The organism is Paraburkholderia polaris (assembly GCF_012927345.1).
Taxonomy (GTDB): Bacteria; Pseudomonadota; Gammaproteobacteria; order Burkholderiales; family Burkholderiaceae; genus Paraburkholderia; species Paraburkholderia polaris.
On sequence record NZ_JABBGJ010000024.1, the window covers coordinates 1 to 55478 of the forward strand.

At 61.2% G+C, this 55478-nt stretch carries 62 protein-coding genes (1 of these 62 running past the window's edge); 49 read left to right on the plus strand and 13 right to left on the minus strand.

Features of this window, described 5'->3' with window-relative positions:
- The 32 genes from HHL24_RS22055 to dsbD form a co-directional block, all read left to right on the plus strand.
- Positions 1-299 (plus strand): EF-Tu C-terminal domain-related protein (locus tag HHL24_RS22055; protein ID WP_456238532.1); only part of this gene is annotated, 299 nt, incomplete at its 5' end.
- Positions 300-425: 126 nt separating this feature from the next.
- On the plus strand, positions 426-737 hold the full coding sequence (rpsJ, locus tag HHL24_RS22060; protein ID WP_006998489.1) for a 30S ribosomal protein S10: 312 nt from the start codon (positions 426-428) through the stop codon (positions 735-737).
- Positions 738-949: 212 nt separating this feature from the next.
- Positions 950-1609: a 50S ribosomal protein L3 gene (rplC, locus tag HHL24_RS22065; protein WP_007180137.1), complete on the plus strand. Its 660-nt coding sequence runs from the start codon at positions 950-952 to the stop codon at positions 1607-1609.
- A complete protein-coding gene (gene rplD, locus HHL24_RS22070; RefSeq protein ID WP_007180136.1) occupies positions 1609-2229 on the plus strand; it encodes a 50S ribosomal protein L4 in 621 nt (206 codons plus the stop codon). Before rplC ends, rplD begins: the two co-directional genes overlap by 1 nt.
- Positions 2226-2540, plus strand: a complete 315-nt coding sequence (rplW, locus tag HHL24_RS22075; protein WP_007180135.1) for a 50S ribosomal protein L23 — start codon at positions 2226-2228, stop codon at positions 2538-2540. The genes rplD and rplW overlap by 4 nt, the downstream gene beginning before the upstream one ends.
- 2 nt (positions 2541-2542) lie before the next feature.
- On the plus strand, positions 2543-3370 hold the full coding sequence (rplB, locus tag HHL24_RS22080; protein ID WP_169487532.1) for a 50S ribosomal protein L2: 828 nt from the start codon (positions 2543-2545) through the stop codon (positions 3368-3370).
- 10 nt (positions 3371-3380) lie between these two features.
- Complete coding sequence (gene rpsS / locus HHL24_RS22085) at positions 3381-3656, plus strand: 30S ribosomal protein S19 (RefSeq protein WP_054036552.1); 276 nt, start codon at positions 3381-3383, stop codon at positions 3654-3656.
- A gap of 7 nt (positions 3657-3663) precedes the next feature.
- Positions 3664-3996 carry a 50S ribosomal protein L22 gene (gene rplV / locus HHL24_RS22090; RefSeq protein WP_197070230.1) on the plus strand — a complete coding sequence of 111 codons (333 nt, stop codon included), beginning with the start codon at positions 3664-3666 and terminating at the stop codon, positions 3994-3996.
- Positions 3997-4007: 11 nt separating this feature from the next.
- The gene (rpsC, locus tag HHL24_RS22095; RefSeq protein ID WP_011490053.1) at positions 4008-4814 is read left to right on the plus strand and encodes a 30S ribosomal protein S3; all 807 of its coding nucleotides are present in this window, start codon (positions 4008-4010) and stop codon (positions 4812-4814) included.
- 2 nt (positions 4815-4816) lie between these two features.
- Positions 4817-5233 carry a 50S ribosomal protein L16 gene (gene rplP, locus HHL24_RS22100; protein WP_007180131.1) on the plus strand — a complete coding sequence of 139 codons (417 nt, stop codon included), beginning with the start codon at positions 4817-4819 and terminating at the stop codon, positions 5231-5233.
- Positions 5234-5243: 10 nt separating this feature from the next.
- Complete coding sequence (rpmC, locus tag HHL24_RS22105; RefSeq protein WP_007180130.1) at positions 5244-5438, plus strand: 50S ribosomal protein L29; 195 nt, start codon at positions 5244-5246, stop codon at positions 5436-5438.
- Positions 5435-5707, plus strand: a complete 273-nt coding sequence (rpsQ, locus tag HHL24_RS22110; RefSeq protein ID WP_007180129.1) for a 30S ribosomal protein S17 — start codon at positions 5435-5437, stop codon at positions 5705-5707. The genes rpmC and rpsQ overlap by 4 nt, the downstream gene beginning before the upstream one ends.
- 290 nt (positions 5708-5997) lie before the next feature.
- Positions 5998-6366, plus strand: coding sequence for a 50S ribosomal protein L14 (gene rplN / locus HHL24_RS22115; protein ID WP_006052212.1), 369 nt, complete (start codon positions 5998-6000; stop codon positions 6364-6366).
- 9 nt (positions 6367-6375) lie between these two features.
- Positions 6376-6684 (plus strand): 50S ribosomal protein L24, encoded by a 309-nt coding sequence (gene rplX, locus HHL24_RS22120; RefSeq protein WP_028199569.1) that lies wholly within the window; start codon positions 6376-6378, stop codon positions 6682-6684.
- A 17-nt stretch (positions 6685-6701) separates the two neighbouring features.
- Positions 6702-7241 carry a 50S ribosomal protein L5 gene (rplE, locus tag HHL24_RS22125; RefSeq protein ID WP_006052214.1) on the plus strand — a complete coding sequence of 180 codons (540 nt, stop codon included), beginning with the start codon at positions 6702-6704 and terminating at the stop codon, positions 7239-7241.
- 7 nt (positions 7242-7248) lie between these two features.
- Positions 7249-7554: a 30S ribosomal protein S14 gene (rpsN, locus tag HHL24_RS22130; RefSeq protein ID WP_006052215.1), complete on the plus strand. Its 306-nt coding sequence runs from the start codon at positions 7249-7251 to the stop codon at positions 7552-7554.
- Positions 7555-7568: 14 nt separating this feature from the next.
- Positions 7569-7964, plus strand: a complete 396-nt coding sequence (gene rpsH / locus HHL24_RS22135; RefSeq protein WP_006052216.1) for a 30S ribosomal protein S8 — start codon at positions 7569-7571, stop codon at positions 7962-7964.
- 18 nt (positions 7965-7982) lie between these two features.
- Complete coding sequence (gene rplF / locus HHL24_RS22140) at positions 7983-8513, plus strand: 50S ribosomal protein L6 (RefSeq protein WP_074281989.1); 531 nt, start codon at positions 7983-7985, stop codon at positions 8511-8513.
- A 12-nt stretch (positions 8514-8525) separates the two neighbouring features.
- Positions 8526-8891: a 50S ribosomal protein L18 gene (gene rplR, locus HHL24_RS22145; protein ID WP_006052218.1), complete on the plus strand. Its 366-nt coding sequence runs from the start codon at positions 8526-8528 to the stop codon at positions 8889-8891.
- 14 nt (positions 8892-8905) lie between these two features.
- Positions 8906-9424 carry a 30S ribosomal protein S5 gene (gene rpsE, locus HHL24_RS22150; RefSeq protein WP_006052219.1) on the plus strand — a complete coding sequence of 173 codons (519 nt, stop codon included), beginning with the start codon at positions 8906-8908 and terminating at the stop codon, positions 9422-9424.
- A gap of 10 nt (positions 9425-9434) precedes the next feature.
- Positions 9435-9617 carry a 50S ribosomal protein L30 gene (rpmD, locus tag HHL24_RS22155; RefSeq protein WP_028199571.1) on the plus strand — a complete coding sequence of 61 codons (183 nt, stop codon included), beginning with the start codon at positions 9435-9437 and terminating at the stop codon, positions 9615-9617.
- A 29-nt stretch (positions 9618-9646) separates the two neighbouring features.
- Positions 9647-10081 carry a 50S ribosomal protein L15 gene (gene rplO / locus HHL24_RS22160; protein WP_074281990.1) on the plus strand — a complete coding sequence of 145 codons (435 nt, stop codon included), beginning with the start codon at positions 9647-9649 and terminating at the stop codon, positions 10079-10081.
- Positions 10082-10127: 46 nt separating this feature from the next.
- Positions 10128-11474, plus strand: coding sequence for a preprotein translocase subunit SecY (gene secY, locus HHL24_RS22165; protein WP_063497536.1), 1347 nt, complete (start codon positions 10128-10130; stop codon positions 11472-11474).
- Positions 11475-11482: 8 nt separating this feature from the next.
- Complete coding sequence (gene infA / locus HHL24_RS22170; RefSeq protein WP_004521905.1) at positions 11483-11701, plus strand: translation initiation factor IF-1; 219 nt, start codon at positions 11483-11485, stop codon at positions 11699-11701.
- Between the two features lie 20 nt (positions 11702-11721).
- On the plus strand, positions 11722-11838 hold the full coding sequence (gene rpmJ, locus HHL24_RS22175; protein WP_004199844.1) for a 50S ribosomal protein L36: 117 nt from the start codon (positions 11722-11724) through the stop codon (positions 11836-11838).
- Positions 11839-11879: 41 nt separating this feature from the next.
- Positions 11880-12245 carry a 30S ribosomal protein S13 gene (rpsM, locus tag HHL24_RS22180; RefSeq protein WP_012434566.1) on the plus strand — a complete coding sequence of 122 codons (366 nt, stop codon included), beginning with the start codon at positions 11880-11882 and terminating at the stop codon, positions 12243-12245.
- 28 nt (positions 12246-12273) lie between these two features.
- Positions 12274-12678, plus strand: a complete 405-nt coding sequence (gene rpsK / locus HHL24_RS22185) for a 30S ribosomal protein S11 (RefSeq protein WP_006052224.1) — start codon at positions 12274-12276, stop codon at positions 12676-12678.
- Between the two features lie 156 nt (positions 12679-12834).
- On the plus strand, positions 12835-13458 hold the full coding sequence (rpsD, locus tag HHL24_RS22190; protein ID WP_027800372.1) for a 30S ribosomal protein S4: 624 nt from the start codon (positions 12835-12837) through the stop codon (positions 13456-13458).
- A gap of 124 nt (positions 13459-13582) precedes the next feature.
- On the plus strand, positions 13583-14560 hold the full coding sequence (locus HHL24_RS22195; RefSeq protein WP_028199575.1) for a DNA-directed RNA polymerase subunit alpha: 978 nt from the start codon (positions 13583-13585) through the stop codon (positions 14558-14560).
- A 181-nt stretch (positions 14561-14741) separates the two neighbouring features.
- Positions 14742-15134 carry a 50S ribosomal protein L17 gene (gene rplQ, locus HHL24_RS22200; protein ID WP_006052227.1) on the plus strand — a complete coding sequence of 131 codons (393 nt, stop codon included), beginning with the start codon at positions 14742-14744 and terminating at the stop codon, positions 15132-15134.
- A gap of 182 nt (positions 15135-15316) precedes the next feature.
- On the plus strand, positions 15317-15649 hold the full coding sequence (cutA, locus tag HHL24_RS22205; RefSeq protein ID WP_169487533.1) for a divalent-cation tolerance protein CutA: 333 nt from the start codon (positions 15317-15319) through the stop codon (positions 15647-15649).
- Positions 15642-17516: a protein-disulfide reductase DsbD gene (gene dsbD, locus HHL24_RS22210; protein WP_169487534.1), complete on the plus strand. Its 1875-nt coding sequence runs from the start codon at positions 15642-15644 to the stop codon at positions 17514-17516. The genes cutA and dsbD overlap by 8 nt, the downstream gene beginning before the upstream one ends.
- Before the next feature lie 169 nt (positions 17517-17685).
- Here dsbD and hemB read toward each other — a convergent pair whose 3' ends face one another.
- Both hemB and yihA read right to left on the minus strand, forming a co-directional pair.
- Entirely contained in the window at positions 17686-18684 is a 999-nt protein-coding gene (gene hemB / locus HHL24_RS22215) for a porphobilinogen synthase (protein WP_169487535.1), read from the minus strand.
- A gap of 250 nt (positions 18685-18934) precedes the next feature.
- Entirely contained in the window at positions 18935-19591 is a 657-nt protein-coding gene (gene yihA, locus HHL24_RS22220) for a ribosome biogenesis GTP-binding protein YihA/YsxC (protein ID WP_169487536.1), read from the minus strand.
- A 216-nt stretch (positions 19592-19807) separates the two neighbouring features.
- Here yihA and HHL24_RS22225 point away from each other — a divergent pair, with 216 nt between their 5' ends.
- The 5 genes from HHL24_RS22225 (at position 19808) to msrQ (ending at position 25950) form a co-directional block, all read left to right on the plus strand.
- Complete coding sequence (locus HHL24_RS22225) at positions 19808-20461, plus strand: c-type cytochrome (RefSeq protein ID WP_169487537.1); 654 nt, start codon at positions 19808-19810, stop codon at positions 20459-20461.
- Positions 20462-20575: 114 nt separating this feature from the next.
- Positions 20576-22798, plus strand: coding sequence for a cytochrome c biogenesis protein ResB (locus HHL24_RS22230; RefSeq protein ID WP_169487538.1), 2223 nt, complete (start codon positions 20576-20578; stop codon positions 22796-22798).
- 4 nt (positions 22799-22802) lie between these two features.
- Positions 22803-24014: a c-type cytochrome biogenesis protein CcsB gene (ccsB, locus tag HHL24_RS22235; protein ID WP_169487539.1), complete on the plus strand. Its 1212-nt coding sequence runs from the start codon at positions 22803-22805 to the stop codon at positions 24012-24014.
- A gap of 197 nt (positions 24015-24211) precedes the next feature.
- Complete coding sequence (gene msrP, locus HHL24_RS22240) at positions 24212-25207, plus strand: protein-methionine-sulfoxide reductase catalytic subunit MsrP (protein ID WP_169487540.1); 996 nt, start codon at positions 24212-24214, stop codon at positions 25205-25207.
- A gap of 11 nt (positions 25208-25218) precedes the next feature.
- Positions 25219-25950: a protein-methionine-sulfoxide reductase heme-binding subunit MsrQ gene (gene msrQ / locus HHL24_RS22245; RefSeq protein ID WP_169487541.1), complete on the plus strand. Its 732-nt coding sequence runs from the start codon at positions 25219-25221 to the stop codon at positions 25948-25950.
- Between the two features lie 55 nt (positions 25951-26005).
- On the opposite strand, the gene lysA is transcribed toward msrQ, so the two are convergent.
- Both lysA and lptM read right to left on the minus strand, forming a co-directional pair.
- The gene (gene lysA, locus HHL24_RS22250; protein WP_169487542.1) at positions 26006-27268 is read right to left on the minus strand and encodes a diaminopimelate decarboxylase; all 1263 of its coding nucleotides are present in this window, start codon (positions 27266-27268) and stop codon (positions 26006-26008) included.
- A 9-nt stretch (positions 27269-27277) separates the two neighbouring features.
- Positions 27278-27625, minus strand: coding sequence for an LPS translocon maturation chaperone LptM (lptM, locus tag HHL24_RS22255; protein ID WP_169487543.1), 348 nt, complete (start codon positions 27623-27625; stop codon positions 27278-27280).
- A gap of 35 nt (positions 27626-27660) precedes the next feature.
- Here lptM and cyaY point away from each other — a divergent pair, with 35 nt between their 5' ends.
- On the plus strand, positions 27661-27978 hold the full coding sequence (gene cyaY / locus HHL24_RS22260) for an iron donor protein CyaY (RefSeq protein WP_054036574.1): 318 nt from the start codon (positions 27661-27663) through the stop codon (positions 27976-27978).
- 213 nt (positions 27979-28191) lie between these two features.
- Here the strand turns inward: cyaY and HHL24_RS22265 are convergent, their stop codons facing one another.
- On the minus strand, positions 28192-30591 hold the full coding sequence (locus HHL24_RS22265; RefSeq protein WP_169487544.1) for a penicillin-binding protein 1A: 2400 nt from the start codon (positions 30589-30591) through the stop codon (positions 28192-28194).
- 253 nt (positions 30592-30844) lie between these two features.
- Between HHL24_RS22265 and pilM the strand changes: the two genes are divergently transcribed.
- The 7 genes from pilM (at position 30845) to HHL24_RS22300 (ending at position 38321) form a co-directional block, all read left to right on the plus strand.
- Positions 30845-31837 (plus strand): type IV pilus biogenesis protein PilM, encoded by a 993-nt coding sequence (gene pilM / locus HHL24_RS22270; protein ID WP_169487545.1) that lies wholly within the window; start codon positions 30845-30847, stop codon positions 31835-31837.
- Positions 31834-32562, plus strand: coding sequence for a fimbrial assembly protein (locus tag HHL24_RS22275; protein WP_169487546.1), 729 nt, complete (start codon positions 31834-31836; stop codon positions 32560-32562). The genes pilM and HHL24_RS22275 overlap by 4 nt, the downstream gene beginning before the upstream one ends.
- On the plus strand, positions 32559-33482 hold the full coding sequence (locus HHL24_RS22280) for a hypothetical protein (protein WP_169487547.1): 924 nt from the start codon (positions 32559-32561) through the stop codon (positions 33480-33482). The genes HHL24_RS22275 and HHL24_RS22280 overlap by 4 nt, the downstream gene beginning before the upstream one ends.
- 212 nt (positions 33483-33694) lie before the next feature.
- Positions 33695-35299 carry a type IV pilus secretin PilQ gene (locus HHL24_RS22285; RefSeq protein ID WP_169487548.1) on the plus strand — a complete coding sequence of 535 codons (1605 nt, stop codon included), beginning with the start codon at positions 33695-33697 and terminating at the stop codon, positions 35297-35299.
- Positions 35300-35405: 106 nt separating this feature from the next.
- Entirely contained in the window at positions 35406-35957 is a 552-nt protein-coding gene (locus HHL24_RS22290) for a shikimate kinase (protein WP_169487636.1), read from the plus strand.
- The gene (gene aroB, locus HHL24_RS22295) at positions 35957-37042 is read left to right on the plus strand and encodes a 3-dehydroquinate synthase (RefSeq protein ID WP_169487549.1); all 1086 of its coding nucleotides are present in this window, start codon (positions 35957-35959) and stop codon (positions 37040-37042) included. Before HHL24_RS22290 ends, aroB begins: the two co-directional genes overlap by 1 nt.
- A gap of 76 nt (positions 37043-37118) precedes the next feature.
- Positions 37119-38321 carry a deoxyguanosinetriphosphate triphosphohydrolase gene (locus tag HHL24_RS22300; RefSeq protein ID WP_169487550.1) on the plus strand — a complete coding sequence of 401 codons (1203 nt, stop codon included), beginning with the start codon at positions 37119-37121 and terminating at the stop codon, positions 38319-38321.
- Between the two features lie 135 nt (positions 38322-38456).
- Here HHL24_RS22300 and HHL24_RS22305 read toward each other — a convergent pair whose 3' ends face one another.
- Both HHL24_RS22305 and HHL24_RS22310 read right to left on the minus strand, forming a co-directional pair.
- Positions 38457-38837: a DUF883 family protein gene (locus HHL24_RS22305; RefSeq protein WP_169487551.1), complete on the minus strand. Its 381-nt coding sequence runs from the start codon at positions 38835-38837 to the stop codon at positions 38457-38459.
- 340 nt (positions 38838-39177) lie between these two features.
- Positions 39178-39903, minus strand: coding sequence for an OmpW/AlkL family protein (locus tag HHL24_RS22310; protein ID WP_169487552.1), 726 nt, complete (start codon positions 39901-39903; stop codon positions 39178-39180).
- A 186-nt stretch (positions 39904-40089) separates the two neighbouring features.
- On the opposite strand from HHL24_RS22310, the gene HHL24_RS22315 reads away from it, so the two are divergent.
- The 3 genes from HHL24_RS22315 (at position 40090) to HHL24_RS22325 (ending at position 47403) form a co-directional block, all read left to right on the plus strand.
- Positions 40090-40797 (plus strand): transposase, encoded by a 708-nt coding sequence (locus tag HHL24_RS22315; RefSeq protein ID WP_169487553.1) that lies wholly within the window; start codon positions 40090-40092, stop codon positions 40795-40797.
- 295 nt (positions 40798-41092) lie between these two features.
- Positions 41093-45796, plus strand: coding sequence for a glutamate synthase-related protein (locus HHL24_RS22320; protein WP_169487554.1), 4704 nt, complete (start codon positions 41093-41095; stop codon positions 45794-45796).
- A gap of 137 nt (positions 45797-45933) precedes the next feature.
- Entirely contained in the window at positions 45934-47403 is a 1470-nt protein-coding gene (locus tag HHL24_RS22325) for a glutamate synthase subunit beta (RefSeq protein ID WP_169487555.1), read from the plus strand.
- Between the two features lie 134 nt (positions 47404-47537).
- Here the strand turns inward: HHL24_RS22325 and HHL24_RS22330 are convergent, their stop codons facing one another.
- Together HHL24_RS22330 and HHL24_RS22335 are read right to left on the minus strand one after the other, a co-directional pair.
- Positions 47538-48803 (minus strand): D-amino acid dehydrogenase, encoded by a 1266-nt coding sequence (locus tag HHL24_RS22330; protein ID WP_169487556.1) that lies wholly within the window; start codon positions 48801-48803, stop codon positions 47538-47540.
- 17 nt (positions 48804-48820) lie between these two features.
- Positions 48821-50080, minus strand: a complete 1260-nt coding sequence (locus tag HHL24_RS22335; RefSeq protein ID WP_169487557.1) for an MFS transporter — start codon at positions 50078-50080, stop codon at positions 48821-48823.
- A gap of 250 nt (positions 50081-50330) precedes the next feature.
- Here HHL24_RS22335 and HHL24_RS22340 point away from each other — a divergent pair, with 250 nt between their 5' ends.
- Positions 50331-51257: a tyrosine-protein phosphatase gene (locus HHL24_RS22340; protein WP_169487558.1), complete on the plus strand. Its 927-nt coding sequence runs from the start codon at positions 50331-50333 to the stop codon at positions 51255-51257.
- 205 nt (positions 51258-51462) lie between these two features.
- Here the strand turns inward: HHL24_RS22340 and HHL24_RS22345 are convergent, their stop codons facing one another.
- The 4 genes from HHL24_RS22345 to HHL24_RS22360 all read right to left on the minus strand — a co-directional run.
- Entirely contained in the window at positions 51463-52734 is a 1272-nt protein-coding gene (locus HHL24_RS22345) for an ATP-binding protein (protein WP_169487559.1), read from the minus strand.
- A complete protein-coding gene (locus HHL24_RS22350; protein ID WP_074282018.1) occupies positions 52731-53471 on the minus strand; it encodes a response regulator in 741 nt (246 codons plus the stop codon). The genes HHL24_RS22345 and HHL24_RS22350 overlap by 4 nt, the downstream gene beginning before the upstream one ends.
- A gap of 592 nt (positions 53472-54063) precedes the next feature.
- Positions 54064-54804, minus strand: coding sequence for a response regulator (locus tag HHL24_RS22355; protein ID WP_169487560.1), 741 nt, complete (start codon positions 54802-54804; stop codon positions 54064-54066).
- Between the two features lie 326 nt (positions 54805-55130).
- Positions 55131-55478: the 3' portion of an SDR family NAD(P)-dependent oxidoreductase gene (locus tag HHL24_RS22360; protein ID WP_169487637.1), read on the minus strand. 426 nt of this gene lie beyond the right edge of the window; 348 of the gene's 774 nt are visible here — the last part of the coding sequence; the start codon falls outside the window, past its right edge — the gene reads right to left on this strand; the stop codon is at positions 55131-55133.

The following is a 55478-nucleotide window of genomic DNA, read 5'->3' on the forward strand; positions in this document are numbered from 1 at the left end:
CGGGTTCGATCAACCCGCACACGCACTTCACGGCTGAAGTGTACGTGCTGAGCAAGGACGAAGGTGGTCGTCACACGCCGTTCTTCAACAACTATCGTCCGCAGTTCTACTTCCGTACGACGGACGTGACGGGCTCGATCGAGTTGCCGAAGGACAAGGAAATGGTCATGCCGGGCGACAACGTGTCGATCACGGTGAAGTTGATCAACCCGATCGCGATGGAAGAAGGTCTGCGCTTCGCAATCCGCGAAGGCGGCCGTACGGTCGGCGCAGGTGTGGTTGCTAAGATTCTCGAGTAAAATCGCGGGTTGAAGTTGCAGTAAGTGGTGCCCGGAGCCGGGCGCCAGCCCACAGCGGGTGCCCGGCTCTACGTTCTTTTACTATCTGGCGGCGCAATACCGCCTCGCTCTTTCCAAGGAATTGTCATGCAGAACCAGAAAATCCGCATTCGCCTGAAGGCTTTCGACTATCGCCTGATCGATCAATCGGCAGCTGAAATCGTCGACACGGCAAAGCGGACTGGCGCAATCGTTCGTGGTCCGGTGCCCCTGCCGACCCGCATTCAACGTTTCGACATCCTGCGTTCGCCGCACGTCAACAAGACGTCGCGCGATCAGCTCGAAATCCGTACGCACCAACGCCTGATGGACATCGTCGACCCGACGGACAAGACCGTTGACGCACTGATGAAGCTGGACCTGCCGGCTGGCGTGGACGTGGAAATCAAGCTCCAATAAGGCTTCCAGAGGTTGTCCAGCGTGCCGGGCAACGCTAAGTCATTGATTGCTTGCGGAAAACGAAAAGCCTCGCTACAATAGTGGGCTTTTCGCGCATTTGCGCAAAAAAGTCGGTGTGCTGCAGCATGGTTTCATCCGAAGCGCATGCCCGAAACGGCACCGGCATTTTGTAAATTAGCCCCGACCAATCGCAGTCGGGAATGGAGAAAACGATGAGCCTTGGACTCGTAGGTCGCAAGGTTGGCATGACCCGTATCTTCACGGCAGAAGGGGATTCGATTCCCGTTACCGTGCTGGACGTGTCCGACAACCGCGTGACGCAGATCAAGACTGTTGAAACCGACGGCTACACAGCCGTGCAGGTTGCATTCGGTACGCGCCGTGCATCGCGTGTGACGAAGCCGTTGGCCGGTCATCTCGCCAAAGCCGGTGTTCAAGCCGGTGAAATCCTCAAAGAATTCCAGATCGATGCTGCCAAGGCTGCCGAGTTGTCGAACGGCACCGTGGTCGGTCCCGACCTGTTCGAAGTAGGCCAGAAGGTCGACGTGCAAGGCGTGTCGATCGGTAAGGGCTACGCCGGTACTATCAAGCGTTACAACTTCGCATCCGGCCGTGCATCGCACGGTAACTCGCGCTCGCACAACGTGCCGGGTTCGATCGGTATGGCGCAGGATCCGGGTCGTGTTTTCCCGGGTAAGCGCATGACCGGTCACATGGGTGACGATACGGTAACCGTGCAAAACCTCGAAATCGCTCGTATCGACGCTGACCGCAAGCTGTTGCTGGTCAAGGGCGCCGTTCCGGGTGCGAAGGGTGGCAAGGTATTCGTTACGCCGGCCGTGAAGACGCGTGCCGTGAAAGGAGCGAAATAATGGAACTTAAGCTCCTGAATGCCAATGGTCAGGAAGGTGCAGGCGTTAGCGCGTCGGACGTAGTGTTCGGCCGCGATTACAACGAAGCCCTGATTCACCAGGTTGTGGTGGCGTATCAAGCGAATGCCCGTAGCGGTAACCGCGCGCAGAAGGACCGTGAGCAAGTCAAGCACACGACCAAGAAGCCGTGGCGCCAGAAGGGTACGGGCCGCGCCCGTGCCGGTATGTCGTCGAGCCCGTTGTGGCGCGGCGGTGGCCGGATCTTCCCGAATTCGCCGGAAGAAAACTTTTCGCACAAGGTCAACAAGAAGATGCATCGCGCAGGTCTCTGCTCGATCTTTTCGCAGCTGGCTCGCGAAGGCCGCATCTCGGTGGTTGACGAGCTGACGCTCGAGGCGCCGAAGACGAAGCTGCTGGCCGAAAAATTCAAGGCGATGGGTCTCGACTCCGTGCTGGTGATTACCGACACGGTTGACGAAAACCTGTACCTCGCGTCGCGCAACCTCGCCCATGTGGCAGTTGTCGAGCCGCGTTACGCCGACCCGCTGTCGCTGATCTACTTCAAGAAGATCCTGATCACGAAGGCTGCGGTCGCCCAGATCGAGGAGTTGCTGTCATGAGCGAGATTCGCAAGAACGATCATCGTTTGATGCAGGTCCTGCTCGCGCCGGTGATCTCCGAAAAGGCGACGCTGGTGGCCGACAAGAACGAGCAAGTTGTGTTCGAAGTCGCGCCCGATGCCACGAAGCAGGAAGTGAAAGCTGCAGTCGAGCTGCTGTTCAAGGTGGAAGTCAATTCCGTCAACGTGCTGGTCTCGAAGGGCAAAGCCAAGCGCTTTGGCCGCTTCATGGGCAAGCGCAAGGACGTGAAGAAGGCGTACGTCTGCCTGAAGCCCGGCCAGGAAATCAACTTTGAAGCGGAGGCCAAGTAATCATGGCAATCGTTAAAGTTAAGCCGACTTCGCCGGGTCGCCGTGCGATGGTCAAGGTGGTCAACAAGGATCTGCATAAGGGCAAGCCGTTCGCACCGCTGCTCGACTCGCAATCCACGACCGCCGGCCGTAACAACAACGGCCACATCACCACGCGCCATAAGGGTGGTGGTCATAAGCATCATTACCGTGTCGTCGATTTCCGTCGCAACAAGGACGGCATTCCGGCGAAGGTCGAACGTCTTGAGTACGATCCGAACCGTAGCGCGAACATCGCGCTGGTTCTGTACGCAGACGGCGAGCGCAAGTACATCATCGCTCCGAAGGGGTTGACGGTTGGCCAGCAACTGATGTCGGGTTCGGAAGCTCCGATCCGCGCAGGTAACACGCTGCCGATCCGCAATATCCCGGTCGGTACGACGATTCACTGCATCGAAATGCTGCCGGGCAAGGGCGCGCAAATGGCGCGTTCGGCTGGCACGTCGGCGATGTTGCTGGCTCGTGAAGGCATCTACGCACAGGTCCGCCTGCGCTCGGGTGAAATCCGCCGCGTTCACGTTGAATGCCGCGCGACGATTGGTGAAGTTGGCAACGAAGAGCATAGCCTCCGTCAAATCGGTAAGGCTGGCGCGAATCGCTGGCGCGGTATCCGCCCGACGGTGCGTGGCGTTGCAATGAACCCGGTCGATCACCCGCACGGCGGTGGTGAAGGCAAGACGGCTGCAGGTCGCGATCCGGTGAGCCCGTGGGGCACGCCTGCTAAGGGTTATCGCACCCGCAGCAACAAGCGCACGACGAGCATGATCGTCCAGCGCCGTCACAAGCGTTAAGGAGTAGGCAATGGCACGTTCTGTAAAAAAAGGTCCGTTCTGCGACGCCCATTTGCTGAAGAAAGTTGAGTCGGCAGCCGCTGCGCGTGACAAGAAGCCGATCAAAACCTGGTCGCGTCGTTCGACGATTCTGCCGGATTTCATCGGTTTGACGATTGCTGTGCATAACGGCCGTCAACACGTTCCGGTGTACATCTCGGAAAACATGGTCGGCCACAAGCTTGGCGAGTTTGCATTGACCCGGACGTTCAAGGGTCACGCAGCCGACAAGAAGGCTAAGAAATAAGGGGCTCATGATGGAAGTGAAAGCAATTCATCGCGGTGCCCGCATCTCGGCGCAGAAAACGCGCCTTGTGGCTGACCAGATCCGCGGTTTGCCGGTCGACAAGGCGCTGAACGTTCTGACGTTCTCGCCGAAGAAGGCTGCGGGAATCGTGAAAAAGGTCGTCCTGTCGGCGATCGCGAATGCGGAGCATAACGAAGGCGCCGATATCGACGAGCTCAAAGTTACGAGCATCATGGTCGACAAGGCTGCCTCGCTGAAGCGTTTTACCGCGCGCGCTAAAGGCCGCGGTAACCGCATCGAGAAGCAATCCTGTCACATCACTGTGACGGTCGGGAATTAAGGGGTCATACGATGGGACAGAAAATTCATCCGACTGGCTTCCGTTTGGCCGTCAGCCGCAATTGGGCGTCGCGTTGGTACGCGAACAACAACAATTTCGCGGCGATGTTGCAGGAAGACATCGGTGTTCGTGAATACCTGAAGAAGAAGCTGAAAAACGCTTCGGTTGGTCGCGTCGTTATCGAGCGTCCGGCGAAAAACGCGCGCATCACGATTTATAGCTCGCGTCCGGGTGTGGTCATCGGTAAGAAGGGCGAGGATATCGAGCTGCTGAAGTCGGAACTGCAACGCCGCATGGGCGTTCCGGTCCACGTCAACATCGAAGAAATCCGTAAGCCGGAAACCGATGCGCAACTGATCGCCGATTCGATCACGCAACAACTCGAGCGCCGGATTATGTTCCGCCGCGCAATGAAGCGTGCGATGCAAAACGCCATGCGTCTGGGTGCTCAAGGCATCAAGATCATGAGCGCCGGCCGCCTGAACGGTATTGAAATCGCTCGTACGGAATGGTATCGCGAAGGTCGCGTGCCCCTTCATACGCTGCGTGCTGATATCGACTACGCAACTTCGGAAGCGAAGACGACGTACGGCATCATCGGCGTGAAGGTGTGGGTCTACAAGGGCGACACGCTCGGCCGCAACGACGCACCGGTGGTTGAAGAAGTCGCCGAAGAAAAGCGTCCGCGCCGCAACGCACGCCCGGGTGGAGATCGCCGTCCGCGTCGCGATGGTGAAGGTGGTGGCCCGGCAGGTGCACGCCGTGGCGCTCCCCGTCGTGCTGGCGGTGCCGGCGACGGCGGGAAGACTGGAGAATAACGATGCTGCAACCGAAACGCAGAAAGTATCGCAAAGAGCAGAAGGGTCGTAACACCGGTATCGCTACCCGCGGCAACGCGGTGTCGTTCGGTGAGTTCGGCCTGAAGGCTATCGGTCGTGGTCGCTTGACCGCGCGCCAGATTGAAGCGGCACGTCGTGCAATGACGCGTCACATCAAGCGTGGTGGCCGCATCTGGATCCGCATCTTCCCGGACAAGCCGATCTCGCACAAGCCGGCTGAAGTACGTATGGGTAACGGTAAAGGTAACCCTGAGTACTACGTCGCGGAGATTCAACCGGGCAAGATGCTGTACGAAATGGACGGCGTAACCGAAGAGCTGGCACGCGAAGCGTTCCGTCTGGCTGCAGCTAAGCTGCCGCTTAAGACGACGTTTATCGTGCGTCAGCTCGGCGCCTAAGGAGTAAATGATGAAGGCTTCCGAACTTCACCAGAAAGATCAGGCCGCGCTCAACAAGGAGCTGTCGGACCTGTTGAAGGCGCAATTCGGCCTGCGCATGCAACTCGCGACCCAGCAGCTCACGAACACGAGCCAGCTAAAGAAGGTTCGTCGCGACATCGCACGTGTGCGGACCGTCCTGACTGAGAAGGCGAACCAGAAATGAACGATAGCGTAAAAACCTCGCTCAAGCGGACGCTGGTCGGCAAGGTCGTCAGCAACAAGATGGACAAGACGGTCACCGTGCTGGTTGAGCACCGCGTGAAGCACCCGATCTACGGCAAGTACGTTGTGCGTTCGAAGAAGTACCACGCGCACGACGATGCGAACACGTACAACGAGGGTGACCTCGTTGAAATCCAGGAAACGCGTCCGATTTCGAAGACGAAAGCTTGGGTTGTGGCTCGCCTGGTCGAGGCTGCTCGCGTCATCTGACGCCGCAAAGTTGTAGAAGTAGTTGAAATCGCAGTAAGTTTCGCTTGCAAGACCGGGATCATGTGATATGATCTCGGTCTTCCCTCTTTTATGGGAGCCCCGTCGCGGGCGAAGTTGGTGGGGGAAGCGGTTCAGGCGCCAGTCTGTTCCGAAGGATTCACCGGATTGCGATGGCGGGTTTCGTTTGCCGTCGCTGCTGTTCATACCCAAGCAGCCGATTGGCTGACGGGACCAAGACTGACCGGGTACGCCATGGTGGTGTGACCGGATTAAGTTGGGAAAGATAAACCATGATCCAGACCGAAACTCGGCTTGAAGTGGCCGACAACACCGGTGCGCGTGAAGTCATGTGCATCAAGGTTCTCGGCGGCTCGAAGCGTCGTTATGCCAGCATTGGCGACATCATCAAGGTGACCGTCAAAGAAGCAACGCCGCGCGGGCGCGTGAAGAAAGGCGAAATTTATAACGCCGTGGTGGTTCGCACCGCCAAGGGCGTGCGTCGTCAAGACGGCTCGCTGATCAAGTTCGATGGCAATGCTGCAGTGCTGTTGAATGCCAAGCTCGAACCTATTGGCACCCGTATTTTCGGGCCTGTTACGCGCGAGTTGCGCAGCGAACGATTCATGAAGATCGTTTCGTTGGCACCTGAAGTGCTGTAAGGAGTCGCGATGAACAAGATTCGCAAAGGTGACGAAGTTATCGTCATCACCGGCAAAGATAAAGGCAAGCGCGGCGTCGTGCTGTCCGTAGGCGAAGACAAGGTGATTGTCGAGGGTATCAACCTCGTCAAGAAGCACGTCAAGCCGAACCCGATGAAGGGTACGACGGGCGGTGTGGAAGCCAAGACGATGCCGCTGCAAATTTCGAACGTCGCATTGGTCGACGCGAATGGCAAGGCGTCGCGTGTAGGCATCAAGGTCGAAGGAGACAAGAAAGTCCGTTTCCTTAAGACGACCGGTGCTGTGCTGAGCGCCTGACGCTGCGGAGTAAAAAAATGGCTCGTTTGCAAGAGTTTTACAAAGAGAAGGTTGTACCCGGCCTCATCGAGAAGTTCGGTTACAAGTCCGTGATGGAAGTGCCGCGCATCACCAAGATCACCCTGAACATGGGCCTTGGCGAGGCGGTTGCTGACAAGAAGATCATCGAAAACGCCGTTGGCGACCTGACGAAGATCGCAGGCCAGAAGCCGGTGATCACGAAGGCACGCAAGGCAATCGCTGGCTTCAAGATCCGTCAGGGCTATCCGATCGGTGCAATGGTCACGTTGCGTGGTCAGGCAATGTACGAATTTCTGGACCGTTTCGTGACGGTTGCGCTCCCCCGTGTACGTGACTTCCGTGGCGTGTCGGGTCGTGCGTTCGATGGTCGCGGCAACTACAACATCGGTGTGAAAGAGCAGATCATTTTCCCCGAAATCGACTACGACAAGATCGACGCACTGCGTGGGCTGAACATCAGCATCACGACAACTGCGAAGACCGACGACGAAGCAAAGGCTCTGCTCGCCAGCTTCAAGTTCCCGTTCAGAAACTGAGGTTACCGTGGCTAAACTGGCACTGATCGAACGTGAAAAGAAGCGTGCTCGCCTGGCCGCTAAGTACGCTCCCAAGCGTGCTGAGCTGAAAGCGATCATCGGCGATATGAGCAAGTCGGACGAAGAGCATTACGCAGCACGTCTGGAACTGCAACAACTGCCGCGCAACTCTAACCCGACCCGTAAGCGCAATCGTTGCGCAATTACCGGTCGCCCACGTGGCACGTTCCGTAAATTCGGGCTGGCGCGTAACAAGATTCGCGAAATCGCGTTCCGCGGCGAGATCCCTGGCCTGACCAAGGCGAGCTGGTAATAGGAGAAACGTAAATGAGCATGAGTGATCCTATCGCCGATATGCTGACTCGCATCCGCAACGCGCAGATGGTTGAGAAAGTTTCGGTGACAATGCCCTCGTCGAAAGTCAAGGTTGCGATTGCGCAGGTCCTGAAGGACGAAGGCTATATCGATGATTTCGCAGTGAAGTCCGAAGGTGCGAAGTCTGAATTGAACATCGTGTTGAAGTACTACGCTGGCCGTCCGGTGATCGAGCGCATTGAACGCGTTTCGAAGCCTGGTCTGCGTGTGTACCGCGGCCGTAACGACATCCCCGTGGTCATGAATGGCCTCGGCGTGGCAATCGTGTCGACGCCGAAGGGCGTGATGACGGACCGCAAGGCGCGTGCAACGGGCGTTGGCGGCGAAGTCATCTGCTACGTCGCTTAAGGCCGAAAGGAGAGAAACATGTCTCGAGTAGGTAAAAGCCCGATCGCGCTGCAAGGCGCAGAAGTGGCCCTGAGCGACGAACGCATTACCGTCAAGGGTCCGCTGGGTACGATTTCGCAGGCTGCTAACAGCCTCGTGAAGGTGGTGAACGACAACGGCACGCTGAAGTTCGAGCCGGCTGACGAAAGCCGCGAAGCGAATGCGATGTCGGGCACGATGCGCGCACTGGTTGCGAACATGGTGAACGGCGTGACGAAGGGTTTCGAGCGCAAGCTGACGCTGGTTGGCGTCGGTTACCGCGCACAGGCGCAAGGCGACAAGCTGAACCTGTCGCTGGGTTTCTCGCACCCCGTGGTGCACCAGATGCCGGAAGGCGTCAAGGCTGAAACCCCGACGCAAACCGAAATCGTGATCAAGGGGATCAATAAGCAACAAGTTGGCCAGGTCGCTGCAGAAGTGCGCGGCTATCGCCCGCCGGAGCCCTATAAGGGCAAGGGTGTGCGTTACGCCAATGAGGTTGTGATCCTCAAAGAAACGAAGAAGAAGTAAGGGTGCGCAATCATGGATAAGACTCAATCTCGCCTGCGCCGCGCTCGTCAGACGCGTATCAAGATCGCTGAGCTGCAGGTCGCGCGTCTCGCCGTGCATCGCACGAACACGCACATCTATGCGCAAGTGTTCTCGCCGTGCGGCACCAAGGTGCTCGCCAGCGCGTCGACGCTCGAAGCCGAAGTGCGTGCGCAACTGGCTGATCAAACGGGCAAGGGCGGCAACGTCGCTGCTGCTACGCTGATCGGTAAGCGCATTGCAGAAAAGGCTAAGGCTGCCGGCATCGAATCCGTCGCCTTCGACCGTTCGGGTTTCCGTTACCACGGCCGCGTGAAAGCGCTGGCTGATGCGGCGCGCGAAGCCGGACTCAAGTTCTAAGGGAAGAATTCGTCATGGCAAAGATGCAAGCGAAAGTTCAGGCTGACGAACGCGACGACGGCCTGCGCGAAAAGATGATTTCGGTCAACCGCGTGACCAAGGTTGTGAAGGGCGGCCGGATTCTCGGTTTTGCCGCACTGACCGTGGTTGGCGACGGTGATGGCCGCGTCGGTATGGGCAAGGGCAAGGCGAAGGAAGTGCCGGTCGCTGTTCAGAAGGCGATGGAACAGGCTCGCCGCAACATGTTCAAGGTGCCGCTTAAGAACGGTACCCTGCAACACGAAGTGCACGGGAAGCACGGCGCATCGATGGTCCTCCTGGCTCCGGCCAAGGACGGTACCGGTGTGATCGCTGGCGGCCCGATGCGCGCAGTGTTCGACGTGATGGGCGTGCAGAACGTTGTGGCCAAGAGCCACGGTTCGACGAACCCGTACAACCTCGTTCGTGCAACGCTCGACGGTCTGCGCAAGCAGTCGACGCCGGGTGATATCGCGGCGAAGCGCGGCAAGTCCGTCGAAGATATTCTGGGCTAAGGTGGACACCATGTCTGATAAAACTGTCAAGGTCCAGCTCGTCAAGAGCTTGATCGGCACCCGTGAAACGCACCGTGCAACGGTGCGTGGCTTGGGTCTGCGCCGACTCAATTCGGTTAGCGAGTTGCAGGACACGCCGGCTGTGCGCGGCATGATCAACAAGGTTTCGTACCTCGTTAAGGTCATCGGCTAAGCGGCTGACCAGGACTCAAGGAGTTGATAATGGAATTGAATAACCTGAAGCCGGCTGAAGGCTCGAAGCACGCTAAGCGTCGCGTCGGCCGTGGTATCGGCTCCGGTCTGGGCAAGACTGCTGGCCGTGGTCACAAGGGTCAGAAGTCGCGTTCGGGCGGCTTTCACAAGGTTGGCTTCGAAGGCGGTCAGATGCCGCTGCAACGTCGCCTGCCGAAGCGTGGCTTCACCTCGCTGACGAAGGAATTCGTCGGTGAAGTGCGTCTCTCTGATCTGGAAAAGCTGCCGGTCGACGAAATCGATCTGCTGGCTCTGAAGCAAGCCGGCCTGCTCGGCGAGCTGATCAAGAGCGCCAAGATCATCGCGACGGGCGAGCTCAAGCGCAAGGTCGTTGTGAAGGGTCTGGGTGCGACGAAGGGTGCGCGCGCTGCTATTGAAGCAGCCGGCGGCTCTTTTGCCGAGTAACGCGCAAGTTATTTGCCGTCACTAGCATTTGCATCGGAGAAGGTACTTGGCTAACAGTCCGAGTCTCGCAAAACCCGGTCGCAGCGCGGCGAAGTTTGGCGATCTGCGTCGGCGTGCAGTGTTCCTGCTGCTGGCGTTGATCGTCTACCGTATCGGCGCGCACATTCCGGTGCCGGGTATTGACCCGGACCAGCTGGCAAAGTTGTTCCAAAGCCAGTCGGGCGGCATCCTGGGCATGTTCAACATGTTCTCGGGTGGTGCACTTTCGCGGTTCACGATTTTTGCGCTGGGGATCATGCCGTACATTTCGGCGTCGATCATCATGCAGTTGCTGGCGATCGTCTCGCCACAGCTGGAAGCGCTGAAAAAGGAAGGGCAGGCGGGTCAACGGAAGATTACGCAGTACACGCGTATCTTTACGGTCCTGCTGGCGACGTTCCAGGCGTTCGGCATTGCCGTCGCACTGGAAAATCAGCCGGGCCTGGTGATCGATCCGGGGATGGTATTTCGGTTGACGACGGTCGTGACGCTGGTGACCGGCACGATGTTCCTGATGTGGCTGGGTGAGCAGATCACGGAACGTGGGTTGGGTAACGGTATCTCGATCATCATCTTCGGCGGTATTGCGGCGGGTTTCCCCAACGCAATCGGTGGTCTTTTCGAACTGGTGCGAACCGGCTCGATGAGCATCATCTCGGCGATTATCGTGGTTGCGCTGATTGCTGGTGTGACGTATCTGGTGGTGTTCATCGAACGCGGCCAGCGCAAGATTCTTGTGAATTACGCCAAGCGGCAAGTCGGTAACAAGATTTACGGCGGACAGTCTTCGCATCTGCCGCTGAAGTTGAATATGTCGGGCGTGATTCCGCCGATCTTTGCATCGTCGATCATTCTCTTCCCGGCAACCATCCTGAACTGGTTTAGTTCGGGGTCGCGTACCAGCTGGTTCGCAGACACGTTGCACAACGTGGCCGAAGCCCTTAAGCCCGGTCAACCCGTGTACGTGTTGCTGTACGCGTTGGCGATCGTCTTCTTCTGCTTTTTCTACACCGCACTGGTGTTCAACAGCAGAGAAACGGCCGACAACCTGAAAAAGAGTGGCGCTTTCGTCCCAGGCATCCGCCCGGGCGATCAAACGGCGCGATACATCGACCGTATCCTGACGCGTCTGACGCTGGCTGGTGCGATCTATATCGTGTTTGTTTGTCTGCTGCCTGAATTTTTGGTACTGCGCTGGAACGTGCCGTTTTATTTTGGTGGAACGTCGCTGCTGATCATTGTCGTCGTCACAATGGATTTCATGGCGCAGGTGCAGTCGTACGTTATGTCGCAACAGTATGAATCGCTGCTGAAGAAAGCTAATTTCAAAGGCGGCGGCGTCCCGATGCGTTGAAAGGACTTATGGCCAAAGACGATGTTATCCAGATGCAGGGTGAAGTCATCGAAAACCTGCCTAACGCTACCTTTAGGGTGAAGCTGGAAAACGGCCATGTCGTATTGGGACACATATCCGGCAAGATGCGGATGCACTACATCCGAATCTTGCCGGGCGACAAGGTAACGGTTGAATTGACGCCTTACGATCTGTCGCGTGCGCGGATCGTGTTCCGGGCGAAGTGATTTGAAAAAAGGGTAATATCATGAAAGTGATGGCATCGGTTAAGCGCATTTGCCGCAATTGCAAGATCATCAAGCGCAAAGGCGTTGTGCGCGTGATTTGCAGCTCTGATCCGCGCCACAAACAGCGTCAAGGCTGAACGCCGCGCTTTTTGCTGCGCTTTTTGTTTGAGGAAAAACAATGGCTCGTATCGCAGGGGTTAACATCCCGAATCACCAGCATACCGAAATCGGCCTGACGGCTATTTACGGTGTCGGCCGCACGCGCTCGCGCGACATTTGCGTCGCTGCTGGTGTGGCATTTTCGAAGAAGGTCAAGGACCTGAACGACGCAGACCTCGAAAAGCTGCGTGAAGAAGTCGGCAAGTTCATCGTTGAAGGCGATCTGCGCCGTGAAACGACGATGAACATTAAGCGCCTGATGGATCTCGGCTGCTACCGTGGCGTGCGTCATCGCAAGGGCTTGCCCCTGCGTGGCCAACGCACGCGTACGAATGCCCGTACGCGCAAGGGTCCGCGTCGTGCAGCGCAATCGCTGAAGAAGTAAGCGGAACTGACAGTTACAGGAAAACGTAATGGCTAAGGCTTCGAACAACTCCGCGGCGCAACGCGTTCGCAAGAAGGTCAAGAAGAACGTCGCCGAGGGCGTGGTTCACGTTCACGCGTCGTTCAACAACACCATCATCACGATCACCGATCGTCAAGGCAATGCACTTGCTTGGGCAACGTCGGGTGGTCAGGGCTTCAAGGGTTCGCGTAAATCGACCCCGTTTGCCGCCCAGGTGGCAGCCGAATCGGCTGGCCGCGTGGCGATGGAATACGGCGTGAAGAACCTCGAAGTGCGGATCAAGGGCCCCGGTCCTGGCCGTGAGTCGGCGGTGCGCGCGTTGCATGGTCTTGGCATCAAGATCACGGCGATCTCCGACGTGACCCCGGTCCCGCACAACGGCTGCCGTCCGCCGAAGCGTCGTCGTATCTAAGACGCTGTTTTCGCTAGCGCCTGTTGCCGCCGGTGTTCAAGCCGGCGACCACAGGCTGCTTGCGCTATTGAATTGACTAAGCCCACCGTTCGACCCAAAGGGTTCGGACTAGCGCGAGTGCATGCATTCGTGTGATTAATCATAGAAGGAATCAACGTGGCACGTTATATCGGCCCTAAGGCCAAGCTGTCCCGCCGTGAAGGCACTGACCTCTTCCTGAAAAGCGCCCGTCGTTCGCTCGCTGACAAGTGCAAGCTTGACAGCAAGCCTGGCCAACACGGCCGCACGTCGGGTGCACGTACGTCCGACTACGGCACGCAGCTGCGCGAAAAGCAAAAAGTGAAGCGCATCTACGGTGTCCTCGAGCGTCAATTCCGCCGTTACTTCGCTGAAGCCGACCGCCTGAAGGGCAACACGGGTGAAAACCTGCTGCAATTGCTCGAATCGCGTCTCGACAACGTCGTGTATCGCATGGGCTTCGGCTCGACGCGCGCTGAAGCGCGTCAGCTCGTGAGCCACAAGGCGATCACGGTGAACGGCGTTGTGTCGAACATCCCGTCGATGCAAGTGAAGGCAGGCGACGTCGTCGCAGTGCGCGAACAAAAGAAGAAGCAGGCGCGTATTCTCGAAGCGCTGTCGCTGGCTGAGCAAGGCGGTCTGCCGAGCTGGGTTGCTGTCGATTCGAAGAAGTTCGAAGGTACGTTCAAGAGCAAGCCGGAACGCAGCGACATCGCTGGCGATATCAACGAAAGCCTGATCGTCGAATTGTATTCGCGGTAATCGGATTAACGGCCGGGGCACCCCGATTGCGTTGCGCAAGGGGGGGTCTCGGCTGTTTATTTTCAGGTTGTTACCGGTCAGCCTTATCGGTGTAACGAGCCGAGGGTATTGAAAAGGAAAACCTATGCAAACCAGTTTGTTGAAGCCCAAGATCATCGCAGTTGAATCGCTTGGCGAAAGCCACGCGAAAGTGGTCATGGAACCGTTTGAACGCGGTTACGGCCATACCTTGGGTAACGCGCTTCGGCGCGTGCTGCTGTCGTCGATGGTGGGCTACGCGCCGACCGAAGTGACGATCGCAGGCGTCGTACATGAGTATTCGACGCTCGACGGTGTGCAAGAGGATGTGGTCAACCTGTTGTTGAACCTGAAGGGCGTGGTGTTCAAGCTGCATAACCGTGACGAAGTGACGGTTACGCTGCGCAAGGAAGGCGAAGGCGTTGTCACCGCTGGCGACATCGAACTCGCGCACGATTGCGAAGTGATCAACCCGGATCACGTGATTGCGCATCTGTCGAAGGGCGGTAAGCTCGACGTGCAGATCAAGGTCGAAAAGGGCCGTGGTTATGTGCCGGGCAATGTGCGTCGTTACGGCGAAGAGTCGGCCAAGATCATCGGCCGTATCGTGCTGGACGCGTCGTTCTCGCCGGTTCGCCGCGTGAGCTACGCCGTTGAAAGCGCGCGCGTCGAACAGCGTACCGACCTCGACAAGCTCGTGATGAACATCGAGACCAACGGTGTGATCTCCCCGGAAGAAGCGATCCGTCAATCGGCGCGTATTCTGGTCGATCAACTGTCGGTGTTCGCTGCTCTGGAAGGCACCGAAGCTACGGCTGAAGCGCCGTCGCGTGCGCCGCAGATCGATCCGATCCTGCTGCGTCCGGTTGATGATCTCGAACTGACGGTTCGTTCCGCGAACTGCCTGAAGGCCGAGAACATTTACTACATCGGCGACCTGATCCAGCGCACGGAAAACGAGTTGCTCAAGACCCCGAATCTGGGTCGCAAGTCGTTGAACGAAATCAAGGAAGTACTGGCGTCGCGTGGTTTGACGCTCGGCATGAAGCTCGAAAACTGGCCGCCGGCAGGTTTGGACAAGTAAGTCGAGAAGTCATCCCGGGGCAGAACCCGCTGTTGCACTGGCAAAGACGCGGATTTTCCCTTAAAATCCGCGTCTTGTCTTTTTTCACTACCGGCCCGTGCACTCGTCACCGTTGGGAAACCGAGGGTAGATCGAGCGCGATAGAAGAGCTGGACCAAAACTTTGAATCGAAGGAATTAACATGCGTCACCGTCATGGTCTGCGGAAACTGAACCGCACGAGCAGCCACCGTCTGGCAATGCTCCGTAACATGTCCAACTCGTTGATCGAGCACGAAGTCATCAAGACGACGCTGCCGAAGGCGAAAGAACTCCGTAAAGTTGTCGAGCCGCTGATCACGCTCGGCAAGAAGCCGTCGCTGGCAAATCGTCGTCTGGCGTTCAACCGCCTGCGCGATCGTGACTCGGTCACGAAGCTGTTCGAAGTCCTCGGCCCGCGTTACGCTACCCGTCCGGGCGGCTACCTGCGTGTTCTGAAGTTCGGCTTCCGCGTCGGCGACAATGCACCGATGGCACTGGTCGAATTGCTGGACCGTCCGGAAGTCGAAGAAGTTGAAGTGCAAGAAGCTGAGTAAGCTTTTTTGCATCGAAAAAAAGCCAGGCACCGAGCCTGGCTTTTTTGTTTCTTGCGGCGCAGTTCATCCCCGCAACGTAAACATGGCGGCCAAATGCCGCATGTTCGCCGCGGGCGCCCCCGCGGCACCGCGAGGCTAGGTGATACGATATCGGCACCTGAATCGTGCTGGCCGGAGCCTTTGTGAGCGTGAATGTGACCTTGATTCTGACGACGGTACCGGATGCCGCCGTTGCTCAGAAGCTCGCCGCGGATGCATTGGCCGCGCGCCTGTGCGCGTGCGTCACGCAGTTGGGGACTGTGCAGTCCAGTTACCGCTGGCAGGGTGCGATCGAAACGGCGCAGGAGATCCAGTTGCTGTTCAAGACGAGCTTGGCACGCGCGCTCGAACTCGAGCAGTACATTCAGGCGCATCATCCCTACGACACGCCGGAAATCCTTTCATGGCAAGCGACGGCATCGGCCGCGTACGGCCAGTGGATCACTGCTGAAACCCAACGCCCTCTCCATGTTTAACGGTCTTAATCGACGTGCGCGCCATGCGTTGCACGCTATCTTCTTCCTGCTCGGTTGCCTGATTTTCGCTCAGTTCGGCACGCTTGCCCGCGCTGCGGACGATTTCCTCGATCCCGCCGTCGCCTTCAAATTCAGCGCGACGGAGAAACCCGGCGAAGTCGACGTCACCTACAAGATCGCCGATGGCTACTACATGTACCGCGAACGCTTCGCGTTCGCGACCCGTAACGGCGCGACGACAATCGGCGAGCCAGAATTGCCGGCAGGCCACGTCAAGTTCGATCAGACCTTCAACAAGAACGTCGAAACATATCGCAATGAGCTGACGATCCGCATCCCGGTGAAACAGGCCCAAGGGCCGTTCGACCTGGCTGTCACGTCTCAAGGCTGTGCCGATGCCGGCATCTGCTATCCGCCGATGGAGCGCGTGTACCACGTGAGCGGCGAGGCTTTGCAGCCGGTCGGCAGCGCGGCGGCTACCGCAGCGACGCAGCTATCCTCAGCAGGCGGGGCGCCATGGTATGAGCGTGCCACCAGCGCCGATTACGCCGAGTCGCTGCTGCAGGGCGGCGGCTTCTTCGCGATCATCGGGCTCTATTTCGTGGCCGGCGCCGTGCTCAGTCTGCTCCCATGCTCGTATCCGATGATTCCAATCCTGTCTGCGATCATCATCGGCGAAGGCGCGCGGGTGACGCGTGCCCGCGGCTTTGCGTTGTCGCTGGCGTACGTGATCGGCATGGCGCTCGTGTACACGGCGCTTGGCATTGCGGCAGCGCTCGTTGGACAGAGCCTTGGCGCGTGGCTGCAGAACCCGTGGGTGCTCGGGACGTTCGGCGTACTGCTGACCGTTTTCGCGCTGACCCTGATCGCGGGCTTGGACATCGCGTTGCCTCAGCGTTGGCAGGACGGCGTGTCGCGTGCGTCGACCGCGCGTTCCGGTGGCAAGTTTGCGGCGGTGGCCGTAATGGGCGCCCTATCCGCATTGGTGGTTGGCGCCTGCATGACCGCGCCACTCTTTGCCGTGCTTGCGTTCATCGCGCATACGGGCGACGCGTTGCTCGGCGGCGCGGCGCTATTCTCAATGGGACTCGGGCTCGGCGTGCCCCTCCTGATCATCGGACTTGGCGCCGGGACTTTGCTGCCACGCGCCGGCGTATGGATGAACGGCGTCAAGGTGTTCTTCGGCGTGGTGTTGCTTGCTGCGGCCCTGTGGATCGTCTGGCCGGTGCTCGGTGCGACCGCGACCATGCTGTTGAGTGCGCTGTGGTTGCTGATTGCCGCCGCCGGGCTTGGTCTTTTCGCGGCCCCGGCGGTGGGCGCTTCGGTGTGGCGCCGGCTCGGCCGCGGTATCGGCGCGGCGCTGGCAATCTGGGCTGCGGTGCTGCTGGTCGGGCTGGCTGCAGGTTCGTCCGATCCTCTGCGTCCGCTAGCTGTCCTGGCCGCGCGCGGCGGCGGGGAGGCTAGCGTGGCAAGTGCCTCCAACAAGCCGAATACAGCGTCACAGAGCGATCTGACCTTCGCTTCGGTTCGTTCCTCAACCGAGCTCGACGAGGCCGTCAAAACGGCTGCGCAGCCCGCTATGCTCGATTTTTACGCAGACTGGTGTGTGAGCTGCAAAGAGATGGAGAAGTTCACCTTTAGCGATCCGCGCGTTCAGGCGAAGTTGAAGCAGATGAACCTGCTGCGCGCCGACGTCACCGCGAATAACGCCGACGATCAGATGCTGCTCAAGCGCTTCAGCCTGTTCGGGCCGCCGGGCATCATCTTTTTCGATCAGGGTGGCAAGGAAGTGCTGCGCGTCGTCGGCTACGAGTCCGCGGACAAGTTTTTGCGCACCCTCGATCGCGCGAGCGCGCCCGGGGCGTAACGCAAAGCAGCGCGCCTGCCTGAGCGCGCAAAGAAACCCGCGCCGACGCGCCCGTAAAGGGCGCACGCCAGAACGAGCATAAACAAACGGAGGCACGACTTAGAGTCGGCCTCCGTTTGTTTTTTTAGCCTTCAGAAGACCAACGTCGCCGGCAAAGCGACCTGTCAAATCACTTCTGCGAGCGCAAAATTCGCGCGGCATCCAGCGCGAAGTAGGTCAGCACGCCATCCGCGCCCGCCCGCTTGAACGCCAGCAGCGATTCCATCATCGCCTTGTCGTGATCGAGCCAGCCATTCTGCGCGGCCGCCTTCAGCATCGCGTATTCGCCGCTGACCTGATACACGTAAGTCGGAAACTTGAACTCGTCCTTCACGCGACGCACGATGTCCAGATACGGCATACCCGGCTTGACCATCACCATGTCCGCGCCTTCCTCGATGTCCGCTTGCACTTCGCGCAGCGCTTCATTCGAATTGGCCGGGTCCATCTGATAGGTCATCTTGTTGCCCTTGCCGAGGTTCGTCGCGGAACCGACGGCATCGCGGAACGGGCCGTAAAACGCCGACGCGAATTTAGCCGCGTAAGCCATGATGCGCGTGTGGATATAGCCCTCGCTCTCGAGCATTTCGCGGATCGCGCCGATGCGGCCGTCCATCATGTCCGAGGGCGCGACGATATCGACACCCGCTTCAGCTTGCGCACGCGCCTGTTCCACGAGAATCTCGACGGTCTCGTCGTTGATCACATAGCCGGCTTCGTCGAGCACGCCGTCCTGGCCGTGGCTCGTATACGGATCGAGTGCGACGTCGGTAAGCACGCCGAGATCAGGGAAGTTCTTTTTCAGTTCGCGAACCGCGCGCGGGATCAAACCGGCGGGATTAGTCGCTTCGCGGCCGTCAGGCGTCTTCAGGGAGGGTTCGATTGCCGGGAAGAGCGACAGCACCGGCACGCCCAACTCGACGCATTGCTCGGCCACGCCCATCAGCAGATCCACCGACACGCGCTCGACGCCCGGCATCGACGGTACGGCTTGCCGCACGTTGGTGCCTTCGACGATAAACACGGGGTAGATCAGATCGTTGGTGGTGAGGATGTTTTCTCGCATCAGACGGCGCGAGAAGTCGTCACGGCGCATGCGGCGCGGACGGTAGTGCGGGTAGAAGCTCATAAACGAATCGAAGAAACGTGGATGTGTGGAGTGGGCAATTAACGCCTGCCTCCGCTCCCGGAAACTTTTCGAGACAATGGTATATCATACCGATCGAGCAAGGCGCCTTGCGCTGACCTCCCCGCTTCTCCTCCCTGAGCGGGTGCCTGTCGTTTTTTCGATTAGGCTGTTTGACCCGCCGTTAAAGCGGCGGGTTTTTTTATGGGCGGCCGAAAAGGCGCTTTTGCCTGGGCTCGTAGAAGCCGCGCGATTACTGCGGCGCGTCTGCTTCGCCCTTCGCACCGGGGATCAGCCAGCTTTCGATCAGCTCGTGTGCTTCGTCGATGCCGACGCGTTTGAGCGCCGAGAACAACTGCGCGGTCAATTCGCCCTGATAGCCGGCGGCACGATATTCGGCCAAACCTTTCTGCGTCGCACGCAAGGCATTGACACTTTCCTGGCGCGTCAATTTGTCGCACTTCGTCAGCAGCGTGTGAATCGGCTTGCCGGTCGGCGCGAACCACTCGATCATCCGCCGGTCCAGATCCGTCAACGGTCGGCGCGAGTCCATCATCAGGATCATGCCGCGCAATTGCGAGCGCGATTGCAGGTAGGTGGAGAGCAGTGCTTCCCAGTGAGCCTTGGCCGCGCCCGGCACTTCCGCATAACCGTAGCCCGGCAGGTCGACCAGGTGCGCAGTCGGCTCGTCCTCCTTGCCCACCGAGAAATAATTGATGTGCTGCGTGCGGCCCGGTGTCTTACTGGCGAACGCGAGGCGCTTCTGGTTGCACAGAATATTGATGGCCGTCGACTTGCCTGCATTCGAGCGTCCAGCAAAGCAGATCTCGGGTTGCGCGGTGGCCGGCAGATCACGCAAGTGATTGACGGTCGTGAAAAAGCGGGATTGGTGGAGCAGGAAGGAAGACATGATCAGGCCAGGATTCGAGACGCCGGGGAACCCGGAGTGGGGACGGGTCAAGCCCGACTGGCGTCTTAGCGATTAGCGAGTTATTGTACAATACGATGGTTTACTGAAAACCTGAGGGGGCCAGCCCGCGTGCCTTGGCGGCTCTTAGTGGTCACTCAGTTGCCGTCGTATTTTGCAGAACCTCTAAAATCCCACAAGACGAAACAGGGTGTGCGAATGAATCGACTGTGCAAGACTCTGATGGTGCTTCAAGTAGCGGCAGGTCTTTCAGGTTTGGCAATTCAGGCACGAGCAGCAGATCCGGCAAAACCGGACATTAATCGGGGGCAGGCAATCGCGGTGCAGGTTTGCGCGTCATGCCACGGCGCGGATGGTAACAGTGCCGGCGGCGCGTATCCGAAGCTGGCAGGGCAGCATCCTGAGTATCTCGTCAAGCAGCTGATGGATTTCAAGACGCAGCCGGGCGCCAAGCAGCCCGCGCGCAACAATGCGATCATGGCGGGCATGGCTGCGGCGCTGTCCGATCAGGACATGGTCAACGTGGCGGCTTATTTCTCGACGCAGGCCCCGAAGCCAGGCTACGCGCATAACAAGGACACCGTCCCGCTGGGTCAGAAGATTTATCGCGGCGGCATTGTGGACAGGGCGGTACCGGCATGCGCAAGCTGCCACGGGCCGACCGGTCAAGGGATTCCGTCGCAGTATCCGCGTCTGTCGGGGCAGTGGGCCGAATACACCGTGGCGCAGTTGACCGCGTTCACGCAGGGTCCGGGCGCACGCAACAACAATGAGGCGATGCACGCAATTGCATCGCGTCTACCGGACAGCGATATCAAGGCTGTAGCCGATTACATCGCGGGCTTGCACTAAGAAGTCCGCACGCAAGCAACCGGCCCGGCGAGGCCGGTACAAAACAAGAAAAGGGTGAGGGCGTCGTGCCTACGACAGCCCTTCACCCTTTTTTGCTGTTCAGTCGGAGTATGAATGAGCGTCACCACGTCGGGTTTGCAGTCGAAGTCGGGCAATCGCGTTACGCGCAGCATCATCGAGGTATTGAGTTCGATGCGCTTCGCGATCTCGTTGCTTGTGATTCTGTCGATCGCCAGCATCATCGGCACCGTCCTCACGCAGGACGACCCCTATCCCAATTACGTCAATCAGTTCGGCCCGTTCTGGGCGGACATCTTCCGCTCGCTGAGCCTGTACACGGTGTACAGCTCGTGGTGGTTCATGCTGATTCTCGGCTTCCTGATGGTGTCGGTGTCGCTGTGCGTGATCCGCAATGCGCCGAAAATGGTTGCGGACGCCAAGAGCTGGAAAGACAAGGTCCGCGAAGGCAGCTTGCGGGCATTCCATCACAAGGGCGAGTTCGCAGTCCACGGCACGCGCGCGCAGACCTCGGCGGTGCTTGCCAAACTCTCGGCCAAGCTCGGCTACAAGTTCGTCACACGTGAGTCGGATGGTGCAACGCTGATCGCCGCCAAGCGCGGCGCGCTGACCAAGTTCGGCTACATCTCCGCGCACATTGCGATTGTGGTGATCTGTCTGGGCGGACTGCTCGACAGCAATCTGCCCATCAAGCTGCAAATGTGGCTGTTCGACAAGTCGCCGATCCGCGCCAACACGGTGATCAACGACATTCCGCCGGAACATCGCCTGTCGCAATCGAACCCGACTTTCCGCGGGTACGCATGGGTGCCGGAAGGGCAGCATGTGTCGACGGCGATCCTGAACCAACCGGACGGCTCGCTGATCCAGGATCTGCCGTTCTCGATCGAACTCAACAAGTTCATTGTCGATTACTACTCGACCGGCATGCCGAAGCTGTTCGCGAGCGACATCGTGGTGGTCGACCATAAGACGGGCGCGCGCGTGCCGGCGCGGGTCGAAGTGAACAAGCCGTTCACCTACGACGGCGTGTCGATCTATCAGTCGAGCTTCCAGGACGGCGGCTCGCAGATGCAGATGACTGCGTACCCGATGTCCGGCGCGAGCGCGAAAACCGCGCCGTTCGGCGGCACGATCGGCGGCAATGCGCCGTTGAGCACGGCCACGCCGCTGGCTGACGGCCAGACCGTCGAATTCACCGATTTCCGCGCGATCAACGTCGAAAACGTCTCGAATGGCAGCGGCCAGACCGATGCCCGTGGCGTCGCCGCGCATCGCACGCTTAAGGAGGCGTTCGACGAGCGCCTCGGCTCCGGTGCCAAGAGCTCGAAGCCACTCGATCTGCATAACGTCGGCCCGTCGGTGCAGTACAAGGTGCGCGACAAGGACGGCCAGGCGCGCGAGTACAACAACTACATGCTGCCGGTGGACGTTGCTGGCGAAAAGATGTTCCTCGCCGGCATGCGCCTGAATCCGGACGACCCATTCCGCTACCTGCGGATTCCCGCCGACACCGGCGGTACCGTCAAGGAATGGATGAATCTGCGCGCGACGCTCGAAAACCCGACCATGCGCGCAGCAGCAGCTCACCGATTTGCGCTGCGCTCGGTGCCAGGTTCGAATACCGAACTGCAACAGCATCTGGAAGAAAGCGCGCTGCGTGTCCTGACCCTGTTTGCCGGTGCGGACAACAGTATCAAGATGCCGAACGGCCAGACGGTCGGCGGCTTCCAGGCGATTGCCGGGTTCATCGATCATTCGGTGCCCAAGGGCGAGCAGGAAAAGGCTGCGGGTTTGCTGCTGCGCATGCTGGAAGGCGCGACGTGGGACCTGTGGCAACTGTCGCGTGAGCAGCTGGGCGAGCCGGATGCACAGGCCAATGCGGACGCCAGCCGCTTTATCCAAAGCTCGATCAATGCGATATCTGACAGCTTTTTGTATGGTTCGCCGGTCTACTTGCAGCTTGACTCATTCAAGCAGGTGCAAGCTTCGGTATTTCAGTTGACGCGCGCGCCGGGCAAAAAAGTCGTGTATCTTGGCAGCCTGCTCCTCGTGTTGGGCATCTTTTCGATGTTCTACGTCCGCGAACGGCGCCTCTGGTTCTGGCTTAAAGATACCGATCACGGCACGAATGTCGTGATGGCGATGTCGAGCGCGCGAAAAACGCTCGATTTCGAGAAGGAGTTCGTCCAAACGCGCGACGCTGTCGGCGCCGCGCTTGGCGCCAAACTCACTGAAGCATCCGACGCCGCCGGCGCATCCGACAAACCCGGCAATGCCGGCGCGCCGTCCGCACGCTCACAAGATTCGACCCGGTAAGATCATGGACTTGACTCAGGTTTCTTCATCCTCCTCTTCACCCTCGCGGCCGCAGAAGGCGTTCGCGAATGAGGCACTCAACGTCGCGCAGTATGACGAGCGGCCGTTTCTGAAACGGCTTGGTATCGTCGACTGGCTGTTCGCCGTCGTGATGGTCGCGGGCGCGGGGTTCGCGCTTTCGCGCTATTACCCGTTCATGAATTACTACGACAAATTGGTGCTGTGCTGCGCAGTGCCGGTGTTCGTCGTGCTCGGCTGGCGCTGGAAGCCGGTGCGTCCGCTGATGGTGGGCATCGCCGCGCTGTCGCTGCTGGCGATCCAGATCTATCACGGCGATCTGACGCGCGCGGATAACGCGTTCTTCCTCAAATATTTCCTGTCGAGCCAGTCCGCGATTCTGTGGATGAGCGCGCTCTTTGTATTTGCCACCGTCTTCTACTGGATCGGCCTGCTATCGCGTTCACCCACCGGCGCTGCGATCGGTTCGAAAATGACGTGGGCCGCAGTGGTGATGGGCTTCGTCGGTTTGATGGTGCGCTGGTACGAGTCGTATCTGATCGGCGCGGACGTCGGTCATATTCCAATCTCGAACCTGTACGAAGTGTTCGTGCTGTTCAGCCTGATCACTGCCTTGTTCTACCTGTACTACGAGCAGCACTACAACACGCGTGCGCTCGGCGCATTCGTGCTGCTGGTGATCAGTGCAGCGGTCGGCTTCCTGATGTGGTACTCGGTCGCTCGTGACGCGCAGCAGATCCAGCCGCTCGTGCCGGCGCTGCAGAGTTGGTGGATGAAGATCCACGTGCCGGCTAACTTCATTGGCTATGGCAGCTTCGCGCTGTCGGCAATGGTCGGCGTCGCGTATCTGGCGAAAGAGCGCGGCGTACTGGCAGACCGCCTGCCGCCGCTCGATGTGCTCGACGACCTGATGTACAAGTCGATCGCCGTCGGCTTCGCGTTCTTCACGATCGCGACGATCCTCGGCGCGCTGTGGGCCGCTGAAGCATGGGGCGGTTATTGGAGCTGGGACCCGAAGGAAACGTGGGCGCTAATCGTCTGGCTGAACTACGCAGCCTGGCTTCATATGCGCTTGATGAAGGGCCTGCGCGGCGCGGTGGCTGCATGGTGGGCGCTGACCGGCCTGCTGGTGACGACCTTCGCGTTCCTCGGCGTCAATATGTTCCTGTCGGGGCTGCATAGTTACGGCAAGCTGTAAGATCTGCCGTTCTGAGCCGACTAAGAACCGCCGCGTGTTTCGCACCGGCGGTTTTTTTACGTCTGGCGGAATATTCGCTGCATCCAGGGTGTTCGTTAGAGCAGTACCTAAAGATGGCTGGGCGAATGGCTAAACGAGCCGATCATCAATATGGCCCCGTAAGATAGACAACCGGTGGGCCGGCAAGGAGCAGCACGATGTGGATCAAGCGAAGCGACAGAATTCAACTCGTCGGCGATGACATTGCACGCAGCGAAATCACGCCGCAGCGTGTCTTTGAGAACCGGCGGCGCGTTTTGCAGGCTGCGGGTGCGTTAGCCCTCGGCAGCCTGATCGGCGTGAATGGTGAAGCGCTGGCAGCGTATTCATCGCCAGATCCGAAGGCCCAAAAGCTCACGGCGAAGACCAACGCGAAGTTCGTCGCGCTCGACAAGATCACGCCGTACAAGGACATCACCACGTACAACAACTACTACGAGTTCGGCACCGACAAAGCGGATCCCGCGCACAACGCCGGTACGTTGCGCCCGCATCCGTGGAAGGTGAGTGTCGAGGGCGAAATCAAGAATCCGAAGGTGTACGACATCGACGAATTGCTGAAGCTCGCGCCGCTCGAGGAGCGCGTGTACCGATTGCGTTGTGTCGAAGGTTGGTCGATGGTGATTCCGTGGATCGGCGTGCCGCTCGCGGAGTTGATCAAGCGCGTGCAGCCGACTGGTAATGCCAAATACGTGCAATTCATCACGCTCGCCGATCCGTCGCAAATGCCCGGCCTGTCGACGCCGGTACTCGACTGGCCGTACACCGAAGGTCTGCGGATGGACGAAGCGATGAATCCGCTGACACTGCTGACGATGGGCCTCTACGGCCAGGTGCTGCCGAATCAGAACGGCGCGCCGATCCGTGTGGTGGTGCCGTGGAAATACGGCTTCAAGAGCGCGAAGTCGCTGGTGAAGATCCGCTTCCTCGACAAGCAGCCGCCGACCAGCTGGAATACGTACGCGTCAAACGAATACGGCTTCTATTCGAATGTGAATCCGAACGTCGATCACCCGCGCTGGAGCCAGGCCACCGAGCGGCGCATCGGCGAAGACGGGTTCTTCACGCCCAAGCGAAAGACGTTGATGTTCAACGGCTACGGCGATCAGGTCGCGTCGCTGTATCAGGGCATGGACCTGAAGAAGAATTTTTGAGCGGCGAGACTATGGCTTCCGATACTCAACCTGTTAGTCAAACCGAACGCAGAGCGCCGCGAGCGGCGCAGGCGTCGGCTACGGCGACATCCACAGCAAAGCGCCCCGCAAGCGGCGCGCGCTGGATTGTGCCGGCCAAGATCGCGGTATTTATCGCGGCGTGGTATCCGCTCGCGCGCATTGTGCTGTTCGGGATGACCGATCGGCTGGGCGCGAATCCGATCGAGTTCATTACGCGCTCGACGGGTCTGTGGACGCTCGTCTTTCTTTGCATCACGTTGGCCGTGACGCCGTTGCGCCGACTGACCGGCATCACGGCATTGGCCCGGTTTCGCCGGATGCTCGGCCTTTACGCATTCTTCTACGCGACGCTGCACTTCACCACTTACCTGTGGTTCGACAAGTGGTTCGATGTTGCCGCGATTCTCAAGGACATCGGCAAGCGGCCGTTCATCACCGTGGGCTTTGCCGCGTTCGTGCTGCTGATCGCATTAGCCGTTACGTCGCCGCGCGCGATGGTGCGCAAACTTGGACGCCGCTGGCAGACGTTGCATCGCGCGATCTATGCGATCGGCGGCCTTGCGATCCTGCACTTCTGGTGGATGAAGGCGGGCAAGCACGACCTGATTTTGCCGAAGATCTACGGCGCAATCATGGTCGCGTTGTTGGGGTGGCGTTTGATCGTATGGCTGCGCGAGCGGAGGTTAGAGACGCGCCGACCACCAGGTACAGCGCGCAAATGAAAAAAGGCGATGCCGCAGTGGCATCGCCTTTTTTATGTTGCTTAAGCTCTGACGTTTACGCCGGCAAAATCGTTTCGCCCGCAAACAGCTGCTTGACCTCTTCACGAGCGCGGACAACATGCACTTGTGTACCATCAACCATCACCTCGGCCGCACGCGGACGGGTGTTGTAGTTCGAGCTCATCACGAAGCCGTACGCGCCAGCCGAGCGAATCGCCAGCAGATCCCCCGGTTCGACCGCGAGCAGACGCTCACGACCCAGCCAGTCGCCGCTTTCGCAAACCGGGCCGACCACGTCGTACACGTGAGCGGGCACGTCGCGCTTAACGACAGCCTCGATCGCGTGATACGCCTCGTACATCGCAGGGCGTGCGAGATCGGTCATCGCCGCATCGACGATGGCGAAGTTCTTTTCCGCGCCTGGCTTCAGAAACTCGACGCGCGTCAGCAGCACGCCCGCATTGCCGACCAGCGAACGGCCCGGCTCGAAATAGACCTCGCGATGCCCGTGACCGCGCGCTTCGATGCGATCCAGCACGGTGCGCACGAACTCGCCGATTTCCGGTGGGGTTTCGTCGTCATATGTGATACCGAGACCGCCGCCTACGTCGATGTGGCGAATCTTCACGCCGTCCTGCTCGATCTGTTCGACCAGTTCGAGAACCTTGTCGACCGCGTCCAGATACGGTGCGACCTCAGTGATCTGCGAGCCGATATGACAGTCAATGCCGACCACGTCGAGATGCGTCATCGCCGCGGCGGCTTGATATGTAGCCCGCGCATCTTCAAACGCGACGCCGAACTTGTTCGACTTCAGACCGGTGGAGATATACGGATGCGTTTTCGCGTCGACGTCCGGATTCACGCGCAACGACACGGGCGCTTTTTTGCCCATTTCCGCCGCAACGGCATTCAGGCGGTCGAGCTCAGGAATCGATTCGACGTTGAAGCATTTGACGCCGGCGGCGAGCGCCTGACGCATCTCGTCCGCATTCTTTCCGACGCCGGAAAACACGGTGTTTTCCGCTTTGCCGCCTGCGGCCAGCACGCGTGCCAGCTCTCCGCCCGACACGATGTCGAAGCCGGCGCCGAGACGCGCGAATACGTTCAGCACCGCGAGATTGCTATTGGCCTTGACGGCGACGTGCACCGTCGCGCGGCGGCCGGCGCAAGCGCCTGCATAGGCATTCCACGCTTGGGTGAGTGCGGCGCGCGAATAGACGTACAGCGGCGTACCGAACTGTTCGGCGAGTGAGACGGCGGACACGCCCTCGGCGTGCAAAACGCCGTCGACGTAGTCAAATGCGGATCGAGTCATGCGAAAGTCTTATTGAGCGGGGGTGACGGCAGAGGCAGGCAGCGGGGCCGCCGTAGTAGCGGATGCGGCCGACGCGGGCGGCGCGGCGAGTTCGCTTTCCGGTGACAACGAGAGCGGCGCGCCAGAAGTATCCGGTACCTCACCCATCGGGGAGGCAGTTCCAGCGCCCGCTTTCACTTCATCTGGCGACGGCGGTTGCGTGCGATCGATCGGTTTGGCCGGCAGCGGTGGCACGGTGGGCAAATAGAGCGAACCGCGTTGCCCGCAGCCGGCAAGTGCACAACCTGCGAGAATGGCTAAACCCGCTACAATCGCGCGGCCGGGCGCCGCCGCGCGCATCCGAGATACGACTCGCATGACTGTCCCTGAATAAATAATCGATGGAGTTTAGCATGTCCGATAGTGATTACCTGACCCGCGCGGAAGCCGCGCTAGCCGCCATCGAACGCGCGCTCGACGACACGGAAGCCGATATCGAACTCGAGCGCAGCGGCAATGTCCTGACCCTCGAATTCGAGAACCGTACGAAGATCATTGTCAATCTGCAACCGCCGATGAGCGAGATCTGGATCGCGGCGAAAGCGGGTGGTTTCCACTTCCGTTTCATCGACGGTGAGTGGCGCGATACGCGCAGCGGTACGGAGTTTTTTGCCGCGCTGTCGGAGTATGCGACGCAGCAGGCTGGCGAACCGGTTCACTTCGAAGCGTAAACATCATCACGGCTGAAGGGGCTGCCAAAAAACGACTGCCGAAGCCAGTGCGGAAGCGATCGTTGGAACAACAGCCGGAAAGGCGAGCCGAAAGGACCGCCCGATCTGATCCCGAAAGGCCCGGCGGCACCACCGCTGAAGCAACCACCCAAACAAAACCGCCGCGCATCGAGCGCGGCGGATTTGTTTGTTCCGACCGATCCTGATATTTCGTTAGTGCCCGCGGAACAGATTCATGATGTCCTGCTTTTCCTGTTCGCCGACCTGTTCGGGCGCCACCGCGGACGCACCGCTCGCCTCGGCATCCAGCGCCGCCTGACTGATACCGACTGTCGCAATGAAACCCTGGCCCGGCGTGAAGTCGTCGAAATACAGTTCTGAGCCGATCTCGGTCACGCCAGCGGGCATCGGCATCTTGTAGTCGGGCACGCCCTTGAGCGCGCGCGCCATGTATTCGATCCACACCGGCAACGCGAGGCCGCCGCCGGTTTCCTTATCGCCGAGGCTGCGCGGGTTGTCGTAGCCGATCCACGCGATGGCCGTGAGCGTGTGCTGATAGCCGGCGAACCACGCATCGCGCGAATCGTTGGTCGTGCCGGTCTTGCCGCCGAGATCGGTCCGCTTCAGCACGTTGGACTTCGCGCCCGTGCCACGTTGCGCGACGCTTTGCAGCAGGCTGTTCATCACATATGCATTGCGCGGTTCGATCGCGTGCGGCGCGCTCTGCTCGGCGACCAGCGGCTGCGCGTGCGCCACGATGATGCCGCGCTGATCGGTGACTTCAGCGATCAGGTACGGGTTGATGCGATAGCCGCCGTTAGCAAACACCGAGAACGCGCCTGCCATCTGCAAGGGCGTGACGAGACCTGCGCCGAGCGCCATCGGCAAATAAGCCGGGTGACGATCCGCATCGAAGCCGAAACGCGTGATGTATTGCTGCGCGTACTTGGTACCGATCTGGTTCAGGATGCGAATTGACACGAGGTTCTTCGACTTCTGCAGCGCGGTGCGCATGGTCATCGGACCGTCGAAACCGCCCCCGTAGTTCTTCGGTTCCCACGCCTGGCCGCCCGTCTCCGCAGCGCTGAAAAAGAGCGGCGCATCATTGATCACCGTGGCCGGTCCGAGCCCCTTTTCAAGCGAGGCCGAGTAGATGAACGGCTTGAAGCTCGACCCCGGTTGACGCCATGCCTGGGTCACGTGGTTGAACTTGTTCTTGTTGAAGTCGAAACCGCCGACCAGCGCACGAATCGCGCCGTCTTGCGGCACCACTGAAACGAATGCGCCTTCCACTTGCGGCAACTGCGTGATCGCCCAGCTGCCGTCGTCATTCTTCACGAGGCGAATGATCGCGCCGGGCCGCACGCGTTGATTCGGCTGCGCGCGCGTGCCGAGTGCGAACTGCGCGAAACGCAGGCCATCGCCCTGAATGGTCGCGACATTGCCGTCGATGAATGTGGCCTGCACCTGCTTCGGACTTGCCGCCGTCACCACCGCCGCAATGATTTCGCCGTTGTCGGGATGTTCGAGCAACGAGTCGTCGATGGCCTGTTCGCGGTCGTCCGCATCGGAAGGCAAATCGATAAACGCTTCCGGGCCGCGATAGCCGTGACGCCGTTCGTAGTCCATCAGACCTTTGCGCAGCGCCCGATAAGCAACGTCCTGATCGGCCGAGTCGATGGTGGTCACGACATTCAGGCCACGCGTGTACGCTTCCTCGCGATACTGCGCGTACATCATCTGCCGCACCATTTCCGCAACGTACTCCGCGTGCACGCTGAACTCCTTGCCCGCGCCCTTGACGACCATTGGCTGCTTGCTTGCCTCGTCGTATTGTTCCTGAGTGATGTAATGCAATTCGTACATGCGCTGCAGGATGTACTCCTGACGGATCTTCGCGCGCTTCGGATTGACCACCGGGTTATACGCGGATGGCGCCTTCGGCAGGCCCGCCAGCATGGCGGATTCCGCCAGAGTCAGGTCCTTCAGATCTTTCCCGAAGTACACCCGCGCCGCGCTCGCGAAGCCATACGCGCGCTGACCGAGATAGATCTGATTCATGTACACCTCGAGAATCTGATCTTTCGTCAGCTTCGACTCGATCTTGTACGCGAGCAACATCTCGTAGATCTTGCGCGTGTAGGTTTTCTCACTCGACAGGAAGAAGTTGCGTGCCACCTGCATGGTGATCGTGCTGGCGCCTTGCGTGGCGTGACCATTGGTCAGTGCGACGAAGCCGGCTCGCGCAATGCCTGTGAGGTCGACGCCGCCGTGATCGTAGAAGCGTGCATCTTCGATTGCCAGCACGGCTTTCTTCAGGCTGTCGGGCACGTCCTGAATATGGACGATGTCGCGCCGCTCTTCACCGAATTCGCCGATCAGCACGTGGTCGGCCGTATAGATGCGCAATGGCACCTTCGGCCGGTAGTCGGTCAGCGCGTCGAGCGACGGCAGGTTCGGCGTTGCCACCACCAGCGCATAACCGAGCACCAGCAGCACGCACAGGATGCCTGCGACGATCAGACCCACAAAGCCGATGATGAGTTTGAGCCACAAGGGGCGCTTGCGCTTCTGCGGCGTGGGCGGCGGGGACGTAGGAGACGTGGATTGCATATGGGCACCAAAAAACAGTCCCGCGATTATAGCCGCCTCGCTATTCAGCTTTCGGCATGCTTACTGACAGTTCTTGACAAGTCTGCGCACCGCGCGGGAATGACTTCACTGTAGACGCTTTGATGGCGGAGAGGGCGCGCGTCGCGCAACGTTAGCCATTCGGCTGAGTGTCGCGCGGCGGCGCGACTACGCACAATTCTTCCTCGTTACTCGCGTTCGAATGGTTCGTCGCGTGAGTCTGAGGGAGGGCGTGATGACGTTCAAAAATTCGTGGCTTCAAGGTGTGCAACTCCGTGCGCAGCGTTTTGCTGCGGGGATCGATGTGGGTTCGCAGGCGGTGCGTCTCATCGTGGTGAGTCAGCATTCGGGCACACGTGCCGCGCTGCATATCGAGTACGCGAGCACCGTGCCGCTTGGCGCCGGCGCGATGGCCGGCACAGAAATCGCCGACCGCCATGCGGTGGCGCGCGCGTTGCGCGACGCATTCGCGGGTTTGCCGCGCGCGTGTGCGACGCATGCATTGCGATGCGCGATGGCGCTGCCCGCCTCGGCCACATTGACAACCACCGTGCCGCTCACACGGCTCGCCACGCTAAGCGGTTGCGCGGAAGACGGCGGACATGAACTCGCCGAACTCGAACCGGCGGTGATGAGCGAAGTCGAGCGCATCGCAGGCCTCGAGCGGCATGCGTTGGCTGTCGACTGGTTCGTCGACGAAACGCGTTCGCCGATCCGTTCCGTGACGATCGCCGCAACCGCACGCCAGCATCTCGAAGCGCGAATCGAATGCGCGGCGACCGCGGGTATCTCGCTCTCCGCGATCGATGGCGAGCCGCATGCGGCTTTGCGCGCAATGCGCTACGCGGCGAGCCACGAGCTCGATCCGCACGAGCCCTATGTCGCGCTCTGGATCGGCACGGACGGCGTGTACGGCTGGCGCATTGTCGACGACTGCCTGGTTGGCGAAATGCATTACCCCGCGCCCGAGCACGCCGATCTCGCCGACGCGTTGCGCGATCTCGTCCACGGCCCTGTACTCGACTGCGCGTTATTGAGCGGCGAGGTCGATTTGCTCGATGGCGTGGGATTCTCGATTGCGGATATAGCCGACGTGTTGGGTTGCACTGTGTTGCCGTTCGAATGTGCGGCGCTTGGCGGGCTCGCACGGCAACTGCACGATCCGTTGTTGCATGAGCCTGCCGCCGCGGTCGCATTCGGACTTGCGTTGCGCGGGGTGCTCGAATGATGCGTGGCCTGCGCTCCCGTTTGCATTCGGCGGTCCCGGGCACGCACGCTTCAACGCGTGGCGTGCGCTTCGCACGGCCGTGGCTCGGCGGCTTCAATCTGCTGCCGTATAGGCAACGTAATGCGCGGCTCGCGCGCCGGCGGTGTTTGCTCGAATGGGTTGTCGCGGCGCTCGCCGGGTTTGCGGCCGTGCTCGCGCTAGTCGGGTGGCAGGCATTCGAAAGGGCGCGGCTGGATGCGCAGCGCGCGTTGATCGAACAATCGCTCACGCAACTGGCCATGCCGCTCGCGGAGCACGCCAGTTTAGTGCGGGCGCAAGACGAACAACGCAAAGGCGCCGCGCGTGCGATGAACCTGTCCGAGCCGCTTACGCATTTGCGCGATCTGCTGAATGCATTGAGTTTTGAACCCGGTGATGGCGTGGTGTTGCAGCAGTTGCGCCAGCGCGAGTACGAGACGGAGTTGCTCGCGACCTCGGCCGGACATATCGCGTCGGCCGAGTGGCTCAAACGCTTGAGCGCGATCCACGGCGTGAAGGGCGCGGAGGTGAGCGACCTGCATCGCTCGACGCCACGCAGCGGTGCGGTTGCGGCAGCCAACGCGACCGGCCCGATCGAGTTCGGAGCGCATCTGCGCTGGGGCGACCCGCCAAAGAAAACGACCCATACGCCCGGCTTGGCGGCGCAACGTCCCATGAAGTCTGAACAATCAGGAGGTGCAAAATGAGTACGACTTTTATCGAATTCGGTGGCGCGGCGAGCGCGCGGTTCTCTTTTTCTCAGTGGATGAAGCATGTGCGCTTGCCGCTCGCTGCCTGGAGCCGTCGGCGCCGTTGGGTGGTCGCATTGCTGATCGCTGCGGTGGTGTTCGGACTTGGCGCGCACGGCTGGGTTGTGGCCGATCTCGGCGGGGTCGAGGCGAGCCGTACGGCATTGGAGGCGGCCACGCGGCATCTCGCGGATGCGCGCCGCGCGCTGGCGCAATTGCCTGCGCTGCGCCGGGAAGCCGCCGCCACACCGGGTGCAAAGTTGCCTGCGTCATGGGCCTCCGCAGACGATGTACGCATCGTGTCCGAACTCGCGGCACAAAATGGCGTCTCGTTGCTCTCGGTAGAACCGGGCGCCACCAGCGGCTCGGGCGCCGACAGCATGCGTCCTGTACAGATCACCGCGCACACTGATTTCGTTCACCTGATGGCATTTCTGCGTGGCCTGTCTGATCTGCCGGTGCTGATCGTTCCCGTCGACGTGACCGTCAACCGCGATGCCGCTTCGTTAACGGTGAGGGCAACGCTGCATGTATTCAGCGCGCTGAGGCCGGTGCCTTCAACTGCGACTGCGGACGCGTTTGCCGACGAGAGCCTCGATTCGGACGACGAAGAAGACATCGTGTTCTTCGACCCGTTCTTGCTTCCGCAGATGCTCGCGTCCGGCGAGCCGCAGTCTGACACTTCGCAACTGCGCCTGGTCGGCTTGCTGCACGATCGCACACGCGGACTCGCCTTGCTCGATACGCCGGATGGCGCGACCACGGTCGTGTCCGGGCAGCAACTCGGTACCGAGCGCGTCACGCGGCTCGACGCGCTCAGTATCACGCTGGCCAACGGCGGCGCGACGCGCACACTGGCCCTGGCGGAGGCGTCCTGATGAGACTGATGAAGCCGTTCGGTCCCGCTGTGTTGCGTGTCGGCGTTTGTGTGTGGTTTGGTTTTGGCGTATGTCGCGGCTTGTCTGGAAGTATGCGTGGGATCCCGGTTCGCAACTTGGCTCGCAGCTCGATTAACAATCCGCTTCGCAGCCTGCTTCACAGCCCGATTCGCAACCCGATTTGCAATCCGCTTCGCAGCCTGGTCGCTGGCATGGCGATAAGCGCCGGCATCGCGCACGCTTCGACACCTCCGCTGCCGCCGCTGCCCACGTACATGCCGCTCGACGACGCCGTTGTGTCGCCCGATGCTCGATACGACGTGCCGCCGCTGCCGCGCGGCGTCACTGCCGAAGTGCCCAACCCGTTCCGCGACGAGTCCGCCGACGGGCCCAGCGGATCGCGAGCGGCGGCAACCGCCGACATCGGACGCGCCGACGACCTGGCCGGTGACGCAGACGGCTCAGTGCCGCTACGGAGGCAATCCGCAGCGGCGGCGCGCGACGACCTCACCGGAACCGCGGCGCTTGAAGGGCCGCCGGTGCCGCTGCCTCCGCTTGCGCGCCTGAGCGACGCACCGAAAACGCCTGCAGACGCCAAACTCGCCGCCGACGACAAACCGATCTCACTTAACTTTCAGCGCGCCGAACTCGGCGCGGTGCTCAACGCGTTCGCCCAGTTCACCGGACTGAACGTCGTCGCGAGCGAGAGAGTGCGCGGCGCCGTTTCACTGCGGCTTGACAAGGTGCCGTGGCGCACCGCGTTCGATACCCTGCTCGACGTCAACGGGCTGGCAATGGAGCGCCACGGCAATGTGATCTGGGTCGCGCCGATCGCAGATCTGGCCGCGCGTGAACGGCAGCGTTTCGAAGCGCACGCGAGAGCCTCCGATCTTGAGCCGCTCGCAAGCCGCACGTTCGAGCTGCACTACGCGCGCGCCGAAGACGTGCGGCGCCTGCTGACCGGCGCCGGCAACCAGCGCGTGCTGTCCAAACGCGGCGCCGCGACGGCCGATCCGCGCACCAATCTGCTGTTCGTCACTGACCTCGAAGGGCGCCTCGCGCAAATCACGGCGTTGCTTGGCTCCGTCGACCGGCCGACCCGTCAGGTATTGATCGAAGCGCGTATCGTCGAGGGCGAGCATGGGTTTTCGCGCAATCTCGGCGTGCGGCTTTCCATGGCGGCCGCGAACGCCGACGGCACCGCCCGAGGCTTGACGGGCGGCAAGGACGGCACCGTGTACGATCTGTCGGCGCGGCCGATTTCCGGTTTCGACGCCGCCACCGCCGGGTTGACCTTGTTCGCAGCCGGTGCGACGCGGCTCCTGAACATCGAGCTGAGCGCGCTGGAGGCCGAGGGGCGCGGCGAAATCGTCTCGAGCCCCCGGGTCGTGACGGCGGACCGGATGAAAGCGGTCGTCGAGCAGGGCACCGAGCTGCCCTATCAGGCGAAAGTGGGGCAGGGCGTATCCGGCGTGCAGTTTCGCCGCGCCACGCTCAAACTGGAGGTAGAGCCGCAAATCATGCCTGACGGCAGAGTGGTGCTGGACCTCGACGTCGCCAAAGACAGCGTCGGCGAGCAGACCGACGCCGGGCCCGCAATCAACACTAAACACGTGCAAACGCGCGTCGAAGTCGAAGATGGTGGTACGGTGTCGATCGGCGGAATTTATGCGACCGATGACCGGGACGATGTGACGCGGGTGCCGCTCCTGGGCAAAATACCCGTCTTAGGTGCGCTTTTTCGCCATCGGGCCCATCGGGACCAGCGCAGTGAACTGGCAGTTTTCATCACGCCGCGCGTCGTTCAGACAAATTAGGGGCATGCTGCCTCCGCTATCCAGCGGCGGCCTGCAGGCTCGACAAGGCAGCCGCTTTGCCAGTAAGCTGCGGCACGAACCATACCGGATTAGCCAGAGGACACCGTTGCAAGCGCGGGACGCACACGCCAATGTATTTTTTGTAGGGCTCATGGGGGCAGGCAAAACCACCGTGGGCCGGGCCATTGCGCGCCGTCTCGATCGCCCGTTCTTCGATTCCGATCATGAAATCGAGGTGCGTACGGGCGCGCGCATCCCGGTGATCTTCGAGCTGGAAGGCGAAGCGGGCTTTCGCGATCGCGAGGCGGACGTGATTTCCGACCTGACCGGGCGCGACAATATCGTGCTGGCCACGGGCGGCGGCGCGGTGCTGCGGCCGGAAAACCGCGAAGCGCTGCAAAATCGGGGCCTGGTGATCTATTTGCGCGCCAATCCGCATGATTTGTGGTTGCGCACCCGGCGCGACAAGAATCGCCCGCTTTTGCAGACTGAAGACCCCAAAGCGCGCCTCGAAGCGCTCTACGAAGTACGCGATCCGCTATACCGGGAATGCGCGCACTTTGTGATCGAAACCGGCCGGCCTTCGGTCAACGGACTCGTCAACATGGTTCTGATGCAGCTCGAGATGGCCGGCGTCGCCAAACATCCTGCGTCATAATGGACCGTATGATTACCGTCAATGTCGAACTGGGCGAGCGCGCCTACCCCATCCATATCGGTGCCGATCTGATCGGCCAGACCGCGTTGTTCGCGCCGCATATCGCCGGCAGCTCGGTCACGATCGTCACGAATACCACGGTCGACCCGCTTTACGGCGACAAGCTGCGCGCGGCGCTCGCGCCGCTCGGCAAGCAGGTATCCACGGTCGTTTTGCCGGACGGCGAAGCGTACAAGAACCTCGAAACGCTGAACCTGATTTTCGACGCGCTGCTGGGCTCGCGCGCCGATCGCAAGACCACGCTGATCGCTCTGGGCGGCGGCGTGATCGGCGACATGACGGGGTTTGCCGCGGCCTGCTACATGCGCGGCGTGCCGTTCATCCAGGTGCCGACCACCTTGTTGTCGCAAGTCGATTCGTCGGTGGGCGGCAAGACGGGCATCAACCATCCGCTCGGCAAGAACATGATCGGCGCGTTCTACCAGCCGCAGGCTGTGATCGCCGACATCGGCGCGCTGCGCACGCTGCCCGCGCGAGAACTGGCAGCGGGCGTCGCCGAAGTGATCAAGACGGGCGCGATTGCCGACGCTGGTTTTTTCAGCTGGATCGAAGCTAACATCGAGGCGCTCAATCGCTGCGAGCCAGAAGCGTTGGCCGAGGCGGTCAAGCGCTCGTGCGAAATCAAGGCGTCGGTTGTGGCGCAGGACGAGCGCGAAGGCGGATTGCGCGCGATCCTCAATTTCGGCCACACCTTTGGCCATGCGATCGAAGCCGGACTCGGCTACGGCGAATGGCTGCACGGCGAGGCGGTCGGCTGCGGGATGGTGATGGCGGCGGACCTGTCCGTGCGCATGGGTTATCTCGACGAAGCGGCGCGCAAGCGTCTGGTCGACGTGATCGTTGCCGCGCATCTGCCTACGCGGGCGCCCGCGCTCGGCGATTCGCGTTACGTCGAACTCATGCGGGTCGACAAGAAGGCGGAAGCCGGCGCGATCAAATTCATTCTGCTGAAGCGTTTCGGTGAGACGCTCATCACCCAGGCGCCCGACGCCGAGGTGCACGCTACGCTGGCCGCCTCCATCTAGACCGACTCGGCGGGGGCTTGGCAGCAAGGCAACACGCACCAGCGTCACGAGGCGCCGCCCATGTTCGGAGAATCCGGTGACTGACAGGCGCAGCGACGATGTAAAGCATGACCCGGCAGGCACGCCCGTGAGCGGCGTGCCATCGCAGGAAACACTCGAAGCGCACCTCGCGCCGTATGCGGCCCATTCCGCTCAATCGCGCGGCCGCCGTTATCCCGAAGCCGCGCCTAGCGCGCGCACCGAATTCCAGCGCGATCGCGACCGCATTGTCCATTCGACGGCGTTCCGCCGGCTCGAATACAAAACTCAGGTATTCGTGAATCACGAGGGCGATCTGTTTCGCACGCGACTCACCCATAGCCTGGAAGTCGCGCAGATCGCCCGTTCGGTGGCGCGCAATCTGCGCGTCAACGAAGACCTCGTCGAAGCCATTTCGCTCGCGCACGACCTTGGCCATACGCCCTTCGGCCATGCGGGCCAGGACGCGCTGAACGAATGCATGCGCGAACACGGCGGCTTCGAGCACAACCTGCAAAGTCTCGCGGTGGTCGACGATCTGGAGGAGCACTACGGGGCGTTCAATGGCCTGAACCTCTGCTTCGAAACGCGAGAAGGCATTCTTAAGCACTGCTCGCGCGAGAACGCGCGGCGGCTCGGCGCGCTCGGCGAGCGTTTTCTGGAGGGGCGGCAGCCTTCCATCGAAGCGCAGATCGCCAATGTCGCCGATGAGATCGCGTACAACAACCACGATGTCGACGACGGCTTGCGCTCAGGCTTACTCACGGTGGAGCAGCTTGCGGAAGTGGAGTTGTGGGAGACGCACTACGCGGCGGCGCGTGGCGATTTTCCGCAGATCGAAGGGCGCCGGCTGATTCACGAGACCGTGCGCCGAATTATCAATACGCTTATCGTCGACCTGATCGATACGACCGCGCTCAATCTCGCAAGACACGCGCCAGTCTCGCTGGACGCGGTGCGCGCCGCTCCGCCGCTGGTCGCGCATAGTGAAGCGATCGCCGCGCAGGCGGCGGCGCTCAAGCGCTTTCTATTCAAGAACCTGTACCGGCACTATCGCGTCATGCGCATGGCCAACAAGGCACGCCGCGTGGTGTCCGGCCTGTTTGACGCGTTCACGGAAGATCCGCGGCTATTGCCGCCGAGCTATCAATCCACGGACGCGTCGCAGCAACCGCGGCTGATCGCCCACTACATCGCGGGCATGACGGATCGCTATGCGGTGAAGGAGTATCAGCGGCTGTTCGTGATCGACGACAACTGAGCGACCTGCGGCCGGCCGACGTCGCTGCTCGATAAGCGCCGGCGCAATCCCATTCCCTAATCAAAGCCGCGAAGGCGGCGGCCCGTCTCGCCGCGCGGTGCAGCCCGCCTCGGGCGGGCCGCTTGGCGCAACCGGCTAGCGCAGCCGCGATGCAAACAGCGCGCCCGCGATCAGCGCAACCCCGCCGACGATCGCGAGCGTCTGCCACGGGTTTTCGTGCACGTAGTCGTCAGCGTCGGCGATCGCGACCTCAGCGCGTTCCCGCATGGCCTCGCGGGTATCGTTCAAACGGTTGCGCGCGACATCGAGCTGCTTGCGCAATTTGCCGCGCAGCGCCACGGCGTCGGCCTGGGTGCCGTCTGCCAAAGTGGATTCGAGCTCTGACATCAGCGTGCGCAGCTCGCCCGCGATATCTTCGGCCGCATGGCGGCTATGGCGAGCGATACGCCGCGCACGGCGGCTGGTGGTGGTCCAGGATTCGCCGAGGGCGTCTCGCGTGTTCGGAAGTGCTGTCATGGTCGCTCCGTCGATGAGGGTGAAAAAGGTCCCACGCTGTTACGCAGACACACGTTGCCACGCGGGAAAACACCATCAGAACGCAACTTCGGTGCCAAACCCGCAGCCCCTATGTGCCGTGGCGCGGCCCCACATTCCTCAGCAGATATTGCACGAGCCGGCCCAATGACGGGTCAAATTTACAAACGCTCACGTTCGCCCGCTGAGTGGCCTCCGCACGCCGCGAACGGCCCCCGACGCGCCCGAAAAATAAAAAACGCCGCCATTGGCTAGATGACGGCGTTGTCCAAGCCACGAAAATTCGACTACCCTAACTAAACGGCCCCAATTTCGTGACGCGTTAGAAACGGTAACCGATGTTGACGTAGGTAACGATCGGGTTCAGCTTGATCTTGGTTTGCGATTGCACATTCAGTGTGCCGACCGGGGTGGTTGCGGCGGTGTTCAGCTTGGCGGTCGTGCTGAGCGGCAGGTACGAAATCGAGACGCCGGCGAACCAGTGCTGGTTGAACGCATAGGTGAAACCCGCATTAAACACCGGCTCCCACGAACTATCCGTAGAGACGCTGGTCGGACCATGCAGAACGTTTGCCTGGAATACGCCGTTGGTGATCTTTTCGTCGGTGAACCAGATGCGGCTCACACCAACGCCGAGATACGGGCGGAACGTGGCGGTCGGAGCGTTGAAGTAGTACTTGAACAGCAGAGTCGGGCTCCACTGTTTTGCCTGGCCCAGCTTGCCGAATTGGGCGAGGTTGCCCGAGCCTTCCAGGTCGAACGAAGGCGGGACGCCAATCACGAACTCGGTTGCGATGTGATCTGTGACAAAGTAGCCAGCAGTGAAGCCGAGGGTGTCGGCTGAACTGAGTGATGCGCCGGTGTTGGCTTCGGTGATGTTGGTCGGGCTGCCGCCGATGCTGGTCACTTTCAACGGGTCGCTGCTCGATTGAGGCGCAAGATGGAACCAGCCTGTCGTGACGTAAAAGCTGCCTGCCGATTGCGCGTGTGCTGCCGTTGTCATGCAGGCTAGTGCGGCGATCCCCGTTACGGCCTGTTTTAATTTCATATGTGCTCCTCCAAAAAGGCCCGCTCATTATGACTACAACGTTTGAAACAAACCATACGCGGCGGTTAGAGCTTTCTCCCTAGGCTCCGCGCGGTTTCTGGCTTAGCCGCGCTGCGCCGAACCCCGGGCGCACGCGGTTCTTCGGACCTTCGGGTATGTACCAACGCGACTATCGGATACTCCAGCATGGCACGGCTTGCACGTCTCTATGTCCCTGACCAGCCGCAGCACGTCATCCTCCGCGGACTCGATCAGCAGCCCGCATTCGTCGACGACCAGGACTACGAGCTTTTCATCGACTGCTTGAAAGCGGCTTCACGCGACCATCACCTGTCCATCCACGCGTATGCGTTGATGCCGGGCTCTGTGCAACTGCTCGTCACGCCGACTGAAGAGTCGAGCCTGCCGAAGGCGATGCAGGCTGTGGGGCGCCGCTACGTTGCGCACTTCAACCGGCGCTACGCGCGCCGCGGCACGCTGTGGGAGGGCCGCTACCGTGCCACGGTGATCGAAGGCGAGCGCTATTTTCTACTGGCGAGCCGCGTTGTCGAGATGTCGCCGGTGCGTGCCGGGCTCGTGAACGCGCCCGAGGACTACCGCTGGTCGAGCTACCGTCATCACATCGGCCTGACGCTTGACAGCCTGATCACCGATCACCCTTTGTACTGGTCGCTCGGCAACACGCCGTTCGAACGGCAGCGGGCATACCGCGAGTTGTGCGAGCAGCCGCTTGACGAACGCGAAGCCAGTCAGCTTCAACAGGCCACCTTGAAAGGCTGGGTTTTGGGTAGCGATACCTACCGCGAATGGGCTGCGCGAGCCGCCAACCGGCGCGTTTCGCCGCTGCCGCGCGGGCGGCCGCGCAAGGTGCGCGAAACGCCGCAGACACAATAAAGCGTTTCGTATCAAAAGGTTGTGCCGGAACGGCATCTTCGCATGCCGTTTTCTTTTGCACCTTTTTGATGTGGCACCAATAAAAAATAGCCGCAATGCACCAACTTGATAACTGGGGACCGACCATCACGTTTTATTTGCTATTCCATTGATTCGTCGCGTATATTCCGAATTCCGGCGCTTTTTGGTACGCGTAGCATCCAGCGTACTGAGTCGCCGTCGCGGTTGCGGAGCGCACTGCGGCAATAGAAAAACGGTTTAACGGCCTGTTCGGCCCCTCACAGACGGTGTCCCCATGAACGACCACCAGCAACCGACTCACCCGGTTCCCGCCGCGCAAGGTCTGTATGACCCGCAAAACGAACATGACGCCTGCGGCGTCGGCTTCGTTGCTCACATCAAGGGCAAGAAAAGCCACGAGATCATCGAGCAGGGCCTGAAGATTCTCGAGAACCTCGACCACCGGGGCGCCGTCGGCGCCGATCCGCTGATGGGCGACGGTGCCGGCATCCTGATCCAGATCCCGGACGGGTTCTATCGTGAGGAAATGGCCAAGCAGGGCGTCGTGCTGCCGCCGAGCGGCGAATACGGCGTCGGCATGGTCTTCCTGCCGAAGGAACACGCCTCGCGTCTCGCCTGCGAACAGGAACTGGAACGCACGGTGAAGGCCGAAGGCCAGGTCGTGCTGGGCTGGCGCGACGTGCCGGTCGACCACACCATGCCGATTTCGCCCACCGTCAAGGCGAGCGAGCCGCTGATCCGCCAGATCTTCATCGGCCGCGGCAAGGACATCATGGTGACCGACGCGCTCGAGCGGAAGCTGTACGTGATCCGCAAGACCGCGAGCCACCGCATCCAGGCGCTCAAACTCAAGCACGGCAAGGAATACTTCGTGCCGTCATGCTCGGCGCGCACGGTCGTCTATAAGGGGCTGCTGCTGGCAGGCCAGGTCGGCGTGTACTACCGCGACCTGCAGGACGAGCGCACGGTGTCGGCGCTGGCGCTGGTGCACCAACGCTTCTCGACCAACACGTTCCCGGCCTGGGAACTGGCTCACCCGTACCGCATGATCGCCCACAACGGCGAAATCAACACGGTGAAGGGCAACGTCAACTGGCTGAACGCCCGTACCGGTGCGATCGCGTCGCACGTGCTCGGCGACGATCTGCCGAAGCTGTGGCCGCTGATCTACCCGGGCCAATCCGACACGGCCTCGTTCGACAACTGTCTCGAACTACTGGTGATGGCCGGCTACCCGCTCGTCCACGCGGTCATGATGATGATCCCGGAAGCGTGGGAACAGCACACGCTGATGGACGACAACCGCCGCGCGTTCTACGAATACCACGCCGCAATGATGGAGCCGTGGGACGGCCCCGCTGCGATCGCCTTCACCGACGGCCGTCAGATCGGCGCGACGCTCGACCGTAACGGCCTGCGTCCGGCGCGCTACATCGTCACCGACGACGACCTGGTCATCATGGCGTCTGAAGCCGGCACGCTGCCTATCCCTGAGTCGAAGATCGTCAAGAAGTGGCGTCTGCAGCCGGGCAAGATGTTCCTGATCGACATGGAACACGGCCGCATCATCGACGACAAGGAACTGAAGGACAACCTCGCGAACGCCAAGCCGTACAAGAGCTGGATCGACGCGGTGCGGATCAAGCTCGACGAAATCGAGCCAAAGGCCGAAGACGTCGTGACGGAACGCCGCGAACCCGCTGCCTTGCTGGATCGTCAGCAGGCGTTCGGCTACACGCAGGAAGACCTCAAGTTCCTGATGGCGCCGATGGCGCAAGCCGGTGAAGAAGCCGTCGGTTCGATGGGCAACGACTCGCCGCTGGCCGTCATGTCCAACAAGAACAAGACGCTCTATCACTACTTCAAGCAGCTGTTCGCGCAAGTCACGAACCCGCCGATCGACCCGATCCGTGAAAACATGGTGATGTCGCTGGTGTCGTTCGTCGGTCCGAAGCCGAACCTGCTGGACACGAACAACATCAACCCGCCGATGCGTCTCGAAGTGTCGCAGCCGGTGCTCGACTTCAAGGACATCGCGAAGATCCGCGCGATCGATCAGTACACGGGCGGCAAGTTCAGCTCGTATGAACTGAACATCTGCTATCCGGTGGCGTGGGGCAAGGAAGGCATCGAAGCGCGCCTGGCCTCGCTGTGCGCGGAAGCCGTCGATGCGGTCAAGTCCGGCTACAACATGCTGATCGTGTCGGACCGCAAGACCGACCGCGACAACGTCGCGATTCCGGCATTGCTGGCCACCGCCGCGATCCACACGCACCTCGTGCAGCATGGTCTGCGTACGAGCGCGGGTCTGGTCGTGGAAACGGGCTCGGCGCGTGAAACGCACCACTTCGCGTTGCTCGCGGGCTACGGCGCGGAAGCCGTGCACCCGTACCTCGCGATGGAAACGCTCGGCCAGCTCGCAGCGGGCCTGAAGGGTGACCTGTCGCCGGAAAAGGCGGTCTACAACTTCACCAAAGCAGTCGGCAAGGGCCTGCAGAAGGTCATGTCGAAGATGGGCATTTCGACCTACATGTCGTACACCGGCGCGCAGATTTTCGAAGCCGTGGGCTTGGCTGAAGGCCTGGTGTCGAAGTACTTCAATGGCACCTCGTCGAAGGTCGGCGGGATCGGCCTGTTCGACGTCGCGGAAGAAGCGATCCGTCTGCACCGCGATGCGTTCGGCGACAACCCGGTGCTCGCGAACATGCTCGACGCGGGTGGCGAGTACGCCTATCGCGTGCGCGGCGAAGAACACATGTGGACGCCGGATGCGATCGCCAAGCTGCAACACTCGGCGCGCAGCAACTCGTACCAGACGTACAAGGAATACGCGCATCTGATCAACGATCAGACCAAGCGCCATATGACGTTTCGCGGCCTGTTCGAATTCAAGTTCGATCCGACCAAGGCAATCCCGCTCGACGAAGTCGAATCGGCGAAAGACATCGTCAAGCGTTTCGCCACCGGCGCCATGTCGCTGGGCTCGATCAGCACGGAAGCCCACGCCACGCTGGCTGTCGCGATGAACCGCATCGGCGGTAAGTCGAACACCGGCGAAGGCGGCGAGGACGTGAACCGTTATCGCAACGAACTGCGCGGCATTCCGATCAAGAACGGCGACACCATGAAGTCGGTGATCGGCGACGAAGTGATCGTCGACATTCCGCTGAAGGAAGGCGATTCGCTGCGCTCGAAGATCAAGCAGGTGGCGTCGGGCCGTTTCGGCGTGACGGCGGAATACCTCGCGTCGGCCGATCAGATCCAGATCAAGATGGCGCAAGGCGCGAAGCCGGGCGAAGGCGGTCAGTTGCCGGGCCACAAGGTGTCGGAATACATCGGCAAGCTGCGTTATTCCGTGCCGGGTGTCGGCCTGATCTCGCCGCCGCCGCACCATGACATCTACTCGATCGAAGATCTGGCGCAGTTGATTCACGACCTGAAGAACGCCAACTCGGCGGCCAGCGTGTCGGTGAAGCTGGTGTCGGAATCCGGAGTCGGTACGGTTGCCGCCGGTGTCGCCAAGGCGAAGGCCGATCACGTTGTGATCGCCGGGCATGATGGCGGCACGGGTGCATCGCCGCTGTCGTCGGTGAAGCATGCCGGCACGCCGTGGGAACTGGGTCTGGCTGAAACGCAGCAAACGCTGGTGCTGAACCAGTTGCGCGGCCGTATCCGCGTGCAAGCCGACGGTCAGATGAAGACCGGTCGCGACGTCGTGATCGGCGCACTGCTCGGCGCGGACGAATTCGGCTTCGCGACGGCGCCGCTCGTCGTCGAAGGCTGCATCATGATGCGCAAGTGTCACCTGAACACCTGCCCGGTCGGCGTCGCGACGCAAGATCCGGTGCTGCGTGCGAAGTTCCAGGGCCAGCCGGAACACGTCGTCAACTTCTTCTTCTTCGTTGCGGAAGAAGCGCGCGAAATCATGGCGCAACTGGGCATTCGCAAGTTCGAAGACCTGATCGGCCACGCCGAACTGCTCGACATGAAGAAGGGCGTCGAACACTGGAAGGCAAAGGGTCTCGACTTCTCGCGCGTGTTCTATCAGCCGCAGGTGTCGGCAGACGTGGCACGCAAGCACGTCGACGTGCAGGACCACGGCCTGGACCGCGCGCTGGATCACGTGCTGATCGAGAAGGCGAAGGCCGCGATCGAGAAGGGCGAGCACGTCTCATTCATCCAGCCGGTGCGCAACGTGAACCGTACGGTCGGCGCGATGCTGTCCGGCACGATCGCCAAGAAGTACGGCCACGACGGCCTGCCTGACGACACGATTCACATCCAGTTGAAGGGCACCGCGGGTCAGAGCTTCGGCGCATTCCTCGCGAGAGGTGTGACGCTGGATCTGGTCGGCGACGGTAACGACTACGTCGGCAAGGGCCTCTCGGGCGGCCGCATCATCATCCGTCCGACCAACGATTTCCGCGGCAAGTCGGAAGAAAACATCATCTGCGGCAACACGGTGATGTACGGCGCAATCGAAGGCGAAGCGTTCTTCCGCGGCGTCGCCGGCGAACGTTTCTGCGTGCGTAACTCGGGTGCGACGGCAGTTGTCGAAGGCACGGGCGACCACGGCTGCGAATACATGACGGGCGGCACGGTGATCGTGCTCGGCGAAACGGGCCGTAACTTCGCGGCCGGTATGTCGGGGGGTATCGCCTACGTGTTCGATCCGGACAATACGTTCGCGGGCAAGTGCAACAAGTCGATGGTCGCGCTCGATCCGGTCTTGCAACAGGCCGAACAGGAACGCACGGTCGACAAGGGCCTGTGGCACAGCGGCACGACCGACGAAGCCCTGCTCAAGGGTCTCATCGAACGTCACTTCCAGTTCACGGGTTCGCCGCGTGCAAAGGCGCTGCTCGAAAACTGGGATGCGTCGCGCCGTCAGTTCGTGAAGGTGTTCCCGACCGAATACAAGCGCGCACTGGGCGAAATGGCAGCGAAGAAGGCGAACAAGGAAGTGCTCGCCGCCTGACTTGTCGCATAGCTGCTTCGCTGATCATCAGCACAGAAGACGTCACATTTAGCCGTACCCGCCGCGCCTTACCGTTCAACCGGTCCGCGCGGCGGGTGTAGATCACCTCACCTGATACAGATAGAGAAGAGAACCACATGGGCAAGGCAACCGGTTTTCTCGAGTTCGAGCGCCGCCACGAGGCGTACGAAGCTCCGCTCACGCGTGTGAAGCACTACAAGGAATTCGTCGCGGCACTGACCGACGACGAAGCCAAGATTCAAGGCGCGCGTTGCATGGACTGCGGCATTCCGTTCTGCAACAACGGCTGCCCGGTGAACAACATCATCCCGGACTTCAACGACCTGGTGTTCCATCAGGACTGGAAGAACGCGATCGAAGTGCTGCACTCCACGAACAACTTCCCCGAGTTCACGGGTCGCATCTGCCCGGCGCCGTGTGAAGCGGCGTGCACGCTCGGCATCAACGACGACGCGGTCGGCATCAAGTCGATCGAACACGCGATCATCGACAAAGCGTGGGCCGAAGGTTGGGTCGCGCCGCTGCCGCCGAAGCACAAGACCGGCAAGAAGGTCGCCGTGGTCGGATCCGGCCCCGCCGGTTTGGCCGTCGCGCAGCAACTCGCGCGCGTGGGGCACGATGTCGTCGTGTTCGAAAAGAACGACCGTATCGGCGGTTTGCTGCGTTACGGCATCCCTGACTTCAAGCTGGAAAAGTGGCTGATCGATCGCCGCATGCGCCAGATGGAAGCCGAAGGCGTGACGTTCCGCGCCAACGTGTTTATCGGCAAGGCAGACACGCTGCCGGAACATATCGGCAATACCGCGAAGGAAACCATCACGCCGGCCGAGCTGAAAGAACAGTTTGACGCGGTGGTGATCGCCGGTGGTTCGGAAACGCCGCGCGATCTGCCGGTACCGGGCCGCGAGCTGGAAGGCATCCACTACGCGATGGAATTCCTGCCGCAGCAGAACAAGGTGAACGCCGGCGACAAGGTCGCGAACCAGTTGCTCGCCAAGGGCAAGCATGTGGTCGTGATCGGTGGCGGCGATACGGGTTCGGACTGCGTCGGTACGTCGAACCGTCATGGCGCGAAGAGCGTCACGCAATTCGAGCTGCTGCCGCAACCGCCGGAAGAAGAGAACAAGCCGCTCGTGTGGCCGTACTGGCCGATCAAGCTGCGCACGTCGTCGTCGCATGACGAGGGTTGCTCGCGCGATTGGGCCGTTGCAACCAAGCGTCTCGAAGGCAAGAACGGCAAGGTCGAGAAGCTGATCGCCGCGCGCGTCGAATGGAAGGACGGCAAGATGCAGGAAGTGCCGAACTCGGAATTCGAAATGAAGGCCGATCTGGTGCTGCTGGCCATGGGCTTCACGCAACCGGTGTCGCCGGTGCTCGAAGCGTTCGGTGTCGACAAGGACAACCGCGGTAACGTGCGTGCGTCGACCGAAGGCGACAAGGCGTATTACACGTCGGTGGACAAGGTCTTCACCGCGGGCGATATGCGTCGTGGCCAGTCGCTGGTGGTGTGGGCGATTCGTGAAGGCCGTCAGTGCGCACGGTCGGTCGACGCGTTCCTGATGGGCCATTCGGAACTGCCGCGCTAACGTCTCCAGCTGGTTTCCGCCTGATGGCGTAGAAACCAGCTAATGCTTGCAGGACGAGGTGGAGACGACAAGGCGATAAAAAACAAAGCCGGGCACCTGAGAGGGTGACCCGGCTTTTTAACGTCTGCTTGTGGTTACTTCCGATAGCGCGCCAACGTGAGCCCGTCCAAATCGATCTCCGGCTTGCGCTGCGTAATCAAATCCGCGACCACGCGGCCCGAACCCATCGACATCGCCCAACCCGTCGAGCCATGTCCGAGGTTCAGCCAAAGATTGTCCACGCCGGACGGGCCGAGCAACGGCGCGCCATCGGGCGTCATCGGCCGGCGGCCGACCCAGAAGTGCGCGGAGGTCGGATTGGCCGCGCGCGGAAACCAGTCGCTGAGCACTTTCATCAGTGTTTGCAGCGCCTGCTCGCGCAAGGTTGTCTGGCGATTGCCGAGTTCCGCGGTGCCGGCCACGCGCAAGTTGTTGCCGAAGCGCGTGATCGCTGTTTTCAGCGACTCGTCCATCAGTGCCGCAAGCGGGGCTTTTTCGTCGTCGGTGACGGGCAGCGTCGCCGAATAGCCTTTCACCGGGTAGAGCGGCACCTTCACGCCGAGCGGCGCGAGCAGCGCCGCACTGTCCACGCCCAGCGCCACCACCACTGCATCCGCTTGCAACGTCTCGCTGCCACGTTCGCTCTCGATCTTCACCGCGCGAACCGTACCGCCTCGCACGTCGAGCGAGCTCACACGTGTATCAAAGCGAAAGCGCACGCCGCTGCGCTCGCAGATCACGCGAAGTTCGCGGGTGAAGCGGGCGCAGTCGCCGGCTTCGTCGTCGGGGAGATAGAGGCCTGAGAGCGGCATCTGACGCGCCCAGCGCAAACCCGGTTCGATCTCGACGCACTGCGCCGCGCTGACTTCCCGATGCGCGATGCCGGCGTCGCGCAGGACCGCCAGCGCAGGTTGCGCGAGTTCGACGTCATACTCGCTGCGGAACAACTGCAGATAGCCCTGGCTGCGGCCATAGTCGAACGGATAACAGCCACGGAATTCGTGCAGACACTCGCGGCTGTAATAAGCGATGCGTTGCATGCGCTGCTTGTTGACGCGAAAGCGTTCGAGGTCGCATTCGCGCAGCCAGCGCGCGATCCAGCGCCATTGAGCCGGATCGAAGGTGGGGCGGAAGATCAGCGGCGAGGCCGGCTTGAACAGATATTTGAGTATCTTCGCCGGCATGCCGGGCGCGGCCCACGGCGTTACATAGCCTGGTGCGATCACGCCGGCGTTGCCGAAACTGGTGGAAAGCGCGACGTCCGGCTCGCGCTCGATCACGGTAACGTCGCAGCCTTGCTGGCGCAGATAAAACGCGGTGGCGACGCCGATCACACCGCCGCCCAGAACAATCGTTTTCATGTGTATGTACGGCGATTTCAGGCGGTAGGACGAACCGCGCCGAGCACTTTGCCCTTGGTTTCCGGCAGACACACTGCGGCGACGATCACCAGCAGATAGCCCGAACCGGCGACGATGCCCATCGCCTTAACAAGCGTCATGGTTTGCGACAGTGTACCGACCAGGATCGGAAAGAACGAGCCGAGACCGCGGCCCAGGTTGTAGCAGAAGCCTTGCCCCGAGCCGCGGATCGAATTCGGATAGAGCTCGGACAAATACGCGCCGACGCCTGCGAAAATCCCCTGCACGACGATGCCGAGCGGGAAGCCGAGCGCGAGCATCATGCCGTCGGTGATCGGCAGCATCGTGTAGAACATGCCGAGCACGAACGAGCCGATCGCGAACAGCACGAACGACGCGCGCCGGCCGATCTTGTCGCAGAGAATCGCCCCGACGATATAGCCGGTGAACGAGCCGACGATCAGCACGATCAGATAGCCGCTGGTGTTGAAGACCGACAGATGGCGCACGGTTTTCAGATAGGTCGGCAGCCAGGTGGTGATCGCGTAATAGCCGCCGAGCATGCCGGTGCACAGTACGCTGCCCAGCAGGGTTGTTTTGAGGTGGGGGAAGGAGAAGATCTGCAGGAAGTGCGAGGTATCGAAGCCGCTTTCGCGAGCGCGCCGGGTTTCGAGAAAGATTTCTGGATCGCTGACATTGCGACGAATGTAGATGATCCACAGCGCGGGCAGCAGGCCGATCCAGAAGCAGGCGCGCCATGCGACCTGTTCCGGCAGCAGCGCGAAGAACGCCCAATAGATGATGGCAGCCGCGGCCCAGCCGACCGACCAGCTGCTTTGCACGGTGCCGACGGCTTTCGCGCGATGCTGAGGTGAACGGATGGTTTCAGCCATCATGATGGTCACTACCGACCATTCACCGCCGAAGCCGATGCCTTGCAGCGTGCGGGTGGTCAGCAGTTGCCAGAACGAGTGGGTGAAGCCTGACAGGCAGGTGAAGATCGCGAAGGTGGCGATGGTCCACTGGAGGACGCGCACGCGTCCATAGCGGTCGGCGAGGATACCGGCGAGCCAACCGCCGATCGCCGACGAAATCAACGAACTGGTCGCGATCATGCCGGCTTCGCTTTTGGTCATGCCCCAGGTCGCGATGAGCGTCGGAATGAGGAATGAGTAGATCATGAAGTCGAAGGCGTCGACTGCGTAGCCGCCGAAGCCAGCGTAGAGGGTGCGGCGTTCGCGCTGGGTCAGTTCGGTGAACCATTGGAGAGAGGGCATGTTTTCTTGTGGTCTCCAGGCGGTTTTTGCCTTCCGGCGGCTTGATCGAGGGTTTTTTGTATTCTAAGGGGGCGAGGTGTTGTGCGGCCAGCGGTGGTCAAAAATGGCGACGGGGTAAGAACTCCATTCCGGTTCCTTACGAACTACTACCATGTAACCCAAAAAATATTGACCGCCGTTAAACTGCGCTGGCAGCGCTCAAGCTGCGGACATCCTCCTTACGCCCGCGCTCGCCACCTCGCCATCGTCAATGCCCGCAACCGCAAAAATCTGCTCGCCATCCCGCCGCTTCGCGAGCACGACTTTGCGGGCAAATCACTCGCGCCGCGCGTTCCTGAAATCCTCGGTAAGCGTGCTGCTGGTCTCGGGTATGAGCAGTTCGCTGCTGTCAGCTTGCGGGGGCGGAAATCTGAACGCTGATCAGCCGGAAACGCCGCGTCTCGCCTCGGTGAACAACTTTCGCGACGTGGCGGGCGCGGCCGCCGGCTATCCCACTGTCGACGGGAAACAGATGCGCCGTGGCGCGTTCTATCGCGCGAACGCGCTGACCCTCAGCGCTGCCGACGCGGCCGCCCTCGACAAACTCGGCATCGCTTCGGTCTACGATCTGCGCACGCCCGGCGAAATCGCGCGCACCGTGGATATCCTCCCGGCCGGCGCGACATCACAAGCGCTCGACGTCCTGGGTATCAACGACTTCGTCGCGCCAACGTTCGATACGGCAGGCGCCGCCGTCGCGTTCATGGAGGCCCAGGCGCGCGACTATGTCACCGGCGCTGCCCAGCGCGACGGCTACGGCGAACTCCTCACGCGGCTCGCCAATGGCGCCGGCGCGCAGCTGTTTCATTCCAACGCGGGTAAGGATCGCACCGGTTGGGTCGCGGCACTCCTGCTCAGCATTGCCAACGTGCCGCTCGACGTCATCATGCAGGACTATCTGCTGAGCAACGCCTATCTGGCCGAATCGATCCAGGCGCAGATCGCCACGTTGCGCGCGCAGGATAGCGACGCGGTTGCAACGGTCGAGTCGCCCCTGTTCAACGTCGAGGAAAGTTATCTGCAAGCGGGGTTCGATCAGGTGCAGACGAGCTACGGCACCATGGCGAGCTATCTGACGCAAGGCCTTGGCATGTCTCAAGCAACGATCGACACGTTGCACGACCGCCTGGTCGCCTGACTTATGCTCGCCGCGCCGGGTGTTGAGCGGAGCACGTCGGCAGGTACCGACGAAAAAAAGTCCGCCCCAAGAAAGCGGGCGGACAGAGAAGGGCGGCATCGAGGTTGCCGGGGGCGACTATAACGCCACAGCCATCGCGAAAACCCGTCCAGTAAGGGCGCGTAAGTGCCGGTACTGCACGCCGCTCAAGCCTTCTCGGCCATCCTCATAATCGTGGCGCCCCAACCGGCAATTCGATCCGTACTTCCAGGCCGCCTTGCACGTGATTGCGCACGTGGCAGTGTCCGCCGCGATCGTGCGCGAGCCGCGCGACGATCGCGAGACCCAGGCCGCAATGACCTTCGCCGCCGCGCGCGGCGTCGAGCCGTACGAACGGTTTCATCGCCGCCGCGATGCGGTCGTCGGGAATGCCCGGGCCGTGGTCGCGCACGCTGATTACCCAATGCCGCTCATCACGCGCCGTGGCGATATCCACCGGCGGCGAGCCGTGCTCGAGCGCGTTGTCGACGAGGTTCGTGACCAGCCGGTCGAGCAAGGTGCGCGGCAGTGTGAACGACGAACCGGCGCGCAGATCGAGCGTGAACAGCGGCGTCTCGGTGTTGTCGCCGGCGGAAAACTGTTCCTGCAGGAATTCGTCGACTTCGACCGGCGGCCCCGCGTCGGCGGACTGGCCGGCAAACTCCAGAAACTGCTGGACGATGTTGGTCAGCGAGTCGACGTCGCGGATCAGTCCGGCCCGCTCGTTTTCCGCGACCAGCACGCTCGCGCGCAACTTGAGCCGCGTGAGCGGCGCTTTCAGATCGTGCGCGACGCCTGCCAGCATCACCGCCTGGTCGTCGCCGGCCTCATTCAGGCGCCGCATCATATCGTTGAAGGAGCCGATCAGATCGCGTAGTTCACGCGGGCCTTGCACGGTCACGGGTTCCGGCCTGCCGCCTGAACCGAACGCGCGGGCTGCGTCGGCGACGCGCGATAGAGGCCGCTGCATCTGCCAGACCGCGAACAGCGACAGGATCAGCGCGGCCAGCAGCATCGAGATGGATTCGACCAGGAAGCGCGGGCGCGGTGGTACGTCGACCGGCACGACGACCCAGTTCGACTTGCCGGGGAACAGCACCCATAACTGCGGCGGACGCAGGTCGTCGACGGCGATTTGTGTGCCGGGCGGCAGGTTTTCGCGCAGATGCCGGCTCAGTTCGATCAGCGGACGCTGATCCGGCGTGTGCAGGTGGATGCTCGCCGGCATGTTCCAGGTGGGCACGAGGTGCACACGCATGGCGGGCGCGAGCGCGGCACCCTTCATCGGCTCGCCGTTGATTGCCTGCAGCACCAGCAGAATGCCGCGCGCGAAGCCGTCGATTTCGTGGCGCGGCGGCTGCATCACCACCAGCACGAACCACCCGGCCTGAATCGCGAACAACACCGCTGTCGACAGCAACGCCATTCTGCCGAACAGCGTGTTCAGCGGGTTTTTCATGCGCTTGAGGCAGCCTCGTCGGCGAACGGCGTGCCGTCGGCGTCGGGCACGAACACGTAGCCTTTGCCGCGCACCGTCTGCACGTAGCAGGGATTGGACGGGTCGTCTTCGATCACACGGCGCAGGCGCCAGATGGGTACGTCGAGGCTGCGGTCGCGGAAGGCGAGATTGTCACGATGCACGAGATCGTGAATCAGCACGCGCGACAACACCTTGTACGGATTGTTGACGAAGATCTTTAGCAGCGCGAACTCACTGTCGCGCAGGGGCAGCTTCGCGTCGTCGCGCGACAGCGAGCGGGTGGCGAAGTCGAGTTCGAACGGGCCGAAGCGATACGGCTTGCGGGCTTCCGGCGCACTCGTGGTGGACGGCCCACGGCGGCGCAGCACCGTATGGATACGCGCGAGCAGTTCGCGTGGGTCGAACGGTTTGGTCAGATAGTCGTCCGCGCCGAGCGAGAGGCCGACAATGCGGTCGGCCACCGTACCGCGCGCCGTCACGAAGATCACCGGAATGTCGTCGCCGGCGGCGCGCAGGGCGGTGAGCGCGCGCAAGCCGTCGGTGTTCGGCATCATGATGTCGAGCACGACGACCGACGGCCGTTCACGTTCGAGCCGGCGTTGCAAATGGGTGCCGTCGTGCAGCACCGACGCGTCGAAGCCGTTCGACTGCAGAAACTTGCAAAGCAGATCGCGTACGACCGGGTCGTCGTCGACGATAAGGACCTGTGGATTCATGGCGAAATTCTAGTCTGGCGCGCGCGACGCACGACTCACTGTTTTCTTACCAATGCTTACGCAAAGCCGCGCCGTCCTTGCTGGTTCGGGCGCGAGGCCCGCCACCAAAGGCTCACGGCATATTTCACGACAGCCATATTCAGCAATGTATTGCCCGCGCGGTGCCAACGTGCGGCGCGGCGCGACATTCATTTTGCACCGCTTAAATTCCTCTGATGAAAGAATTTGCGCGCAGTTGCTACTGATGGCAATGGGTCGCAACGAGTCGTAAGAACCGCCGGAAAGCGCGCGTTCCTTCGTGCATCGCCACCGCGTGTGCGGCGAGATGATTCGTCGTGCAGTACGTTGCGCCGCATGTCGAAAAAAGCCTAACGCCTTGGGCCCAACAGACAGTCGGCGCGAAATCGAAACCTGGCGCCATGCGAGGCTGATCATGACCATTCATAGCAATTCAGTTCGACCCGTTTTTCTTCGCGCGCGCCCACGCGGGCGGCGGAGAAGCCTCAATGCGGGGGTGTGCGCGACATGTGCGACACGCTGCATAAGTTTTCTTAAGTCCGAGGCCAGGCGCCGGGCGCTCGCCAGACGAGCATCATGCAAGCGGTGGCGTGTTGCGTTCCGCTGCGCCGATTTCGCCGTCCGGCACGAACACATAGCCGCGTCCCCAGACGGTTTGCACATAGCGAGGCTCGGACGGATCCACTTCGATCAGCCGGCGCAAACGCCAGATCGACACATCAAGACTGCGATTGCGATGCAACTCGCTATTGCCGTGCAGCTTCTCCAGCAACTGCGCGCGCGTGAGTACGGTCATCGCGTGCGTGACAAATACCTTGAGCATCGCGAATTCGCTCGAACGCAGCGGAATGCGCTCGCCATCGCGGCGCAATTCGCGCGCCGGGAAATTCACCTCGAAACGACCGAAGCGATAGGGCGCGCGTTGCTCCGGCGCGCTCGGTGCAATCGCGCCGCGGCGGCGCAGGACCGTGCGGATTCGCGCGACCAGCTCGCTTGGTTCGAATGGCTTGCCGAGATAGTCGTCGGCGCCGAGTTCGAGGCCGATCACGCGGTCGATCGGATCGGCGCGCGCGGTCAGCAGGATCACAGGAATATCGTCGCCGGCGACGCGCAATGCGCGCAGCGCGCTGATGCCGTCGAGCTCCGGCATCATGATGTCGAGCACGACCAGCGCGGGACGCTCGTTCTGTAATGTGCTCTGCAGCGCCATACCGTGTTCGAGTGTGGACACCTTGAAGCCACGCCCTAGCAGATATTCGCTGACGAGCTCGCGTACGACGGGGTCGTCGTCGACGACCAGAATGGATTGGTTCATCCAGGTCATCTTAGTGATCCGCGCGAGCAGCGCAAAGCGGGTAACGCTTTCGAATCCTTTCTCGCGAAAGAGAAAGCAAGCGTGTGGAGAGTCCGGTAGCAGTGAGGGGCGAAGCGGGCCGGACGTGATACGGCCCGCACGACTATCGTCGCTGCCATAAGGGCTTTTCAAAGCCGGGAACAGCTTGCCCGCTTCGCAAATGCTTTCGAACTCTTCTCGCGTGTTTCCGGATGTTGCGGCGTGTGGACTGGCGGTGCTGATCGTTGTGCGAACGTGCGTGGGTCGCCTGACAGCGTGAACGATCGGGCTGACGAGCGATGTGCTGCCTAGCCGAGCGTGAGGCCGCCGTCGATATGGATCACCTGGCCGGTGATGTGACGCGCTTCGTCGGAGAGCAGGAACGCGATCAGTGCGGCGATATCCGCAGGCTCGGCGACGTGGCCGAGCGGCGTTGCTTCGGCGGCGCGGGTCCACACCGATGCATTATCGGCACTTGGGCCGCGATCTTTACGGGTGTAGCCGGGTGCCACGCAATTGACCGTCACGCCATGCGCCGCAAGTTCGGCGGCAGCGGTTTTAGCTAGCGATTCGATCGCCGCTTTCGCGGCCGCCGTGGCGGCGAACGGTGCGTCCACGCGATAGCGATGCGCGACGAACGAACTGAGCGCGACCAC

Excerpts from the sequence above, each read along its gene's own strand:
- rpsJ (WP_006998489.1), top strand. The coding sequence starts at position 426 with ATGCAGAACCAGAAAATCCGCATTCGCCTGAAGGCTTTCGACTATCGC.
- rplC (WP_007180137.1), top strand. The coding sequence starts at position 950 with ATGAGCCTTGGACTCGTAGGTCGCAAGGTTGGCATGACCCGTATCTTC.
- rplD (WP_007180136.1), top strand. The coding sequence starts at position 1,609 with ATGGAACTTAAGCTCCTGAATGCCAATGGTCAGGAAGGTGCAGGCGTT.
- rplW (WP_007180135.1), top strand. The coding sequence starts at position 2,226 with ATGAGCGAGATTCGCAAGAACGATCATCGTTTGATGCAGGTCCTGCTC.
- rplB (WP_169487532.1), top strand. The coding sequence starts at position 2,543 with ATGGCAATCGTTAAAGTTAAGCCGACTTCGCCGGGTCGCCGTGCGATG.
- rpsS (WP_054036552.1), top strand. The coding sequence starts at position 3,381 with ATGGCACGTTCTGTAAAAAAAGGTCCGTTCTGCGACGCCCATTTGCTG.
- rplV (WP_197070230.1), top strand. The coding sequence starts at position 3,664 with ATGATGGAAGTGAAAGCAATTCATCGCGGTGCCCGCATCTCGGCGCAG.
- rpsC (WP_011490053.1), top strand. The coding sequence starts at position 4,008 with ATGGGACAGAAAATTCATCCGACTGGCTTCCGTTTGGCCGTCAGCCGC.
- rplP (WP_007180131.1), top strand. The coding sequence starts at position 4,817 with ATGCTGCAACCGAAACGCAGAAAGTATCGCAAAGAGCAGAAGGGTCGT.
- rpmC (WP_007180130.1), top strand. The coding sequence starts at position 5,244 with ATGAAGGCTTCCGAACTTCACCAGAAAGATCAGGCCGCGCTCAACAAG.
- rpsQ (WP_007180129.1), top strand. The coding sequence starts at position 5,435 with ATGAACGATAGCGTAAAAACCTCGCTCAAGCGGACGCTGGTCGGCAAG.
- rplN (WP_006052212.1), top strand. The coding sequence starts at position 5,998 with ATGATCCAGACCGAAACTCGGCTTGAAGTGGCCGACAACACCGGTGCG.
- rplX (WP_028199569.1), top strand. The coding sequence starts at position 6,376 with ATGAACAAGATTCGCAAAGGTGACGAAGTTATCGTCATCACCGGCAAA.
- rplE (WP_006052214.1), top strand. The coding sequence starts at position 6,702 with ATGGCTCGTTTGCAAGAGTTTTACAAAGAGAAGGTTGTACCCGGCCTC.
- rpsH (WP_006052216.1), top strand. The coding sequence starts at position 7,569 with ATGAGCATGAGTGATCCTATCGCCGATATGCTGACTCGCATCCGCAAC.
- rplF (WP_074281989.1), top strand. The coding sequence starts at position 7,983 with ATGTCTCGAGTAGGTAAAAGCCCGATCGCGCTGCAAGGCGCAGAAGTG.
- rplR (WP_006052218.1), top strand. The coding sequence starts at position 8,526 with ATGGATAAGACTCAATCTCGCCTGCGCCGCGCTCGTCAGACGCGTATC.
- rpsE (WP_006052219.1), top strand. The coding sequence starts at position 8,906 with ATGGCAAAGATGCAAGCGAAAGTTCAGGCTGACGAACGCGACGACGGC.
- rpmD (WP_028199571.1), top strand. The coding sequence starts at position 9,435 with ATGTCTGATAAAACTGTCAAGGTCCAGCTCGTCAAGAGCTTGATCGGC.
- rplO (WP_074281990.1), top strand. The coding sequence starts at position 9,647 with ATGGAATTGAATAACCTGAAGCCGGCTGAAGGCTCGAAGCACGCTAAG.
- infA (WP_004521905.1), top strand. The coding sequence starts at position 11,483 with ATGGCCAAAGACGATGTTATCCAGATGCAGGGTGAAGTCATCGAAAAC.
- rpmJ (WP_004199844.1), top strand. The coding sequence starts at position 11,722 with ATGAAAGTGATGGCATCGGTTAAGCGCATTTGCCGCAATTGCAAGATC.
- rpsM (WP_012434566.1), top strand. The coding sequence starts at position 11,880 with ATGGCTCGTATCGCAGGGGTTAACATCCCGAATCACCAGCATACCGAA.
- rpsK (WP_006052224.1), top strand. The coding sequence starts at position 12,274 with ATGGCTAAGGCTTCGAACAACTCCGCGGCGCAACGCGTTCGCAAGAAG.
- HHL24_RS22195 (WP_028199575.1), top strand. The coding sequence starts at position 13,583 with ATGCAAACCAGTTTGTTGAAGCCCAAGATCATCGCAGTTGAATCGCTT.
- rplQ (WP_006052227.1), top strand. The coding sequence starts at position 14,742 with ATGCGTCACCGTCATGGTCTGCGGAAACTGAACCGCACGAGCAGCCAC.
- dsbD (WP_169487534.1), top strand. The coding sequence starts at position 15,642 with ATGTTTAACGGTCTTAATCGACGTGCGCGCCATGCGTTGCACGCTATC.
- hemB (WP_169487535.1), bottom strand. The coding sequence starts at position 18,684 with ATGAGCTTCTACCCGCACTACCGTCCGCGCCGCATGCGCCGTGACGAC.
- yihA (WP_169487536.1), bottom strand. The coding sequence starts at position 19,591 with ATGTCTTCCTTCCTGCTCCACCAATCCCGCTTTTTCACGACCGTCAAT.
- HHL24_RS22225 (WP_169487537.1), top strand. The coding sequence starts at position 19,808 with ATGAATCGACTGTGCAAGACTCTGATGGTGCTTCAAGTAGCGGCAGGT.
- HHL24_RS22230 (WP_169487538.1), top strand. The coding sequence starts at position 20,576 with ATGAGCGTCACCACGTCGGGTTTGCAGTCGAAGTCGGGCAATCGCGTT.
- ccsB (WP_169487539.1), top strand. The coding sequence starts at position 22,803 with ATGGACTTGACTCAGGTTTCTTCATCCTCCTCTTCACCCTCGCGGCCG.
- msrP (WP_169487540.1), top strand. The coding sequence starts at position 24,212 with ATGTGGATCAAGCGAAGCGACAGAATTCAACTCGTCGGCGATGACATT.
- msrQ (WP_169487541.1), top strand. The coding sequence starts at position 25,219 with ATGGCTTCCGATACTCAACCTGTTAGTCAAACCGAACGCAGAGCGCCG.
- lysA (WP_169487542.1), bottom strand. The coding sequence starts at position 27,268 with ATGACTCGATCCGCATTTGACTACGTCGACGGCGTTTTGCACGCCGAG.
- lptM (WP_169487543.1), bottom strand. The coding sequence starts at position 27,625 with ATGCGAGTCGTATCTCGGATGCGCGCGGCGGCGCCCGGCCGCGCGATT.
- cyaY (WP_054036574.1), top strand. The coding sequence starts at position 27,661 with ATGTCCGATAGTGATTACCTGACCCGCGCGGAAGCCGCGCTAGCCGCC.
- HHL24_RS22265 (WP_169487544.1), bottom strand. The coding sequence starts at position 30,591 with ATGCAATCCACGTCTCCTACGTCCCCGCCGCCCACGCCGCAGAAGCGC.
- pilM (WP_169487545.1), top strand. The coding sequence starts at position 30,845 with ATGACGTTCAAAAATTCGTGGCTTCAAGGTGTGCAACTCCGTGCGCAG.
- HHL24_RS22275 (WP_169487546.1), top strand. The coding sequence starts at position 31,834 with ATGATGCGTGGCCTGCGCTCCCGTTTGCATTCGGCGGTCCCGGGCACG.
- HHL24_RS22280 (WP_169487547.1), top strand. The coding sequence starts at position 32,559 with ATGAGTACGACTTTTATCGAATTCGGTGGCGCGGCGAGCGCGCGGTTC.
- HHL24_RS22285 (WP_169487548.1), top strand. The coding sequence starts at position 33,695 with ATGGCGATAAGCGCCGGCATCGCGCACGCTTCGACACCTCCGCTGCCG.
- aroB (WP_169487549.1), top strand. The coding sequence starts at position 35,957 with ATGGACCGTATGATTACCGTCAATGTCGAACTGGGCGAGCGCGCCTAC.
- HHL24_RS22305 (WP_169487551.1), bottom strand. The coding sequence starts at position 38,837 with ATGACAGCACTTCCGAACACGCGAGACGCCCTCGGCGAATCCTGGACC.
- HHL24_RS22310 (WP_169487552.1), bottom strand. The coding sequence starts at position 39,903 with ATGAAATTAAAACAGGCCGTAACGGGGATCGCCGCACTAGCCTGCATG.
- HHL24_RS22315 (WP_169487553.1), top strand. The coding sequence starts at position 40,090 with ATGGCACGGCTTGCACGTCTCTATGTCCCTGACCAGCCGCAGCACGTC.
- HHL24_RS22320 (WP_169487554.1), top strand. The coding sequence starts at position 41,093 with ATGAACGACCACCAGCAACCGACTCACCCGGTTCCCGCCGCGCAAGGT.
- HHL24_RS22325 (WP_169487555.1), top strand. The coding sequence starts at position 45,934 with ATGGGCAAGGCAACCGGTTTTCTCGAGTTCGAGCGCCGCCACGAGGCG.
- HHL24_RS22330 (WP_169487556.1), bottom strand. The coding sequence starts at position 48,803 with ATGAAAACGATTGTTCTGGGCGGCGGTGTGATCGGCGTCGCCACCGCG.
- HHL24_RS22335 (WP_169487557.1), bottom strand. The coding sequence starts at position 50,080 with ATGCCCTCTCTCCAATGGTTCACCGAACTGACCCAGCGCGAACGCCGC.
- HHL24_RS22340 (WP_169487558.1), top strand. The coding sequence starts at position 50,331 with ATGCCCGCAACCGCAAAAATCTGCTCGCCATCCCGCCGCTTCGCGAGC.
- HHL24_RS22345 (WP_169487559.1), bottom strand. The coding sequence starts at position 52,734 with ATGAAAAACCCGCTGAACACGCTGTTCGGCAGAATGGCGTTGCTGTCG.
- HHL24_RS22350 (WP_074282018.1), bottom strand. The coding sequence starts at position 53,471 with ATGAATCCACAGGTCCTTATCGTCGACGACGACCCGGTCGTACGCGAT.
- HHL24_RS22355 (WP_169487560.1), bottom strand. The coding sequence starts at position 54,804 with ATGAACCAATCCATTCTGGTCGTCGACGACGACCCCGTCGTACGCGAG.